At 71.8% G+C, this 48,234-nt stretch carries 46 protein-coding genes and 1 tRNA gene (1 of these 47 running past the window's edge); 27 read left to right on the top strand and 20 right to left on the bottom strand.

Features of this window, described 5'->3' with window-relative positions; all coding sequences use genetic code 11:
• Nucleotides 1–24 precede the first annotated feature (24 nt).
• Nucleotides 25–98: transfer RNA gene (locus IE99_RS0116255), tRNA-Gly, on the bottom strand.
• 85 nt (nucleotides 99–183) lie between these two features.
• Here IE99_RS0116255 and dcd point away from each other — a divergent pair.
• On the top strand, nucleotides 184–759 hold the full coding sequence (gene dcd / locus IE99_RS0116250; protein ID WP_030170767.1) for a dCTP deaminase: 576 nt from the start codon (nucleotides 184–186) through the stop codon (nucleotides 757–759).
• An 89-nt stretch (nucleotides 760–848) separates the two neighbouring features.
• On the opposite strand, the gene IE99_RS0116245 is transcribed toward dcd, so the two are convergent.
• Nucleotides 849–2,984, bottom strand: a complete 2,136-nt coding sequence (locus IE99_RS0116245; protein WP_030170765.1) for a (Fe-S)-binding protein — start codon at nucleotides 2,982–2,984, stop codon at nucleotides 849–851.
• Nucleotides 2,985–3,256: 272 nt separating this feature from the next.
• Between IE99_RS0116245 and IE99_RS0116240 the strand changes: the two genes are divergently transcribed.
• On the top strand, nucleotides 3,257–3,835 hold the full coding sequence (locus IE99_RS0116240; protein WP_030170762.1) for a TIGR03086 family metal-binding protein: 579 nt from the start codon (nucleotides 3,257–3,259) through the stop codon (nucleotides 3,833–3,835).
• 132 nt (nucleotides 3,836–3,967) lie between these two features.
• Nucleotides 3,968–5,491: a 3-hydroxyacyl-CoA dehydrogenase gene (locus IE99_RS0116235; protein ID WP_030170759.1), complete on the top strand. Its 1,524-nt coding sequence runs from the start codon at nucleotides 3,968–3,970 to the stop codon at nucleotides 5,489–5,491.
• 100 nt (nucleotides 5,492–5,591) lie between these two features.
• On the opposite strand, the gene IE99_RS30380 is transcribed toward IE99_RS0116235, so the two are convergent.
• Nucleotides 5,592–5,882, bottom strand: coding sequence for an RNA polymerase sigma factor (locus IE99_RS30380; RefSeq protein WP_030170755.1), 291 nt, complete (start codon nucleotides 5,880–5,882; stop codon nucleotides 5,592–5,594).
• A 371-nt stretch (nucleotides 5,883–6,253) separates the two neighbouring features.
• Between IE99_RS30380 and dnaK the strand changes: the two genes are divergently transcribed.
• The 5 genes from dnaK to clpB all read left to right on the top strand — a co-directional run bounded on the left by dnaK (nucleotide 6,254) and on the right by clpB (nucleotide 13,166).
• Entirely contained in the window at nucleotides 6,254–8,110 is a 1,857-nt protein-coding gene (dnaK, locus tag IE99_RS0116225) for a molecular chaperone DnaK (protein WP_030170746.1), read from the top strand.
• A gap of 2 nt (nucleotides 8,111–8,112) precedes the next feature.
• Nucleotides 8,113–8,721, top strand: a complete 609-nt coding sequence (gene grpE / locus IE99_RS0116220; protein WP_037559504.1) for a nucleotide exchange factor GrpE — start codon at nucleotides 8,113–8,115, stop codon at nucleotides 8,719–8,721.
• Nucleotides 8,722–8,814: 93 nt separating this feature from the next.
• The gene (gene dnaJ / locus IE99_RS0116215) at nucleotides 8,815–9,972 is read left to right on the top strand and encodes a molecular chaperone DnaJ (protein WP_030170741.1); all 1,158 of its coding nucleotides are present in this window, start codon (nucleotides 8,815–8,817) and stop codon (nucleotides 9,970–9,972) included.
• A gap of 122 nt (nucleotides 9,973–10,094) precedes the next feature.
• Nucleotides 10,095–10,544, top strand: a complete 450-nt coding sequence (locus IE99_RS0116210; protein ID WP_030170738.1) for a heat shock protein transcriptional repressor HspR — start codon at nucleotides 10,095–10,097, stop codon at nucleotides 10,542–10,544.
• Nucleotides 10,545–10,568: 24 nt separating this feature from the next.
• The gene (gene clpB, locus IE99_RS0116205) at nucleotides 10,569–13,166 is read left to right on the top strand and encodes an ATP-dependent chaperone ClpB (protein WP_030170735.1); all 2,598 of its coding nucleotides are present in this window, start codon (nucleotides 10,569–10,571) and stop codon (nucleotides 13,164–13,166) included.
• A gap of 98 nt (nucleotides 13,167–13,264) precedes the next feature.
• Here clpB and IE99_RS0116200 read toward each other — a convergent pair whose 3' ends face one another.
• Genes IE99_RS0116200 through IE99_RS0116185 form a run of 4 tightly spaced genes read right to left on the bottom strand, consistent with a single transcriptional unit; the run spans nucleotide 13,265 to nucleotide 15,227 of the window.
• Nucleotides 13,265–13,636, bottom strand: coding sequence for a hypothetical protein (locus IE99_RS0116200; RefSeq protein ID WP_030170733.1), 372 nt, complete (start codon nucleotides 13,634–13,636; stop codon nucleotides 13,265–13,267).
• Nucleotides 13,637–13,683: 47 nt separating this feature from the next.
• Nucleotides 13,684–14,079, bottom strand: a complete 396-nt coding sequence (locus IE99_RS0116195) for a roadblock/LC7 domain-containing protein (RefSeq protein WP_245623229.1) — start codon at nucleotides 14,077–14,079, stop codon at nucleotides 13,684–13,686.
• Nucleotides 14,080–14,128: 49 nt separating this feature from the next.
• Entirely contained in the window at nucleotides 14,129–14,836 is a 708-nt protein-coding gene (locus IE99_RS29270; RefSeq protein WP_051712572.1) for a hypothetical protein, read from the bottom strand.
• A 1-nt stretch (nucleotide 14,837) separates the two neighbouring features.
• Complete coding sequence (locus IE99_RS0116185; RefSeq protein WP_245623228.1) at nucleotides 14,838–15,227, bottom strand: hypothetical protein; 390 nt, start codon at nucleotides 15,225–15,227, stop codon at nucleotides 14,838–14,840.
• A gap of 260 nt (nucleotides 15,228–15,487) precedes the next feature.
• On the opposite strand from IE99_RS0116185, the gene IE99_RS0116180 reads away from it, so the two are divergent.
• The 4 genes from IE99_RS0116180 to IE99_RS0116165 all read left to right on the top strand — a co-directional run bounded on the left by IE99_RS0116180 (nucleotide 15,488) and on the right by IE99_RS0116165 (nucleotide 20,612).
• Nucleotides 15,488–16,492 (top strand): NAD-dependent epimerase/dehydratase family protein, encoded by a 1,005-nt coding sequence (locus IE99_RS0116180; RefSeq protein WP_030170722.1) that lies wholly within the window; start codon nucleotides 15,488–15,490, stop codon nucleotides 16,490–16,492.
• A gap of 49 nt (nucleotides 16,493–16,541) precedes the next feature.
• On the top strand, nucleotides 16,542–18,164 hold the full coding sequence (locus IE99_RS0116175) for an alkaline phosphatase D family protein (RefSeq protein WP_030170718.1): 1,623 nt from the start codon (nucleotides 16,542–16,544) through the stop codon (nucleotides 18,162–18,164).
• A 415-nt stretch (nucleotides 18,165–18,579) separates the two neighbouring features.
• Complete coding sequence (locus IE99_RS0116170; RefSeq protein ID WP_030170715.1) at nucleotides 18,580–19,890, top strand: NYN domain-containing protein; 1,311 nt, start codon at nucleotides 18,580–18,582, stop codon at nucleotides 19,888–19,890.
• A gap of 80 nt (nucleotides 19,891–19,970) precedes the next feature.
• A complete protein-coding gene (locus IE99_RS0116165) occupies nucleotides 19,971–20,612 on the top strand; it encodes a tetratricopeptide repeat protein (RefSeq protein WP_030170711.1) in 642 nt (213 codons plus the stop codon).
• Between the two features lie 23 nt (nucleotides 20,613–20,635).
• On the opposite strand, the gene IE99_RS0116160 is transcribed toward IE99_RS0116165, so the two are convergent.
• Nucleotides 20,636–21,184 carry a hypothetical protein gene (locus tag IE99_RS0116160; RefSeq protein ID WP_030170707.1) on the bottom strand — a complete coding sequence of 183 codons (549 nt, stop codon included), beginning with the start codon at nucleotides 21,182–21,184 and terminating at the stop codon, nucleotides 20,636–20,638.
• A 60-nt stretch (nucleotides 21,185–21,244) separates the two neighbouring features.
• On the opposite strand from IE99_RS0116160, the gene pyrE reads away from it, so the two are divergent.
• Nucleotides 21,245–21,781, top strand: a complete 537-nt coding sequence (gene pyrE / locus IE99_RS0116155) for an orotate phosphoribosyltransferase (protein WP_030170705.1) — start codon at nucleotides 21,245–21,247, stop codon at nucleotides 21,779–21,781.
• A gap of 6 nt (nucleotides 21,782–21,787) precedes the next feature.
• Here the strand turns inward: pyrE and IE99_RS0116150 are convergent, their stop codons facing one another.
• A complete protein-coding gene (locus IE99_RS0116150; RefSeq protein ID WP_157610343.1) occupies nucleotides 21,788–22,168 on the bottom strand; it encodes a hypothetical protein in 381 nt (126 codons plus the stop codon).
• A gap of 81 nt (nucleotides 22,169–22,249) precedes the next feature.
• Nucleotides 22,250–22,990 carry a DedA family protein gene (locus tag IE99_RS0116145; RefSeq protein WP_051712570.1) on the bottom strand — a complete coding sequence of 247 codons (741 nt, stop codon included), beginning with the start codon at nucleotides 22,988–22,990 and terminating at the stop codon, nucleotides 22,250–22,252.
• A gap of 262 nt (nucleotides 22,991–23,252) precedes the next feature.
• On the opposite strand from IE99_RS0116145, the gene fbaA reads away from it, so the two are divergent.
• The 6 genes from fbaA to IE99_RS0116115 all read left to right on the top strand — a co-directional run bounded on the left by fbaA (nucleotide 23,253) and on the right by IE99_RS0116115 (nucleotide 28,367).
• The gene (fbaA, locus tag IE99_RS0116140) at nucleotides 23,253–24,275 is read left to right on the top strand and encodes a class II fructose-bisphosphate aldolase (RefSeq protein ID WP_030170695.1); all 1,023 of its coding nucleotides are present in this window, start codon (nucleotides 23,253–23,255) and stop codon (nucleotides 24,273–24,275) included.
• 73 nt (nucleotides 24,276–24,348) lie between these two features.
• On the top strand, nucleotides 24,349–24,801 hold the full coding sequence (locus tag IE99_RS0116135) for a winged helix-turn-helix transcriptional regulator (RefSeq protein ID WP_030170692.1): 453 nt from the start codon (nucleotides 24,349–24,351) through the stop codon (nucleotides 24,799–24,801).
• Nucleotides 24,802–24,872: 71 nt separating this feature from the next.
• Nucleotides 24,873–25,424, top strand: coding sequence for a GNAT family N-acetyltransferase (locus tag IE99_RS0116130; RefSeq protein WP_084219536.1), 552 nt, complete (start codon nucleotides 24,873–24,875; stop codon nucleotides 25,422–25,424).
• Between the two features lie 47 nt (nucleotides 25,425–25,471).
• A complete protein-coding gene (locus tag IE99_RS0116125; RefSeq protein WP_030170687.1) occupies nucleotides 25,472–25,891 on the top strand; it encodes a DUF3151 domain-containing protein in 420 nt (139 codons plus the stop codon).
• Nucleotides 25,892–26,202: 311 nt separating this feature from the next.
• Nucleotides 26,203–27,486: an adenylosuccinate synthase gene (locus tag IE99_RS0116120; protein ID WP_030170683.1), complete on the top strand. Its 1,284-nt coding sequence runs from the start codon at nucleotides 26,203–26,205 to the stop codon at nucleotides 27,484–27,486.
• A 47-nt stretch (nucleotides 27,487–27,533) separates the two neighbouring features.
• The gene (locus IE99_RS0116115) at nucleotides 27,534–28,367 is read left to right on the top strand and encodes a glycerophosphodiester phosphodiesterase family protein (protein WP_030170680.1); all 834 of its coding nucleotides are present in this window, start codon (nucleotides 27,534–27,536) and stop codon (nucleotides 28,365–28,367) included.
• On the opposite strand, the gene corA is transcribed toward IE99_RS0116115, so the two are convergent.
• Complete coding sequence (gene corA / locus IE99_RS0116110; RefSeq protein ID WP_030170677.1) at nucleotides 28,368–29,465, bottom strand: magnesium/cobalt transporter CorA; 1,098 nt, start codon at nucleotides 29,463–29,465, stop codon at nucleotides 28,368–28,370.
• A 348-nt stretch (nucleotides 29,466–29,813) separates the two neighbouring features.
• Between corA and purD the strand changes: the two genes are divergently transcribed.
• The 5 genes from purD to IE99_RS32675 all read left to right on the top strand — a co-directional run bounded on the left by purD (nucleotide 29,814) and on the right by IE99_RS32675 (nucleotide 35,374).
• On the top strand, nucleotides 29,814–31,064 hold the full coding sequence (gene purD / locus IE99_RS0116105; protein ID WP_030170674.1) for a phosphoribosylamine--glycine ligase: 1,251 nt from the start codon (nucleotides 29,814–29,816) through the stop codon (nucleotides 31,062–31,064).
• Between the two features lie 52 nt (nucleotides 31,065–31,116).
• The gene (locus tag IE99_RS0116100; protein WP_037559500.1) at nucleotides 31,117–32,238 is read left to right on the top strand and encodes a low temperature requirement protein A; all 1,122 of its coding nucleotides are present in this window, start codon (nucleotides 31,117–31,119) and stop codon (nucleotides 32,236–32,238) included.
• Between the two features lie 159 nt (nucleotides 32,239–32,397).
• Nucleotides 32,398–33,708 (top strand): adenylosuccinate lyase, encoded by a 1,311-nt coding sequence (purB, locus tag IE99_RS0116095; RefSeq protein ID WP_030170668.1) that lies wholly within the window; start codon nucleotides 32,398–32,400, stop codon nucleotides 33,706–33,708.
• Between the two features lie 32 nt (nucleotides 33,709–33,740).
• Nucleotides 33,741–34,523, top strand: coding sequence for an MOSC domain-containing protein (locus IE99_RS32680; RefSeq protein WP_030170666.1), 783 nt, complete (start codon nucleotides 33,741–33,743; stop codon nucleotides 34,521–34,523).
• A complete protein-coding gene (locus IE99_RS32675) occupies nucleotides 34,520–35,374 on the top strand; it encodes a phosphoribosylaminoimidazolesuccinocarboxamide synthase (RefSeq protein WP_030170663.1) in 855 nt (284 codons plus the stop codon). Before IE99_RS32680 ends, IE99_RS32675 begins: the two co-directional genes overlap by 4 nt.
• A 27-nt stretch (nucleotides 35,375–35,401) precedes the next feature.
• On the opposite strand, the gene IE99_RS31915 is transcribed toward IE99_RS32675, so the two are convergent.
• Nucleotides 35,402–36,448, bottom strand: a complete 1,047-nt coding sequence (locus IE99_RS31915) for a suppressor of fused domain protein (protein ID WP_157610342.1) — start codon at nucleotides 36,446–36,448, stop codon at nucleotides 35,402–35,404.
• Between the two features lie 248 nt (nucleotides 36,449–36,696).
• Here IE99_RS31915 and murA point away from each other — a divergent pair, with 248 nt between their 5' ends.
• Both murA and IE99_RS0116070 read left to right on the top strand, forming a co-directional pair.
• A complete protein-coding gene (gene murA / locus IE99_RS0116075) occupies nucleotides 36,697–37,983 on the top strand; it encodes a UDP-N-acetylglucosamine 1-carboxyvinyltransferase (RefSeq protein ID WP_037559541.1) in 1,287 nt (428 codons plus the stop codon).
• 771 nt (nucleotides 37,984–38,754) lie between these two features.
• Nucleotides 38,755–40,086 (top strand): transcriptional regulator, encoded by a 1,332-nt coding sequence (locus tag IE99_RS0116070; protein ID WP_030170645.1) that lies wholly within the window; start codon nucleotides 38,755–38,757, stop codon nucleotides 40,084–40,086.
• Nucleotides 40,087–40,212: 126 nt separating this feature from the next.
• Here the strand turns inward: IE99_RS0116070 and hisC are convergent, their stop codons facing one another.
• The 6 genes from hisC to IE99_RS0116040 all read right to left on the bottom strand — a co-directional run bounded on the left by hisC (nucleotide 40,213) and on the right by IE99_RS0116040 (nucleotide 45,311).
• Nucleotides 40,213–41,292 carry a histidinol-phosphate transaminase gene (hisC, locus tag IE99_RS0116065; protein ID WP_030170642.1) on the bottom strand — a complete coding sequence of 360 codons (1,080 nt, stop codon included), beginning with the start codon at nucleotides 41,290–41,292 and terminating at the stop codon, nucleotides 40,213–40,215.
• A gap of 55 nt (nucleotides 41,293–41,347) precedes the next feature.
• Complete coding sequence (locus IE99_RS0116060; RefSeq protein ID WP_030170638.1) at nucleotides 41,348–42,031, bottom strand: NUDIX hydrolase; 684 nt, start codon at nucleotides 42,029–42,031, stop codon at nucleotides 41,348–41,350.
• 112 nt (nucleotides 42,032–42,143) lie between these two features.
• The gene (locus IE99_RS0116055) at nucleotides 42,144–43,475 is read right to left on the bottom strand and encodes an SPFH domain-containing protein (RefSeq protein WP_051712569.1); all 1,332 of its coding nucleotides are present in this window, start codon (nucleotides 43,473–43,475) and stop codon (nucleotides 42,144–42,146) included.
• Between the two features lie 94 nt (nucleotides 43,476–43,569).
• Complete coding sequence (locus IE99_RS0116050) at nucleotides 43,570–43,773, bottom strand: hypothetical protein (protein ID WP_030170633.1); 204 nt, start codon at nucleotides 43,771–43,773, stop codon at nucleotides 43,570–43,572.
• Between the two features lie 82 nt (nucleotides 43,774–43,855).
• On the bottom strand, nucleotides 43,856–44,623 hold the full coding sequence (locus IE99_RS0116045; RefSeq protein WP_084219534.1) for a hypothetical protein: 768 nt from the start codon (nucleotides 44,621–44,623) through the stop codon (nucleotides 43,856–43,858).
• 13 nt (nucleotides 44,624–44,636) lie between these two features.
• Entirely contained in the window at nucleotides 44,637–45,311 is a 675-nt protein-coding gene (locus IE99_RS0116040; protein ID WP_037559498.1) for a lysophospholipid acyltransferase family protein, read from the bottom strand.
• A gap of 456 nt (nucleotides 45,312–45,767) precedes the next feature.
• Here IE99_RS0116040 and IE99_RS0116035 point away from each other — a divergent pair, with 456 nt between their 5' ends.
• Complete coding sequence (locus tag IE99_RS0116035; protein WP_030170625.1) at nucleotides 45,768–46,115, top strand: STAS domain-containing protein; 348 nt, start codon at nucleotides 45,768–45,770, stop codon at nucleotides 46,113–46,115.
• Nucleotides 46,116–46,157: 42 nt separating this feature from the next.
• Here the strand turns inward: IE99_RS0116035 and IE99_RS0116030 are convergent, their stop codons facing one another.
• Complete coding sequence (locus IE99_RS0116030; protein ID WP_030170621.1) at nucleotides 46,158–46,964, bottom strand: glutamate ABC transporter substrate-binding protein; 807 nt, start codon at nucleotides 46,962–46,964, stop codon at nucleotides 46,158–46,160.
• Between the two features lie 17 nt (nucleotides 46,965–46,981).
• On the bottom strand, nucleotides 46,982–48,234 hold the 3' portion of the coding sequence (locus IE99_RS0116025) for a hypothetical protein (RefSeq protein WP_245623226.1). Its footprint extends 265 nt past the window's final position; only the last 1,253 of its 1,518 coding nucleotides appear in the window; its start codon lies beyond the right edge, outside the window; it ends in the stop codon at nucleotides 46,982–46,984.

Raw genomic sequence — 48,234 nt, 5'->3', positions numbered from 1 at the left:
TGTCCCTGGCCTGGGCCTTCGTGGTGGAGCGGGTGACGGGAATCGAACCCGCGCTGTCAGCTTGGGAAGCTGAAGTTCTACCATTGAACTACACCCGCGTGGGCGGTGGGTTGCCGCCGCGTGGACATCGTACCGGATCCGCCGTGTGCGCGTTGCGGGGTTTCAGCCGGTAGCGTTTCGGGCGTGCTGCTCTCCGATCGTGACATCAGGTCCCAGCTCGAGGCCGGACGGGTGAGGATCGACCCGTTCGAGCCGGACATGGTCCAGCCGTCCAGTGTGGACGTCAGGCTGGACCGGTACTTCCGGGTCTTCGAGAACCACCGGTATCCGCACATCGACCCGGCGATCGAGCAGAGCGATCTGACGCGGCCCGTCGAGGTGGAGGCGGACGAGGCGTTCGTGCTGCATCCCGGGGAGTTCGTGCTCGCCTCGACGTACGAGGTGTTCGCGCTGCCGGACGATCTCGCGGCGCGGCTGGAGGGGAAGAGCTCGCTGGGGCGGCTCGGGCTGCTGACGCACTCGACGGCCGGGTGGATCGATCCCGGGTTCACGGGGCATGTGACGCTGGAGCTGTCGAACGTGGCGACGCTGCCGATCATGCTGTGGCCGGGGATGAAGATCGGGCAGATGTGTCTGTTCCGGACGAGTTCGCCGGCGGAGTACCCGTACGGGTCGGAGAAGTACGGGTCGCGTTACCAGGGCCAGCGGGGGCCGACGCCGTCGCGGTCGTACCTGAACTTCCACAGGACCAAGGTGTAGCCGTCGATCCCAGGGCCGCCGCCATCGCGGCGGCGCATGGGAAAACGGCCCCGTTCCCACTGGGAACGGGGCCGTTTCGTGTCGGTGCCCTATTCGGCGGGGACGGGCTCCTTCTCGCCCTTGATGGAGCGGATCAGGAGCTGGGAGACGTCGACGACCTCCAGCGTCTCCTTGGCCGCGCCCTCGTTCTTCTTCTCGTTGATGGCGTCACCGAGCATGACGAGGCAGAACGGGCAGGCGGTGGAGACGGTGTCGGGGTTGGTCTCCAGGGCCTCGTCCACGCGCTCGGTGTTGATGCGCTTGCCGATGCGCTCTTCCATCCACATCCGCGCGCCGCCGGCGCCGCAGCAGAAGCCGCGGTCCTTGTGGCGGTGCATCTCCTGCGTCTTGACGCCGGGGACGGTCGCCATGATGTCGCGCGGCTGCTTGTAGACCTTGTTGTGGCGGCCCAGGAAGCAGGGGTCGTGGTAGGTGATGTTCTCCTCGATCGGCGCGACCGGGGTGAGCTTGCCCTCCTCGACCAGGTGCGCGAGCAGCTGCGTGTGGTGGACGACCTCGTAGTTCCCGCCGATCTGGGGGTACTCGTTGGCGAGGGTGTTGAAGCAGTGCGGGCAGGTCGCGACGATCTTCTTCGCGCCCATCTCGTTCAGCGTCTCGACGTTCTGCTGGCCGAGCATCTGGAAGACGAACTCCATGCCGAGGCGGCGGGCCGGGTCACCGGTGCACGCCTCCATGGGGCCGAGGACGGCGAACTTGACGCCCGCGATGTGAAGCAGTTCGGCGACGGCCTTGGTGGTCTTCTTGGCGCGGTCCTCGAGGGCGCCGGCGCAGCCGACCCAGAAGAGGTACTCGGTGTCCTCGGGGAGCTTCTCGTCCGCGACCTCGACCTCGAAGTCGAGCTCCTCGATCCACTCGAGGCGCTTCATCTCGGACATGCCCCACGGGTTGCCCTTGTTCTCGAGGTTCTTCAGCATGACGCCGGCCTCGGACGGGAACGAGGACTCGATCATGACCTGGAAGCGGCGCATGTCCAGGATGTGGTCGATGTGCTCGATGTCGACGGGGCACTGCTCGACGCAGGCGCCGCAGTTGGTGCAGGACCACAGGACGTCGGGGTGGATGACGCCGTCCTCGGCGACGAGCTCCTTGTCGACCTGCATGGCGAGCTTCTGCTCGTCCGTGAACTTCTCGCGCTCCTCTTCGGACGCGGTGAAGTAGGGGGCCTTGGCGAGCGCGTGGTCGCGCAGCTCCAGGATGACCATCTTCGGGGACAGCGGCTTGCCGGTGTTCCAGGCGGGGCACTGCGACTGGCAGCGACCGCACTCGGTGCAGGTCGCCATGTCGAGGAAGCCCTTCCAGGTGAAGTCCTCGATCTTGCCGCGGCCGAAGGTGTCCTCGTCCGGGTCGGCCTCCTCGAAGTCGAGGGGCTTGCCGCCGGACATCATCGGCATGGCGGCGCCGAGGCCGTCCGGGCGCCGCTTGAACATGACGTTCAGCGGGGCGAGGAAGATGTGGAGGTGCTTGGAGTTGACGACGAAGACCAGGAAGATCAGCGCGACGCCGATGTGGGCCAGCAGGCCGACCGACTCGAGGATCTCCAGGGTCTTGTCGCTCTCGATGCCCTCGAAGAGGTTGCCGGTGAGGTGCGAGAAGTAGGCGGCCTTGTTGTAGCCGAAGTTGCCGCGCGCGACCTCGACGCCCCGGAAGAAGAACATCGTCCAGATCACGTTGAAGATCATGAACAGCGTGATCCAGGCGCCGGACAGGTGCGAGCCCTTGAACCGCGACTTGCGGCCGATCCGCTTCGGCGAGTTCTTCACGCGGATCGCGACGAAGACGGCGAGGCCGGCGGCGCAGGCGAGGGCGATGGTGTCCTGGACGAAGCCGATCGGGCCCCACGTCTGAAGGAACGGGATGTGGGCCTCGAGGCCGAACAGCAGCTGGACGGCCGCTTCGCCGTAGACCGTGGCCAGCAGGAAGAAGGCCCACATGACGGCGGCGTGCGCGGCGCCGGCGACGGTCCACTTCAGCAGCTTGCGCTGGCCGAGGACCTCGGTCACCTGGCCTTCGATGTCGGCCTTCGGGTCACGCTTGACCTGCAGGACGCGCTCGGGGTCGGGCTGTCCGCTCTTGGCTATCCTGGCGAGGAACAGCACGCGCCGTCCCGCGAGCGCCAAGGCGACCGCCGCTCCGGCGAGCCCAATGACCAACGTGATCCAGAACACTGTTCCGTCCTCCTGGGGTACGGGCGTAGGCAGTCAGCGTAGGGCTCGCGAAAGACTGCCCTTCAGTCGGGGCCCGAATACTACTCGGGAGTAGCTCACGGGTCACATGTACGGGTCGGCGCCGTCGCGGACCAGCACCGGAGCGTACCGGGCGCCCACCCACCGCTACTACCCCGCGCCGACGCGCCGACGCGCGGCACGAGTATCGATGAATTCCGGGCCTCCCCGGAGTCCCGTCCTGAGGAACGGGACCCGTCCGAGGAGGAGACATCATGATCGATCACGGCCCCGCCGCCAGGCGGCTCGCCGCGCTGCTGCCCGCGATCCCGGACAGCGCGCTGACCGGGCCGACCCCCTGCGCCGACCTGGACGTCGCCACGCTGCTCGACCACGTCCACGGGCTGGCGATCGCGTTCCGGCAGGCCGCCGCCAAGGACCTGGACGGCCCGTCGCAGCCGCCGGAGTTCGGCGCGTCGTCGCTCGACCCGGAGTGGCGCACCCGGATCCCGGAACTGCTGGACGACCTCGTCGCGGCCTGGCAGGCCCCGGACGCGTGGACCGGCATGACCGAGGCGGGCGGCGTTCAGCTGCCCGGCGATGTCGCCGGATCCGTCGCGCTGAACGAGCTGATCGTGCACGGCTGGGACCTCGCCCGCGCCACCGGCCGGCCCTACACGGCCGGCGAGGACGAGGTCGAAGCGTGCCTGGAGTTCGTCCGTCCGGCCGTGGAGGAGACCGGCGGCAAGGGCGTCGACGGCCTGTTCGGCCCGGCCGTCCCCGTCCCCGGCGATGCCGCGCCGCTCGACCGGCTGCTCGGGCTCACCGGACGCGACCCGTCCTGGACGCCCTGAGCCGGATCCGCGACGGCGTCGCCGCGTTGGTCCGGTGCACACCTTTCCGGCCGGCGGTCGCGCGCACGGCACCATCTGGATTGAATGCCGGCCGGGGTGGAACATGGCACGACGTTGATCGAGGAGGCGGCCATGGAGTGGCGGGCGACGACGGTCCGGGTGATCGGGGCCGGGGTGATGGGGCGGGGGATCGCGCAGCTCGCCGCGGCGGGCGGGCTGACCGTGGAGCTGGCCGACGTCCGGATGGAGGCGGTGGTCGGCGCGACGGAGCACATCGGCGGCGTGTTCGACCGGCTGGTGCGCAAGGGCCGGATGAGCGCCGAGGAGGCGGAGGCCGCCAAGGGACGGCTCGTGCCGGTCGGTGAGCCGCTGACCCCGTTCCAGGACTGCGATCTCGTGGTGGAGGCCGTCCGCGAGGACATGGACACCAAGCGGGAGCTGTTCAGATCCCTGGAGAAGGTCTGCCCGGAGCACACGATCCTGGCGACCAACACCAGTTCGCTGCCGGTGACGGCCATCGCGGCGGCGCTGGAGGACCCGTCCCGGGTGGTGGGGCTCCACTTCTTCAACCCGGTGCCGTTGATGCGTCTCGTGGAGGTGATTCCGGGCGCGCGCACGGCCGGGTGGATCCCGGACGCCCTCTGCAGGCTGGTGAGGAGTCTCGGCCACGAGCCCGTGCTCGCGCCGGACGCACCCGGGTTCCTGGTCAACCACGCCGGGCGCGGTCTGGTGACGGAGGCCCTGCAGATCCTGTCCGAGGGGATCGCCGAACCCGTCGACATCGACCGCATCGCGCGGGACGTCCTCGGCCTCAAGATGGGCCCTTGCGAGTTGCTCGACCTCACGGGGATGGACGTCTCCCATCCCGTCATGGAGTCCATCTGGACGGGGTTCTACACGGAGCCGCGGTTCCGTCCGTCCAGGATCGGGAGGGCGCGCCTCGAGGCCGGCCTGTACGGGCGCAAGACGGGCGAGGGTTTCTACACGTACGTGGACGGCGCCAAGCAGGAGCCTCCGGAGGTCACGCCCCCGGTGGTGGAGCCGCGGCCCGTCTGGGTGCACCCGGACGTCCGTGAGGAGCTGGGGGCGCTGCTCTCCAGTGCCGGAGTGGAGGTCGAGTCGGGCGAGAGGCCGTCCGATGACGCCGTCGTGCTCGTCGCCCCGTTCGGACAGAGCACGGTGGACGCGGCCAAGGGCCTCCCCCTGGAGCGCACCCTGGGCGTCGACCCGTTCGGCGGGTTCTTCACCCGCCTGACGGTGATGGCGCATCCGGGCGTCGACAGAGACGCGGGCCGCGCCGGGATCGCCGCCCTGGCGGCCCCGGGACGCGCCGTGACGGTCGTCCGCGACGCCCCCGCGCCCGTGGCGCAACGGCTCCTCGCCTCGGTCGTGAACGTGGGCTGCGGCATCGCCGAGCAGCGCCTCGCGCGCCCGCGGGACGTCGACACCGCCGTCCGGCTGGGCCTCGGCTACCCGCGCGGCCCGCTGGAGTGGGGCGACCACGAGGGCGCCGGCCGTGTCCTGCGCATCCTGCGCGGTCTGCACGGCGCCACCGGCGACCCCCGCTACCGGCCGAGCACCTGGCTGACCGAGCGCGCCGCGCTCGCGCTCCCGCTGGCCGAGCCGGGCACGGGCCCGGCCGACCTCCTGGCCTGACGGCACGCCGCCCTCCGCGCCCTCGGGCGGAGGGCGGCGCCGGACGGTCAGAAGGGCAGCGTCGCGGGGGGCTTCGGCTCGGCGTCGGTCCAGCCCTAGGTCAGGTCCGCGAGCGCGACCAGCAGCAGGACGTCCCGGTCGCCACCGTCCCGCGCGCCGGGTCGAAGCGGCCGCGCTTGCGGAACGCGGCGAGGAACGTCTCGGCGGCGACGTCGTCCGCCGCGTCCGTGCCGAGGCGGCGGGCGGCGTAGCCGTGGATCGCGGTGAAGTGCCGGTGGAAGATGTCCGCGAACGCGGCGGGTTCGTGCCGCGAGCGGATGATCGCCTCCGCGTCGGAGGCGTCCGCGTCGGAGGCGTCCCCGCCGGAATCCGGCGGGTGCTGATGGGCCATGGGGTGATCCTCGCTGTCGGGGGGACGCGTCGGGAAACGCGTGGTCACCCTGTTCTCAGCCGATCCCCCGATCCGCCTTCACGCGGGACCGAGGAGAGGCCGGCCGTCCTGCGTCCGTCTCGTAGCTCCGGACGACGCCGCCTCCTCCTCGCGGCCGATCTCTCACATGGAACGGCCCCGTACGGGAACCGGAATACCCGGCTCAACCGTCTTGTTGGTAAGGACGTCAGCAAAGTTGAGTCTCCCCGACTCAAGTGATTTGACAGGGAGCGGCCCGGACGGCACTCTTGCGAAGCAGAGAGCAACGGCCGGCCGCCCCGTCCAGGTGACGGCCGGGGTGACACAGCGGCACACGACGGAGGACGAGAGACATGGCACGTGCGGTCGGCATCGACCTCGGGACGACCAACTCGGTCGTCGCGATCCTGGAGGGCGGCGAGCCCACCGTCATCGCCAACGCGGAGGGGTCGCGGACCACGCCGTCCGTCGTCGCCTTCGCCAAGAACGGCGAGGTCCTGGTGGGCGAGGTCGCCAAGCGGCAGGCGGTGACCAACGTCGACCGGACCATCCGGTCGGTCAAGCGCGAGATGGGCACCGACTGGAAGACCACCCTCGACGGCAAGGACTTCACCCCGCAGCAGATCAGCGCGTTCGTGCTGCAGAAGCTGAAGCGGGACGCCGAGTCCTACCTCGGTGAGACCGTCACCGACGCGGTCATCACCGTCCCGGCGTACTTCTCCGACCACCAGCGGCAGGCCACCAAGGAGGCCGGCCAGATCGCGGGCCTCAACGTCCTGCGCATCATCAACGAGCCGACCTCGGCGGCGCTGGCGTACCACCTGGAGAAGGAGAACGAGGCCACCATCCTGGTGTTCGACCTCGGCGGCGGCACGTTCGACGTGTCCCTCCTGGAGGTCGGCGACGGCGTGGTCGAGGTCAAGGCCACCTCCGGCGACAACCACCTCGGCGGCGACGACTGGGACCAGAAGGTCGTCGAGTGGCTGGTCGAGAAGTTCAAGAACGCCAACGGCGTCGACCTGTCCAAGGACAAGATGGCGCTCCAGCGGCTGCGCGAGGCCGCGGAGAAGGCGAAGATCGAGCTGTCCGGCTCGTCCGAGACGCAGATCAACCTGCCCTACATCACCGCGTCCAGCGAGGGCCCGCTGCACCTGGACGAGAAGCTCAGCCGCGCCGAGTTCCAGCGCCTGACCAGCGACCTGCTGGAGCGGACGAAGGCGCCGTTCCACCAGGTCCTCAAGGACGCCGGGATCACCGTCGGCCAGATCGACCAGGTCGTCATGGTCGGCGGCTCGACCCGCATGCCGGCCGTCACCGAGCTCGTGAAGGAGCTCACCGGCGGCAAGGAGCCGAACAAGGGCGTCAACCCCGACGAGGTCGTCGCGATCGGCGCCAGCCTCCAGGCCGGTGTGCTGAAGGGCGAGGTCAAGGACGTCCTGCTGCTGGACGTGACCCCGCTGAGCCTCGGCATCGAGACCAAGGGCGGCATCTTCACCAAGATCATCGAGCGGAACACGACGATCCCGACCAAGCGCTCGGAGACGTTCACCACCGCCGACGACAACCAGCCGTCCGTGGAGATCCAGGTCTACCAGGGCGAGCGCGACATCGCCGCGTACAACAAGAAGCTCGGCACCTTCCAGCTGACCGGCCTGCCGCCCGCGCCGCGCGGCGTCCCGCAGATCGAGGTCACCTTCGACATCGACGCCAACGGCATCGTGAACGTGTCCGCGAAGGACCAGGGCACCGGCCGCGAGCAGTCGATGGTCATCACCGGCGGCAGCGCGCTGCCGAAGGATGACATCGAGAAGATGATGCGCGAGGCCGAGCAGTTCGCCGAGGAGGACCGCCGGCGCAAGGAGGAGGCCGAGGTCCGCAACCAGGCCGACACCCTCGCGTACTCGTCCGAGAAGTTCCTGCGGGAGAACGACGAGAAGGTCCCCGCGGAGCTGAAGACCGAGGTGAGCGACGCGGTCGCCGAGGTGAAGAAGGCCCTCGAGGGCACCGACATCGACGCCATCAAGAACAGCACCGAGAAGCTGTCGCAGGTGAGCCAGAAGATGGGTGCCGCGCTCTACGCGCAGAACGCCGAGGGCGCCCAGGCCGACGCGCAGGACCACGGCCCGACCGCGGACGCCCAGGAGCCGCAGGACGACGAGGTCGTCGACGCCGAGATCGTCGACGAGGACAAGCCGAAGGGCGGTGCCTGACCGTGACCTCACCCACCGAGGGCGAGGAGCGCGAGGGGCCGGTGATCCGGGACCGGCGGCGCATCGATCCGGAGACGGGTCAGGTCCGGGACGCCGCGGCCGGTGAGCAGCCGGCCGCCGGGGCCCCGGCCCAGGAGGGCGCCGCGGACGCGTCCGAGGTCGCCGGGCTCAAGGAGCAGCTGGCCGAGCGCCTCGCCGACCTGCAGCGGCTGAAGGCCGAGTACGACAACTACCGCAAGCGCGTCGAGCGGGACCGGGTCGCGGTCCGGGAGCAGGCGCTCGGGCAGGTGCTGTCCGAGCTGCTCCCGGTGCTGGACGACATCGGCCGCGCCCGCGACCACGACGAGCTGACCGGCGGCTTCAAGTCCGTCGCGGAGGCCCTGGAGGCGGTCACGGGCAAGCTCGGGCTGGAGCGGTTCGGGGGCAAGGGCGAGCCGTTCGACCCGAACGTCCACGAGGCGATGATGCACGCGTACTCGGCGGACGTGACGGAGACGAGCGTCGCGGACGTCTTCCAGCCCGGCTACCGCATCGGGGAGCGGGTCCTGCGGCCCGCGCGCGTGGCGGTGGCCGAACCCGAGACCGGCACCGGAGCCGGAGCCGGCGAGTGATCCGCGGTCCCGTCCCGGCCGGTGCGGCCGGGACGGGGCCGCCGGGTCCGGCAACGACCTGTAGCAAGTGGCGAGAGCAGAGAGCGGGGCGCCGTGAGCACCAAGGACTACCTGGAGAAGGACTACTACAAGGTTCTCGGTGTCGCGAAGACGTCCTCGCAGGAGGAGATCAAGAAGGCGTACCGGAAGCTGGCCCGCAAGTACCACCCGGACGCGAACAAGGGCGACACGGACGCCGAGGAGCGCTTCAAGGAGATCTCCGAGGCGTACGACGTCCTGTCGGATGAGAAGCGCCGCAAGGAGTACGACGGCGTCCGGTCGATGCCGGGCGGGTTCCGCGGCCAGCAGGGCGGCGGCTTCCCCTTCGACCTGGGCGACATCTTCGGGCAGCAGGGCACGCAGACGAGCGGCACCGGGGAGCGGATCGGCGACCTGTTCGGCGGTCTGTTCAACCGGGGCGCCGGCACCCGGACCGGGACCCGTCGGCCCCGCCGCGGCGCCGACGTCGAGACCGACGTGACGCTGAGCTTCGGCCGCGCGATGGAGGGCGTCACCGTCCCGATCAAGCTGAGCAGCGAGGCGGGCTGCCCGAGCTGCCGGGGAACGGGCGCGAAGGCGGGCACCGTCCCCCGGGTGTGCCCGAGCTGCGAGGGCACCGGCCACGAGACCCGCAACCTCGGCAACTTCGGGTTCCAGGAGCCGTGCCGGGAGTGCCGGGGCCGGGGTCTCGTCGTGGACGACCCGTGCCCCGTGTGCCACGGCAGCGGCCGCAAGCAGTCGGACCGGACGATCCAGGCGCGCGTGCCGGCGGGCGTCGCGGACGGCCAGAAGATCCGCCTTAAGGGCAGGGGCGCGCCGGGTGAGAACGGCGGCGCGGCCGGCGACCTGTACGTCAACATCAAGGTGCGTCCGCACAGGCTGTTCGGCCGGTCGGGCGACAACCTGACGATGACGGTCCCGGTGACGTTCCCGGAGGCGGCGCTCGGCGCGGAGATCCGCGTCCCGACGTTCCGGGGCCAGCCCGTGACGCTGCGGCTCCCGGAGGGCACCCCGAACGGCCGCACGTTCCGCGTCAAGGGCCGGGGCGCGCCCCGCCGGGACGGGACCAAGGGCGACCTGCTGGTCACGGTCGAGGTCCAGGTGCCGCAGAAGCTGGACGACCAGACCCGCGAGGCCCTGCTGAAGCTCCGCGCCGCCGGCGCCGGGGACGACCTGCGCGCCGACCTCCTCCAGCAGGCCAGGCAGGAGTGACCCGTGGGCAGTGCGAGCGGCCGCGCGGCGGCTGGACTGAGGAGCGCAGGGAGCCTGCGACCGGAGCGACGAGGGAAGCCGTCGCGTGAAGCGGCCGCTCGCCGCCGAGCGGAGGCGAGGCCATGAACGGGGACGCGTTCGGTGACGACACCCCCGTCTACGTGATCTCGGTGGCGGCGCAGCTGTCCGGGCTCCATCCGCAGACGCTGCGGACGTACGACCGGATGGGGCTCGTCTCGCCCGGCCGGACGGCCGGGCGGGGCCGCCGCTACTCGATGCGCGACATCGTGCTCCTGCGCGAGATCCAGCGGCTCTCGCAGGAGGAGGGGATCAACCTTTCCGGCATCAAGCACATCCTGGAGCTGCAGCGCGACAACGCGCGGCTCCGGGACGAGCTCGCGAAGGCGCACCGGGCGCTGGAGGAGCTCGCCAACGAACTCGAGTCGACCCGTTCCGTCGCGGCGCGCCTGGCGCAGCAGCGGCGGCACGGCGACCCCGGCGCGCCGGGGTCGGATCTGGTGCCGATCAGGCAGACCAGCGTGGTGGTGTGGCGGGATCGCCGCGACCACTGAAGTCCGGGGACCAGGGGAGCGGGCATGGATTACAAACTGACGCAGAAGAGCCAGGAGGCTCTGTCGATCGCGGTCCGCCGGGCCGCGTCCGAGGGGAACCCGGAGGTCGAGCCGCAGCACCTGCTGGTGGCGCTGATCGGACTGCCGGACGGCACGGCGGTGCCGCTGCTGGAGGCCGTCGGCGCTGACTGGCAGGCCGTCCGGCGGCGCGCGGAGGAGCAGCTCGCGGCGCTGCCGAAGGCGCAGGGCTCGACGGTGGCGACGCCGCGGATCTCCGGGCAGCTGAACCGGACGATCACGACGGCGGCGAACCGGGCCCAGCAGCTGGAGGACGAGTACGTCTCGACCGAGCACCTCCTCGTGGGCCTGGCGGCGGACGGGGGGCCGGCGGCGGGCCTGCTGAAGGAGGCGGGGGCGGCGCCGGACGCGCTCCTGGACGCGTTCGAGAAGGTCAGGGGGCATGCCAGGGTGACGAGCGAGAACCCTGAGGGCACATACCAGTCGCTGGAGAAGTACGGCGTCGACCTGACGGCCGCGGCCCGCGACGGCCGGCTCGACCCCGTCATCGGACGGGACGCGGAGATCCGCCGGGTCGTCCAGGTGCTGTCGCGGCGCACGAAGAACAACCCGGTCCTGATCGGCGAGCCGGGCGTCGGCAAGACCGCCGTCGTCGAGGGCCTCGCGCAGCGGATCGTGGCGGGAGACGTCCCCGAGTCGCTGCGCGGCAAGCTGCTCATCTCGCTGGACCTCGGCGCGATGGTCGCGGGCGCGAAGTACCGGGGCGAGTTCGAGGAGCGGCTGAAGGCCGTCCTGAACGAGATCAAGCAGAGCGAGGGGCGGATCGTCACGTTCATCGACGAGCTGCACACCGTCGTGGGGGCGGGCGCGGCCGAGGGCGCGATGGACGCGGGCAACATGCTGAAGCCGATGCTGGCGCGGGGCGAGCTCCGCATGATCGGCGCGACGACGCTGGACGAGTACCGCGAGCGGATCGAGAAGGACCCGGCGCTGGAGCGGCGCTTCCAGCAGGTGTACGTCGGCGAGCCGTCCGTGGAGGACTCGATCGCGATCCTGCGCGGGCTCAAGGGCCGCTACGAGGCGCACCACAAGGTGCAGATCAACGACTCGGCCCTGGTGGCGGCGGCGCAGCTGTCCGACCGGTACATCACGTCCCGGTACCTGCCGGACAAGGCCATCGACCTCGTGGACGAGGCCGCGTCCCGGCTGCGCATGGAGATCGACTCGCGTCCGGTGGAGATCGACGAGCTGCAGCGCGCCGTCGACCGCCTCAAGATGGAGGAGCTGAACCTCGCCAAGGAGACCGACGAGCCGTCCCGGCAGCGCCTCGAGCGGCTCCGCGCCGACCTCGCCGACAAGCAGGAGCAGCTCAACGGCCTCAACGCCCGCTGGGAGCGGGAGAAGGCCGGGCTGAACCGCGTCGGTGAGATCAAGGAGCGGATCGACCAGCTGCGCGGCGAGGCCGAGCGGGCCCAGCGCGACGGCGACCTGGAGACGTCCGCGCGCCTCACCTACGGGGAGATCCCGGCGCTGGAGAAGCAGCTGGAGGAGGCGTCGGAGGAGGCCGAGAACCGCGACGCGATGGTGAAGGAGGAGGTCGGTCCGGACGACGTCGCCGATGTCGTCGCGTCCTGGACGGGAATCCCCGCGGGCCGCCTGATGGAGGGCGAGACAGCGAAGCTCCTGCGCATGGAGGACGAGCTGGGCCGCCGCCTCATCGGCCAGACGTCCGCGGTCAGGACCGTGTCGGACGCGGTGCGGCGCGCTCGCGCCGGCATCTCCGACCCGGACCGCCCGACCGGCTCGTTCCTGTTCCTCGGCCCGACCGGCGTCGGGAAGACGGAGCTGGCGAAGGCGCTGGCGGAGTTCCTGTTCGACGACGAGCGGGCCATGACCCGCATCGACATGAGCGAGTACTCCGAGAAGCACAGCGTCGCGCGGCTCGTCGGCGCGCCCCCCGGCTATGTCGGCTACGAGGAGGGCGGCCAGCTCACCGAGGCCGTCCGGCGGCGCCCCTACGGCGTCGTCCTGCTGGACGAGGTGGAGAAGGCGCACCCCGAGGTGTTCGACATCCTCCTTCAGGTCCTGGACGACGGCCGCCTCACCGACGGGCAGGGCCGCACGGTCGACTTCCGGAACACGATCCTCATCCTCACGTCCAACATCGGGTCGCAGTTCCTCGTCGACCCGACGCTGGAGAACGGGGCGAAGCGCGAGGCCGTGTGGAACGCGGTGCGCGGCTCGTTCAAGCCGGAGTTCCTGAACCGCCTGGACGATGTGATCCTGTTCGACGCGCTGTCGACCGCCGAGCTGACCAGCATCGTCGACCTGCAGGTCGACCGGCTCGCGGCCCGCCTCGCCGACCGCCGGCTGACCCTGCGGGTCACCGACGCGGCCCGCGAATGGCTCGCCCTCACCGGCTACGACCCGCTGTACGGGGCGCGGCCGCTGCGCCGCCTGGTACAGACCGCGATCGGCGACCAGCTGGCCCGCGGCCTGCTCGCGGGCGACATCCTGGAAGGCGACGAGGTCGTCGTGGACCGCGACGAGGCGGCCGACAAGCTGACCGTCCACCCTGTCCGCGGGCTGGTCGCCCAGCCCTGACCTCGGCCCGTACCCACGGGCGTGCGGCCTCCGCGCGTTGAACGCGCGGAGGCCGCACGGCTCGCCGGGCGTTTCAGGGCGCCGGCCCCCGGGGCGACTCAGACCTCGAGGTTCTCCTCGATGTCCTTCAACCGGTGCCGCGCGAGGGCCAGGTTGGCGCGGTTCCGGTCGAGCGCCATGTACATGAACAGCCCCTTGCCCTTCCGGCCGGTCACCGGCCTGATGATGTGGTACTGGCCGGAGAGGCTGATGAGGATGTCCTCGATCTCGTCCTTGAGGGCGAGCTGCTCCATCGTGCGGATCTTCGCCCGGACGACCTCGGTGTTCCCGGCGGCGGCGACCTGGAGGTCCAGGGCCTTCGAACTGCCGAGATGGCCGAGCGCCATCCCGCTGTTGTAGTCGACGACGGCGGCGCCGATCGCGCCGTCGACCGTCATCATGTCCTTGAGCGCGAGGTCCAGGTTCGACATGGTCTTGCCCCTCTCTGTTGGATTTCCTTGCCTTGCGTGATCGGTCGTCATGCGCGGCGCGTCGTCGGCATGAGGAGTGCCGCGATGGCGCGGGCGACGGGGCGGGATTCCAGGTGGAGCCGTCCCACGTTCACCTCGGCGCCGGCCAGCACGGTGAGCGAGGCTTCGGGCCCCGCCGAGTAGGTGACGACGTAGCCGTCGACGCCGCGGATCACCACTTCGTAGAAGGCGCCGCCGTGCGCGGTCCGCGCGATGCGGTGCGCCAGGGCGAGTCCCGACGCCGTCACGGCCGCCATCCCGGACGGCTCGACGGACGGCGGGAGGTCGTGCGCGACGAGCAGGCCGTCCGCGGAGGCGACCAGGCTGCCGGTGAGCTGCGGGATGCGGGTGCGCAGGGCCCGCAGCTCGGTCATCACGTCGGGGTCCAGCCCCTGTGCGGTCACGGCCGGATCCGCCACCTTGGCCAACCTTTCGATCAAATGTTTCAGCACGTCAGACGAGTTCCGTGAGTGCCGTCCGGAGTCGCGTGAGCAGGTCGAGGTCGGGCGGCGCCCATCCGTCCGAGAGGGTGGGGACGGGCGGCGCGGCGCGGGGCGCGGCGGGTTCGGCGGGCGCTGCCGTCTCGATGAGGCCGGCCGCCGCGAGCCCCCGGACGGCGAGCAGGCAGGGGAACGCCGCCCGGCCGAGGTCCCGCGCGAGCCGCACGGGGGTGCGCAGCCCGTCCGCGTTGAGGAGCAGTTCGGCCTGCGGTCCGGTGAGGATGACCCGCTGCCGCCGGACGCGCCGGACCGGCACCACCGGCAGGGTGTCGGCCGACGGCGACGCCCATACCGCGTCGAGGGCGGCCCGCCGCCGTTCCCCTTCGTGGACGAGCGTCGACGCGCTGACCCCCGGCCCGCCCCCTCTCACCGGGCCGGGGATGAACAGCGGCTCGGCGGGCGATCCGAGCAGGAAGTAGGCCGCGTCGAACAGGGCGAGCAGCGCGGCGAGGTCGCGGGCGTCGCCGGGCGCCGCCCCGGAGGTGTGCCGGCTCTCGGCCGCGACGACGGCGCCGTCCGCGATGTGCAGGACGCCCTCGCCCGCGAGCCGGAGGACCCCGTGGGCCCTTCGCTTCTCGAGCGTCCACAGTTCGTCGACGACCCCCGCGGCGGCTGCCGGGATCGGGGCGGAGGTGTGCGGTCTTTCGGTCGCGAGTGTCATGTCAGGCGCCCGTCATTTCGTGGACGACCTCGCGCAGCCGCAGCCGGGCGAGCGCGATGTTGCCGTTTTCCCTGTCGATGAGCAAATGGACGAGGAGATGGCCGTCGAGATCGGCTCCGGTGAGGGCGAGCAGGTGGTATCCACCGGTTCCGCAGACGATGATCTCTTCGACGTCATCGCCGGCGGGTGTCGCGCTGAACGCCGGCGTCGTGAGGATCGCGCGGACGACGTCGGTGACGCCGGCGGCGTCTTCGTGCTGGTCGATGAGGTCCTCGCGGCCCGCCGCGGCGACGGCGAGCCCGCTGGCGCAGTCGACCAGCGTCACGCGCTGGGCGCCGGGGATCGTCATCATCCGCATGAGGCAGTCCTCGATACCGGCCACAATGCCCATTCCCCCCACAGTTAATGAGAGTTGCAGGAATCATGACCATACCTCCCTCCCTGACGTTGGCCACCGGATTTCGTTAAATCGCGATAAGTTCCCTGAAGGGGAGGAGAAATACCTACCAGTATTTTTCCTCCGACCATTAAATTGCATCTCATTTCGCTATTTTCGGTCATCCGTTACGTGGCAGGATGGTCACTCTGGGTGATTCCGCTCAGAGCGTGCGCACGTTCCGTACCGGGCGCCGACCGGGCACAGTCGCGACCATGAGGATCCTGATGCTGGGCGGAACGGAATTCGTGGGCCGGGCCATCACCGAGGACGCGCTCGCGCGGGGCTGGGAGGTGACCGTCTTCCACCGGGGACGGCTTGAACCGCCGGCGGGCGCGCGGTCCCTCCACGGCGACCGCACCGAGCCCGGCGGGCTCGCCCTCCTCGCGGCGCGCGACGGAGAGGACGGATGGGACGCCGTGATCGACACCTGGTCCGCGGCGCCCTCGGTCGTGCGGGACGCGGCCCGGCTCCTGGCGGGCCGCGCCGGACGGTACGTCTACATCTCCAGCCGCTCGGTGTACCGGTACCCCCTCCCCGCCGGCTCCGACGAGGGGGCGCCGCTGTTCGACGCGTCCCCCGACGACGGCGACGTCGAGTACGCGAAGGCGAAGCGGGGCGGGGAGCTCGCGGCGGAGGCCGCGTTCGGCGACCGGACGCTGCACGTCCGGGCCGGGCTGATCCTGGGCCCGTACGAGAACATCGGGCGTCTGCCCTGGTGGCTGGGGCGCGTCGCGCGGGGCGGCCGGGTGGCGGCTCCCGGGCCGCGCGGCCTGGCCGTCCAGTACATCGACGTCCGCGACCTGGCGGCCTGGACGCTGGACGCCGTGGAGAAGGGTCTCGCCGGCCCCTACGACCTGGTCGGCCCGGCCGGGCGCACCACGATGGAGGCGCTCCTCACCGCCTGCGCCGAGACGACCGGCTCGGACGCGGAGTTCGTGTGGCTCGACCCGGATCGGATACTCGACGCCGGTGTCGAGCCCTGGACGGACCTTCCCATCTGGCTGCCGCCCGGCGAGGCGCACGACAGCATGCACGGGGCGGACGTCGGCAAGGCGATCGCCTCCGGGCTCCGCTGCCGTCCCGTGGAGGAGACCGTCGCCGACACATGGGCATGGCTCCAGGAGATCGGGGGACGGGCTCCCCAGCGTCCGGACCGCCCTGACGTGGGACTCTCCCGAGAAGCAGAGGAAAAGCTGCTGAGATCGGCTCAGCCGTGACCCCGGATCGGTGGACGCGGACGCCCCGGACCGGATACAGAGACGTGATATGACCGCTTTGGTAATCGGGCCGCTCCTCCGGCACGTGAGCGCGCACACCGCGACGATCTGGGTGGAGACCGATCGTCCCTGCGAGGTCCGCGTCGTCTCCGCCGAACACGGGGTCGACTCGGGGACCCGCACCTTCACCGTGCACGGCCACCACTACGCGCTCGTCGAACTGGACGGGCTGGACGTGGGCGCCCGGATCCCGTACGAGGTTCGCGTCGACGGCGAGACCGTCTGGCCGGAACCCGGCTCGGCGTTCCCCCCCAGCCAGATCAGGACGCTCGACCCGGAGGGCGGGCTCCGCATCTCGTTCGGGTCCTGCCGCCGCTCCCCCGGCACGGTCGAGCAGTTCGGGCACGACGCGCTCACCGCGTTCGCGCACCGGCTGCGGGAAGGCGGGGAATGGCCCGACATCCTCCTCATGGTGGGCGACCAGGTGTACGCGGACGAGCTGAGCGACGAGATGCGCGCGTTCATCCGCGGCCGCCGCTCGCCGGAGGAGGCGCCCGTCGACGAGGCGGCCGACTTCGAGGACTACACGCACCTCTACGAACTGGCGTGGAGCGCCGACCCGGCCGTGCGGTGGCTGCTGTCCACCGTCCCCACGTTCACGATCTTCGACGACCACGACATCCGTGACGACTGGAACACCTCGCACGCGTGGCGGGAGGAGATGTGGACGCAGCCGTGGTGGCGGGCGCGCATCACCGGCGGCATCTCGTCCTACTGGATCTACCAGCACATCGGGAACCTGTCACCGGAGGAGCGCGCGTCCGACCCGGTCTACGGGGCGGTGCTGAAGGCGTCCGGTGACGCGGGCGGCTTCCTGGACGAGTTCGCCGAGCGCGCCGACCGGGAGCCGGCGACCGCGCGGTGGAGCTACGCGCACGACTGGGGCGGCACGCGGCTCATCGTCGTGGACAGCCGCTGCTCCCGGCTGCTGACCGCCGACCGGCGCGGCATGCTCGACGACGAGGAGTTCCGCTGGCTCGACGGGCGCGTCCAGGGCGGCATGGACCATCTCCTGATCGCGAGCTCCCTGCCGTACCTCCTGCCCGGGGCGATCCACCACGCGGAGGCGTGGAACGAGGCGGTCGCCGCGGGAGCGTGGGGCCGGCGCGGGGCGCGCCTCGGCGAGAAGATCCGGCAGGGCGCCGACCTGGAGCACTGGGCGGCGTTCGAGCGGTCGTTCCGGAGACTCGCGGACGAGGTCGCGGCGGTGGGGCGCGGCGAGCGCGGCCCGGCACCGGCGAGCGTCTCCTTCCTCTCCGGCGACATCCACTACTCGTACCTGGCCCGGGTCATCGACGAGAACCTGCGGTCGGAGGTGTCGCAGATCGTCTGCTCCCCCCTGCGCAACCCCCTCGTCGGCGTGTTCCGGTGGGCGAACCGGATCGCGTGCGCGCGCGCGTCCGCGGGCCCGTTCCGGATGCTCGCCAAGCTGGCGAAGGTGCCCGCCCCGCCGCTGCGGTGGCGCCTCACCGACGGCCCCTGGTTCGACAACGCGATCGCCACCGTCACCCTCTCGGGACGGGACTGCCGGGTCATCTGGGAGACACCGGGGCGGAAGGGGACGCTCGGCACCATGGGCCGCGCAGCGGTGACCCGCTCACCCTCGGGATAGAAGTCGATTACCCGGCCGCGAGGCGCGGCGGCGTCCCGTGATCCCGTCCCAGCGGGATCACGGGGCCCTCCGCACCGGGGTTCACGTGCCGCCGCGACCGGACCGGCGACCCGCGTCCGCTCGTAAAGATCAGGCGGATCCTCGGGGCGGAGCCGAATCGGCTGGTAGCGTCCGCCGCGGTTGCCCATTCGTCGTTACCGGGGAGTCGCGAAGCGGCGCGACGGCATGAAAGAGTGCGAATCGCCGTATCGGTCCAGGGCCTTGTGAGCTTCACTACTCTGGAGGCGCCCGGGTCATGACGCCGGCCCGCGTCCCGGGGCGGCGAGGACACGCCGTCGACGTGGTCACCCTCGGCGGCCTGACCGTGGAGTGGGCGCTTGAACAGGCCCCATGTTGAGGAAGGGCGGTGTGTCGCATGGATCGCTGCGCGCTGTTCGTGGACGCCGGCTACCTGCTGGCCGACGGCGCCATGGCGGTGCACGGCACCCGCCATCGCGAGACCGTCTCGTGGGACTACAGCGGCCTGCTGCAGCTCCTCGGCAACCTCGCCCGTGAACGCACCGGACTGCCGCTCCTGCGCTGCTACTGGTACGAGGCGACGGTCGAGGGCCGCCGGTCGCCCGCGCACGACGCGCTCGCCGACCTGCCCGGACTGAAGCTCCGGCTCGGACGCATCCGCCCCGGCCGCCGCGAGGGCGTCGACACCGAGATCCACCGCGACCTGATGGCGCTCGCCCGCAACCGCGCGCTCGCCGACGCGGTCGTCGTCAGCGGCGACGAGGACCTCGCCCAGGTGGTCGCCGACGCGCAGGACCTCGGGGTCCGCGTGACGATCGTGCACGTCGCCGCCGACGGCAACTGGACCATCTCCCGGGTGCTGCGCCAGGAGTGCGACGACCTGATCGAGATCGGCGCCGGCCATCTGCGGCCCTATGTCAGCCTCCTCGCCGGCATGGACTCCTCGTCCACCGGCCCGAGCCCGCTGTCGAACGGCCACGGCTCCGCCAACGGCTCCGGCCTCGGCTCCCTCCAGCCCGCCTCGCACAACGGCCCGCCGCCCGCGTCGCCGATCGGCGACCGGCCGCCGGCCGCGATCCGCGATCTCGGCCCCGCGATGACCGGCGGGACGAGCGGCCTCGGCTCGGGCCCGCTCCCGCTGCCGGGCAGCGGGCCGGGCGGCTCCGCGCTCGGTACCGGCGGGCAGCCGCTCCAGGCGGCCCCGGCGTCCGCCCCGGCCTCCATGCAGACCTCGATGCCGAACTCCCTGCAGAACCCGGCGCACAACCCGGTGCCGAACCCGATGCAGAACCCGCTCCCTTCGAACCCGCTGCCGTCGAACCCGATGCCGCCGGGCCAGTACGGCGGCCCCGTCCCGGCGCCGTCCCCGCCGCCTCCGCCGCAGTCGATGCCGGAGAGCCGGCCGCACGGTCCCTACACGGGCCCGCAGCAGCTGTCGCCCGTCCCGTCCGCGCAGAACGCGCCGACGCTCGCGGACGCGGTGAAGGCCGCGCACCAGGAGGGCCAGGACTTCGGCGAGTCCGTCGCCCGCGACGCGCCCGCCCTGTGGCTGGAGGCCGTCCTGGCCCGCAAGCCGCGGATGCCGTCCGACCTCGAGGCCCGGCTGCTGCAGGGGTCCTCGCTGCCGATCGACTTCCTGCTGCACGACGAGGTGCGGCACGCGCTGCGCCGCGGGTTCTGGGACGCGCTGGAGCGTTCGCGCCGGTAGCGGTACGCGCATAGCGCCATAGTTCACGATCATCAGCGATTCGCCCGCTTCGCTGGGCGACCGGCGGGTAGCGTTGAGGCGTGACGCATGTGACGGAAGACGATCTCGACGACCTGGAGTTCGACACCCTTCGCACCGGCGATCACATCTCGGCGGCTCGCCGGCTGGCCGAGCTGGCCGAGACGGTGTCGAGCGGGGTGTCGCGTGCCAACGTGCTGCTGCGGGCGGGCGAGCAGTGGCAGCACGCGGGCGATCACGGCCGTGCCGCCGAGTTCTACCGCCGCGCGCTGGACGACGGCGGCGAGACCTACGGCGACCCGCGCGCCTACCTGGCCGACGCCCTGTTCGAACTGGGCGAGGCCGGGGAGGCCCGCAAGCTCCTCGACCAGATCCGCGAGGACGCGCCCCGCGACCCCGAGGTCTACCGGGCCGTGGCGGAGGTCCTCTACGCCCACGAGGACCCGGTCGGCGCGCACGACTGGGCGACGGCGGGCGCCGACGTCGTGCTGACGCTGCGCGACCAGGCGGTCGGCACCGGCCTCGGCGGCGCCCCGGGCGAGAACGACGCCCCCGAGTCCCTGACGCCGGGCCCCGACGATGTGGCGCTGGCGGAGGACAGCCTCGAGGCCCTCCTCCGTCTCCGCTACCGCGCCCGCCTGGATCTGGGCCGTCCGGAGGACGACTACGACGCCCTCTTGGACGATCTGCTCAAGAACGCCTGACCGCCCGGCCGCCGGGCGGCGGGTCAGAGGCCGGCGATCAGCCGAGCGAGGGTCTCGGCGAGCGGGGCGCCGGACGCCGGCGCCGCCTCGGCCGTGGTCCAGCCGCGCAGGCGGGCCTCTCTGAGCGCCGCCTCGGTCATATGGTCCTGTGCGGTCCGGAGGTAGACGCAGGGCGCCTCGGGCCAATCCGGAGGGATCGGGGTCTGCGTTCCGGCGTGCGCGCCCGTGGGGGCCTCTGAGTGTTCTTCCGCGTGGTCGTGGTCGTGGGCGCGGCGGGGCCGGGGCAGGTCCGCGTCCACGAACACGTATGCGCCGACGGCGCGGTGCGCGGCACGCTGGGCGAGCGCCACGGCGGGCACCAGCGGCCCGGCGGCGCCCCGCGCGACGAGGACCAGCGGTTGCGGCGGCGCCGCCGCCGCGATCAGCAGGGACGCCCGCGCGACGTAGCGGGGGCCGGAGCCCTCGGCGTCCGGGACGATCACGGTCAGGCCGGCGGCCCGCAGCTCGCCCGGGAGGTCGCCCCACGCGGCGGCGCCCGCGGTGTGCAGCAGGACGAGCGAACCCGGCGTCATGTCTGCCCTCCCGGCGGTGGCCCCCGCTGAACCGTGTCCGGGGGTGAATAGGGTTCTTCCGTGAGCGATCGTGATGAGCTGCTGAAGCAGATCAAGGATAAGGCCGTGGTGCACGGCGACTTCGTGCTGTCGTCGGGGAAGCGCGCGTCCTGGTACGTGGATCTGCGGCGGGTGACGCTGGACGGGGCGGTGGCGCCCCTCGTCGGGCGGGTGATGCTGGACGCGACCGCCGACCTCGACTACGAGGCGGTGGGCGGCCTCACGCTCGGCGCCGACCCGGTCGCGACCGCGATGCTGCACGCGGCGGCCGCGCGGGGCCGGAGGCTGGACGCGTTCGTCGTCCGCAAGGCCGGCAAGGCGCACGGGCTGCAGCGCCGCATCGAGGGCCCGGACGTCGCGGGGCGCCGCGTCCTCGCCGTGGAGGACACCTCGACGACCGGCGGGTCGGTCCTGACCGCCGTGGAGGCGCTGCGCGAGGCGGGCGCCGAGGTGGTGGCGGTCGCGACCATCCTCGAGCGCGGCGCCGCGGAGCGGATCGCCGCGGAGGGCCTGGAGTACCGCCACCCCTACGAGGTCGGCGACCTCGCACTCGGCTGACGGCCGTCAGTCGCGGGCGCGGACGAACCACTGGCCGCGCTGCCCGTCGGGCTTTTGCGCCTGTGTCTCGCCGTAGATCACCACTTCGAGGGAGCCGCCGTTGGCGGCCACCACGTTGAGGGGGGCCTTCTGGTACTGGCGGGTGTCGCCGGTCTTGAGGGTCTCGTTGGTGAGCACCTCGCCGCCGCCCCCCGCCACCTTCACGAACACCGTGGTGGGCCCGCCCGTCACGGTGATCTTCAGTGGCAGCCGCGCCGCCGGTGTGCCGGAGTCCTTTTTGGACTTGCCCGGCTCAGCGGACGGCGAGGCGGTCACCGGCCCCTTCGGGTCGGGTTCGCCTGAGATCGCGTTGACCAGAGCGATGCCGCCCACCACGAGCAGAGCCAAGGCGAGCACCACGGCTAGCGCCGCGATCAGTATGCGCGCGAGACCACGAGGGTCCGACCGATGACGTCCCACATGGGGAGGTTAGCGATAACTGTCACCGCTGAGCGACGGACGTGACTCTTCAGAGGCATTCTTGTTCGTACCGTTGTGCGCAGCGTGCTTCCCATGGCTCCGTCCGCGCATGACCTCGCGGATGATCGGGATGACCGACAGAACAAGGATTACGGCCACGCCGGGCAGGATGTAGTGCTCGATGTCGGGCACCTTGGCGCCGAGGAAGTGGCCCAGCAGGAACAGCGAGTCGGTCCACAGGACGGCGCCGACGCAGTTCCAGACGAAGAACTTCTTCGTGTCCATCCCGAGCATCCCGGCGAGCGGGTTGAGGAACGTCCGCACGATCGGGATGAAGCGGGCCAGGACGACGGCCTTCGCGGGGCCGAACCGGTTGAAGTAGTGCTCGGCCTTGTGCACCCACTCCTGCTTGAAGATGCGGGAGTCGGGGCGGTCGAAGAGCCGGCGCCCGTAGTGGGCGCCGAGCCAGTGGCCGAGCTGGGCGCCGGCGATCGCCGCGATCGGGCCGCCGAACAGCAGCCACGGCAGCGACAGCGGCTGGAAATCCTGCCCGTTGACGGTGGAGACCGCCGTGAGGATCCCCGCCGTGAACAGCAGCGAGTCGCCCGGCAGGATGCAGCCGAACAGCAGTCCGGTCTCCGCGAAGATGATGGCGATGACGCCGATCGTCGCGAACGTGCCGAAGAGCTGCAGCCATGCGGTCGGGTGCAGCCACTCGGTGATGCTGAGGGAGATGAACGTGAGATCCACACCGCGAGCGTACCCGGCATCCCGCTGCGTTTCGGGAATAAGCGGGAGCCCGCCGTACTGGCCGGGCGGGGAGAATTCGAGATACTGACGGTGTGGCTGCCCCCGGGCGTGCTCGGCGGGCATCGCGACGCCATACTGATCGTGGACGGCATGCCTCACCCGGAGCCGCGCGACCGGTGCCCTGACCTCGGCCGCGGCCGTGGGGGTGCAGCCGCCCGGCCGATGCCCGGCGGCACCGCTGCGTGAGAAAGGACGCTGACACATGCCCATCGCAACGCCCGAGATCTACGCGGAGATGCTCGACCGTGCCAAGCAGGAGGGCTTCGCCTACCCCGCCATCAACGTGACGTCCAGCCAGACGCTGAACGCCGCGCTGCGCGGATTCGCGGAGGCCGAGAGCGACGGGATCGTCCAGGTGTCCACGGGCGGCGCCGAGTATCTGTCCGGCTCCACGGTGAAGGACATGGTGGTCGGCTCCACCGCGCTCGCCGAGTACGCGCGCGTGGTCGCGGCGAAGTACCCGGTGAACATCGCCCTGCACACCGACCACTGCCCGAAGGACAAGCTGGACGGCTTCATGCGTCCGCTGATCAAGATCTCCCAGGAGCGGGTGGCGCGCGGCGAGGAGCCGCTGTTCCAGTCGCACATGTGGGACGGCTCCGCCGTCGAGCTGGGCGAGAACCTGGAGATCGCCGCCGAGCTGCTGGAGCAGTGCGCCAAGGCGAAGATCATCATGGAGATGGAGATCGGCGTCGTCGGCGGCGAGGAGGACGGCGTCGCCAACGAGATCAACGAGAAGCTCTACACGACCGCCGAGGACGCCCTGGCCACCGCCCGCGCGGTCGGTGTTGGCGAGAAGGGCCGCTACATCCTCGCGGCCACCTTCGGGAACGTGCACGGCGTCTACAAGCCGGGCTCGGTCAAGCTCCGCCCGGAGGTCCTGAAGGAGATCCAGGACGCGGTGGGCGCCGAGTACGGCAAGGAAAAGCCGTTCGACCTGGTGTTCCACGGCGGATCCGGCTCGTCCCTGGAGGAGATCCGCGAGGCGGTGTCGTACGGCGTCATCAAGATGAACGTCGACACCGACACCCAGTACGCGTTCACCCGCCCGGTCGCCGAGCACATGTTCCGCAACTACGACGGCGTGCTGAAGGTCGACGGCGAGGTCGGCAACAAGAAGCAGTACGACCCGCGCTCGTGGGGCAAGGCCGCCGAGACCTCGATGGCCGCCCGCATCGTCGAGGCCGCCGAGTCCCTCCAGTCGGCCGGCAGGAAGATCAAGTAGCACTCCCGCGGAGAGCCCGGGACGTTTCGTCCGGGCTCTCCGCCTTTTCGCGGGACTGGATACCGTGGGCGTTGTGGCCCTCCCTCGCACGTACGCATCGCAGAACTGCTCGGTCGCGCGTGCGCTGGAGGTCGTGGGCGACCGCTGGACGATCCTGGTGATCCGCAGCGCGTTCGAGGGCGTGCGCCGCTTCGACGACTTCCAGGACGTCCTGGGCGTGGCCAGGAACGTCCTCACCGACCGGCTGGCCCGGCTCTGCGACGAGGGCCTGATGCGCCGCGTCCCGTACCAGGAGCGCCCGGAACGGCACGAGTACCGCCTGACCCGCAAGGGCGTGGAGCTGTGGCCCGCGATGATGGCGCTCATGATGTGGGGCGACCGGCACTACGCGCCGGACGGCCCGCCGCTGGTCGTCGGCCATCGCGGCTGTTCCGGCGCGCTGACCGCGTCGTTCACGTGCGACGCCTGCGGAGCGAGCCTCGGCCCGTCCGATGTGGACCCGCGTCCGGGGCCCGGCACGGCCTGATCCGGCCATTCTCGAATCCCGTTCTAGAAACCCCTTGCAGGGACGGGATCCCTTGCGCTGCAATAAGTTGCATGAAGCAACTCAATGGCGAGTCGCTGACCGCGACGATCCCCGCGCCCGTATCCGTCCCGTGGACGCCCACCCTCGAGGACGTCCGGATCCGCCCCTACGGCGCGGGAGACCGGGAGCGGCTCCGCCGCCTGTCCGGACGGCTCTCCAAGGCGTCCCTCTACACGCGGTTCTTCTCCGGGACGCCCTGCCTGCCCGAGCACTTCGTCCGGTCCATGGACCACCTGGACCACTGGGACCGCGAGGCCATGGTCGCCTTACTCGGCGGTGAGATCATCGGTATCGCCGAGTACATCCGGGACGCGCGCCGTCCCGGCCGCGCCGAGATCGCCGTCCTGGTCGCCGACCTGTGGCAGCGCCTCGGGCTCGGCAGCGTCCTGATCGCCGATCTCGCGGGCCTCGCGGAGCGGCGCGGCATCCACGAGTTCGACGCCGATGTGGTGCTGGAGAACCGCGGCGCTCTCGACGCGGTCCGCCGGAGCTGGCCGGCCGCCCGCGCCGCCGTCGCGGGCGGCGCGGCCCGATTCCGGCTGCCGCTTCCGATACCGGTCTGACCTGCGGGTGAGGGGCGGAGTGGTGCCCGGCGGCTCCGCTGCCTACGATGACCCGCATGAGCCAGAACCTGCTCGGCGGGCCGCCTCCGACCGAACTGCCGGACAACGTGCCCGCCCGCGAGGCCCTGGAGAGCGGCGTCGACCCGTTCGAGGTGGCCGCGCGCCACCCCGACCACCCGGGCGCCTGGGCGGAGCTCGCCGACCGCGCCTTCGCGAAGGGCGACGTCATCGACTCCTACGCGTTCGCCCGCACCGGCTACCACCGCGGCCTCGACCAGCTGCGCCGCGCCGGCTGGAAGGGCCAGGGCCCGGTCCCCTGGGAGCACGGCCCGAACCGCGGCTTCCTCCGCGCCCTGCACGCCCTGGGCCGCGCCGCCGCCGCCATCGGCGAGGACGCCGAGGCCGAGCGCTGCCGCGCCTTCCTGAAGGACAGCAGCCCCACCGCCGCCGAAGTCCTCAGCGGCTGACCGAAGGCATCGGACGCGCAGGGCACACGATCAGCGACCGCACCATCGCCGCAACCGTCAACCGGCCGGAACCGTCGCGATCGCGAGCGAAGCCGGGTTCGAGCTTGCGAGAACCTGATCGCGCAGCGAGCCCCCAGGCGAGCCGGAGCGATGCAGCGATCGCACGCAGTGCCCGTAGAAGGAAGGCGCCCAAGCGCCTGACGCCGAGGGCACTGCAATAAGCACGGCGCTGCTAGGATTACTGCGCAAGAGGCCCCTTCGCGCGCGTGCTTGCGGCGACCGGGGCCTTCGTCGTGGGAAGGGAAAGTGGCATGCCTGCCATCGTTCTTGTCGGGGCCCAATGGGGAGATGAGGGCAAGGGCAAGGCCACGGACCTGCTCGGCGGAGACGTCGACTACGTCGTCCGTTACCAGGGCGGCAACAACGCCGGGCACACCGTGGTCATCGGCGACAAGAGCTACGCGCTGCACCTGCTGCCCTCGGGGGTGCTGTCGCCCGACGTGGTGCCGGTGATCGGCAACGGCGTCGTGATCGACCCCGCGGTCCTGCTGCAGGAGATCGACGGCCTGCGCGACCGCGGCATCACCTGCGAGCGGCTGCTGATCTCGGGCAACGCGCACCTGATCATGCCCCACCACCGGGCGCTCGACAAGGTGACCGAGCGGTACCTCGGGAAGGCGCGGATCGGCACGACGGGACGCGGCATCGGCCCGGCCTACGCCGACAAGATCAACCGGATGGGCATCCGGGTGCAGGACCTGTTCGACCCGAACATCCTGACGCAGAAGCTCGACCTGTCGCTGCGCGAGAAGAACCAGGTCCTGACGAAGGTCTACAACCGGCGGCGGATCGACACCGGTCCGATCGTCCAGGAGTACCTGGCGTACGGGGAGCGGCTGAAGCCGTTCATCGCGGACACCGAGCTGGTGCTCAACCGCGCCCTGGACGACGGCAAGGTCGTCCTGCTGGAGGGCGCCCAGGGCACGCTCCTGGACATCGACCACGGCACGTACCCGTTCGTGACGTCGTCCAGCCCGACGGCGGGCGGCGCGTGCGCGGGGTCGGGCGTCGGCCCCACCAAGATCACCCGGGTGATCGGCATCCTGAAGGCGTACACGACGCGGGTCGGCTCGGGGCCGTTCCCGACGGAGCTGCTGGACGAGCAGGGCGAGTTCCTCCGCACGACCGGCGGCGAGTACGGCGTCACGACCGGGCGCGACCGGCGCTGCGGCTGGTTCGACGCCGTCATCGCCCGGTACGCGACGCGGGTGAACGGCATCACGGACTACTTCCTGACGAAGCTGGACGTCCTGTCCGGGCTGGAGCGCGTCCCGGTGTGCGTCGCCTACGAGGTCGACGGCGAGCGGGTCGACGAGATGCCCACGACGCAGACCGAGTTCCACCACGCCAAGCCGATCCTGGAGTACCTGGACGGCTGGCGGGAGGACATCACGGCCGCGCGGACGTTCGACGACCTGCCGAAGAACGCGCAGGCGTACGTCCGGGCGGTGGAGGAGATGTCGGGTGCGCGGATCTCCGCGATCGGTGTGGGTCCGGGCCGCGACCAGACGCTGTCCCTGCGTCCGCTCGTCTGACCGTCCCCGCGCCCGCACGAGCGTTCCCGCGCGATAGCGTGCCTGCCGTGACCCCAACCCCTGGAACGGTCGAGGTGCACGGGCACCGGGGAGCGCGCGGTCTCTCCCCCGAGAACACCCTGCCCGGTTTCGCGCACGCGCTGACGCTCGGCGTCGACACGATCGAACTGGACGTCGGCTGGACGGCCGACGGCGTGCTCGTCCTGAACCACGACCAGCGGCTGTCGCCGGCGAACCTGGCGGACACCGCGCCCGTCCGGCCCGGCGACCCGGCGTTCCCCTACGTCGGCAAGCCGCTGCGGGAGCTGACGTTCGAGCAGGTCCGGACGGTCGAGGCGGGCCTCGGGCCGAACCCGCTGCCGGGCACCCGGATCCCGACGCTGGACGAGGCGTGCGCGCTGCTCGGCCCGTCCGGCGTGGGCCTGTCGGTGGAGCTGAAGACCGACCCCGGCTGGCCCGACGGCGAGATCGCCCGGTTCACCTCCGCGGTCGTGGGCGTGCTGCGCGCGGCGGGCCTGACGAAGCGGTCGCGGCTGCTGGCGTTCGACTGGCGGGTGCTGCTGGAGGCGCCCGCCGACCTCGGCCGGGTCGCGCTGATCGAGCGGAGGACGCTCGGGCCCGGCACCCGGTGGCTGGCGGGCCTGCCGCCGGACGACCCGGTCGCGGCGGCCGCGTCGATCGGCGCGACGGCCCTGTCCCCGGAGGACGCGCTGACGACGCCGGGCCTGGTGGAGGCGGCGCACGCGCGCGGCCTCCCGGTGATCGTCTGGACGGTCAACGACCCGGACGAGATGACCCGGTTCATCAAGTACGGGGTGAACGGGATCGTCACCGACCACCCCGACCGGCTGCGCCGCGTCCTGCGCGAGCGGAGCGCGTAGCTACAGCCAGCCGTTGCGGCGGAACCCGCGGTAGAGGGAGAGGCAGGCGACCGCGATGACACCGAGGATCATCGGGTAGCCGTACTCCCACTTCGTCTCCGGCATGAACTCGAAGTTCATGCCGTAGACGCCCGCGATCGCCGTCGGCACCATGAAGATCGCACCCCAGGCGGAGATCTTGCGCATGTCCTGGTTGTCGGCGACGGTCACCTGCGTCATGTGGGCCTGCAGGATCGGGTTGAGCAGCTCGTCGTAGGACTCGACCTGCTCGCGGACGCGGGTGAGGTGGTCCTCGACGTCGCGGAGGTACTCGCGGATCTCGGCGGGCACGAACCGGCGGCCGGACAGGCCGCGCAGCGGCCCGGCGAGCGGCCCCACCGCCCGCTTGAGCTGGATCACCTCGCGCTTGAGCCGGTAGATGCGGCGGGACTCGTCGGTGCGCTCGGGCGAGAAGACGGCCTCCTCGACCTCGTCGATGTCCTCCTGGACCGCGTCGGCGACGCAGACGTAGCCGTCCACGACCCGGTCGGTGACGGCGTGCACGACGGCGGCGGGGCCGAGCGCGAGCCGCGCGGGATCGCTCTCCAGCCGGGACCGGACGGGGCCGAGGGAGCCGTGCGCGCCGTGCCGGACGGTGACGACGAAGTCCGGCCCGCAGAAGATCATGATCTCGCCGGTCTCGACGACCTCAGTGCCGTCCGCGCCGGAGGAGACGTAGCCGACGGTCTTCATCACGACGAAGTTGACGCCGTCGTAGCGTTCGAGCTTGGGCCGCTGGTGGGCCTTGATGGCGTCCTCGACGGCGAGCGGGTGCAGGCCGAACACCTCGGCGAGCTCGGTCAGCTCGGCCTCGGACGGCTCGTGCAGCCCGACCCAGACGAACCCGGCGCTGTCGCCGTCGGGGACGAGGCGGCCGTCGCGGATGAGGCGGACGGCGTCGGCGACGGTCCCGGTGGAGACGCGGTGGCCGTCGATGTAGGCGGCCCAGTCGATGACGGCGGTGTCGCGGCCGCGCGCGGCGGTCCCGGCGCTCGGCCGGCTCCTCGTCTTGAACAGTGCCTTCGTCGCGCGGCCTGGACGGACTCGTGTCATGGCCATGAGGTGCTCCTAACCCGCCGGCCGCACGCACGCAGGGACGCGCTCGACCCGGGCTGAGCGGCGAGGAAGCCGGATCAGCGCGGGGAGCGCGCGCGGGCGTCGGCCGGACTCCAGATGGAGGCGGACGGATGGGCGGTCACGTTCGGACTGTGAGGGTTCTCCGGCGAACTGCAAGGATCACCAGGACTCATCCCGACCACCTCCTTCCGCGCTGGGCACCAGGCCGGTCGCAGCCTATCAGCCGACCATTACGACTCCGGGGGACAACGCGGAAGTCGCGTAAGCCCGCTCTCACCGGCGGAAGCCGGGAGCGCCGTGCGGGAGCGCCGACCGCTAGAGTCGCGTCACGTGCGAGTACTCGTCCTTGGATCGGGTGGCCGCGAGCACGCGCTCGCCCGCGCCCTGCATCGCGACCCTGCCGTCACCGCCCTCCACTGCGCCCCGGGGAACCCGGGCACCGCGGAGATCGCGGCCAACCACCAGCTCGACCCGACCGATCCGGCGGCGGTGACGGAGCTGGCCCAGCGGCTGTCCGTCTCCCTCGTGGTGGTCGGTCCCGAGGTGGTGCTGATGGCCGGGGTCGGGGACGCGCTTCGCGAGGCGGGCATCCCCTGCTTCGGCCCCGACCGGGCGGCGGCCCGCATCGAGGGTTCCAAGGCGTTCGCCAAGGAGGTCATGGCGGCCGCGGGCGTACCGACCGCCGCCGCGCACGTCTGCGAGACGTCATCGCAGGCCGACGCGGCGCTGGACGCGTTCGGCCCGCCCTACGTCGTGAAGGACGACGGGCTGGCGGCCGGCAAGGGCGTCGTCGTGACGGAGGACCGCGACGCGGCGTCCGAGCACGCCGCCGCCTGCGAGCGGGTCGTCATCGAGGAGTATTTGGACGGCCCCGAGGTGTCGCTGTTCGCGCTGTGCGACGGGGAGAACGCCGTCCCGCTGATGCCCGCCCAGGACTTCAAGCGCGCCCGCGACGGCGACGAGGGGCCCAACACCGGCGGGATGGGCGCCTACACGCCGCTGCCGTGGGCGCCGCCGGGCCTGGTCGACGAGGTCATGGCGACGGTCGTGCAGCCGGTCGTGGACGAGATGCGCCGCCGCGAGACGCCGTACGTGGGCGTCCTGTACGTGGGCCTCGCGCTGACGTCGCAGGGCGTCCGGGTGGTGGAGTTCAACGCGCGCTTCGGCGACCCGGAGACGCAGGTCGTCCTGGACCGCCTGGCGACCCCCGTGGCGACGCTGCTGCAGGCGTGCGCGATCGGCGGACTCGACCCCGAGACCCGCCTCGACTGGCATCCGGGCGCCGCCGTCACCGTCGTCGTGGCCGCCGAGGGCTACCCGGCCGCTCCGGTCAAGGGCGACCCGATCACCGGCCTGGACGAGGCGAACGCCGTCGAAGGCGCCTACGTCCTGCACGCGGGCACGAGCACGGACGAGGAGGGGCGCCTCGTCGCCAACGGCGGCCGCGTCCTGAACGTGGTGGGCACCGGCGCCGCCCTGCCCGAGGCCCGCGCCGCCGCCTACGAGGCCGTGTCCAAGATCGGCCTGCGCGGGTCCCACCACCGCACCGACATCGCGCGGGCGGCCCTCGAGACCATGTGATGATCAGCTGATCACGGCGACGACAACCCCATAGCGCGAAGGCGGTCCCCCCATGACCGAGCCCCCCGAAGAGGTCCACCGCGTCACGACCCTGGAGCTGTTCTTCGACCTCGTCTTCGTCTTCGCCGTCACGCAGCTGACCGGGGTCCTGGTCAAGGAGCTGAACCCCCTCGGCCTCCTCCAGGTCGTGCTCATGTTCGGCGTCCTGTGGTGGATGTACGGCGGCTACGCCTGGCTGACGAACATGACCGCGCCGACGACCCCGGTCCGGCGGCTGCTGATCCTCGTCGGCATGGGCGGCTTCTTCATGGTCGCGCTCGCGACCCCGACCGCGTTCAAGGGCGGCGGGGTCGTGTGGGGGCTCGGCTACCTCATCCTCGTCCTGGCCCACGTCGTCCTGTACGCGCAGGGCAACCGGCACATCCTGCGGGTGGTGCCCGCCAACCTGCTGGCCGCCGCCCTGATCATCACCGCGGGCCTCCTCGACCACGGCGCCGCCGTGTACGTCCTGTGGACGCTGGCGCTCGTCGTCCCGATCGTCCAGCCGTACATCGTGCCGCCGGGCGGCCGGTTCGTGATCAGGGCGGTCCACATCGTGGAACGGCACGGCCTGCTCGTGATGATCACCCTGGGCGAGTCCATCATCGCGATCGGCGTCGGCGTCGAGGGCCTCGACCTGGACGCGGGTCTCGTCACCGCCTGCCTGCTCGGCCTCGCGCTCGCCGCCGTCGTCTGGTGGAGCTACTTCGGCCGGGACGACGCGCGCGCGGAGGAGTCCCTCGCCGCGGCCGGCGACGCCGACCGCGCCCAGATGACGATGTTCGGCTACTTCTACGCCCACATCCCCGTCATCGTCGGCGTCATCGTCGCCGCCGCCGGCATGAAGAAGGCCGTCGGTCACGCATGGGAGCACCTGGACCCCGCCCCCGCCCTTGCCCTCTCGGGAGGCGTGGCCGTGTACCTGGCGGGCGACGTCCTGTTCCGCCGCATCGTCCGCATCGGCCCGTCCCGCATCAGACTCGCGGCGGCGGCGGCCGCCCTGGCCGTGACGCCCCTCGGCCTGTGGATCGCCGCGGTCGAGCTGGCCGCGCTGATCGCCGTCCTGGCGACGGCCCTGGCCGTCGAGCACCGCGCGGGAAACCGAAGCCGCCGGCCCCAGCCCGCGACGACCTGAACCGTCGCGATCGCGAGCGAAGCCAGGGACGAGCGAAGCGAGACCCTGATCGCGCAGCGAGCCCCCCGGGGCGAGTCGGAGCGATGCAGCGATCGCACGTTGCGGTTCGCTGCGGAGGGCCGTCAAGGCCCTGCGCGGCGAACTGCAACAATGAGCACCGTGATCGAGCGCTACACCCTGCCTGAGATGGGCCGCGTCTGGAGTGACGCGCACAAGTACGAGCTGTGGTGCCAGGTGGAGACCCTCGTGGTCGAGGCCCATGCCGAGGCGGGCACGATCCCGCCGGAGGTGGTGGAGCCGGTCCGCAAGGCGCCGCCGCCGACGCCCGAGGCGGTGCACGCGATCGAGGCCGTCACCCAGCACGACGTCATCGCGTTCCTGTCGGCGTGGGCGGACAACACCGAGCCCCGCGAGGCCGCCCGGTACGTCCACTTCGGCATGACGTCGTCCGACCTGCTGGACACGGCGCTCGCGCTGCAGCTCGTCGAGGCCACCGACATCCTGCTGGAGAAGTCCGACAAGCTGGTCGCGACGCTGCGCGACCACGCGCTCGCCCACCAGGGCACCCTGCGGGTCGGCCGCACGCACGGCATCCACGGCGAGCCGGACGTGTGGGGGCACCGCGTCGCCGACTTCGCGTTCGCCGCGGCCCGGTCCCGCGACCGGCTGCGCCGGGCCCGCGAGGCCGTCGGCGTGATGGCGATCTCCGGCGCGGTCGGGACGTACTCCAACATCGACCCGGCGATCGAGCAGCACGTCGCCCGCCGGCTCGGGCTGAAGTCCGCGGACGTGTCGACGCAGGTCGTCATCCGGGACGGCATCAGCGAGTGGGTGTCCGCGCTCGCGATCATGGCGACGGTGTGCGAGGCGATCGCGCTGGAGGTCCGGCACGGGCAGCGCACCGAGGTCCGGGAGCTGTGGGAGCCGTTCGGGAAGGGCCAGAAGGGCTCGTCCGCGATGCCGCACAAGAAGAACCCGATCATCTCGGAGCGGCTGGCCGGGATGGCGCGGATCGTCCGGGCGCAGATCGTCCCGGTGCTGGAGGGCATTCCGCTCTGGCACGAGCGCGACATCTCGCACTCCTCGACGGAGCGGATCGCGCTGCCGGACGCGTCCATCGCGCTCGACTACATGCTGAACCTGACGAACCGCCTGATGTCCGGGCTCGTCGTCGACGAGGCGCGGATGAAGGAGAACCTGGAGTCGACCGGCGGGCTCATCTACACCTCCACCGTGCTCCTCGAGCTCGTCGAGGCGGGCATGTCGCGGGACGACGAGGCGTACCCGCTCGTCCAGAAGGCCGCGATGGAGACATGGGAGACGGGCGTGCCGTTCCGGGAGACGCTCCGCGTCCGCGCAGCCGAGGCCGGCCTGACACTGGACGAGGCGCGCCTCGACGAGGTCTGCCGTCCCGAGCGGTTCGTGCAGCGCCTCGATCCGCTCTTCAACCGCCTCAGGGCGCTCGCGTAGCCTCGGAAGACCCGCCGAGCGATGGAGGGCCTGTGACGGCGACCCTGACGGAACTGAACGTGTACCCGCTCAAGGGCGGCCGCGGCACCGCGCTGCGCACGGCCGAGCTGACCCCGCGCGGGCTCCGGCACGACCGCGAGTTCATGCTCGTGACGCCGGATGGCCGGTTCCTGTCGCAGCGCGAGCTCGCCGCGATGGCGCTGCTCCGGCCGTCCTACGACGGCGACGTCCTCGCCGTCGGCGCGCTCGGCGCGGAGCCGTTCGTCCACAAGCCGGTGGACGACGGCGAGGTGCTCGACGTCATGGTCCACCGCACCGAATGCCAGGGCGTCGATCAGGGGGACGAGGCGGCCGCCTGGTTCGGGGCGTTCCTCGGCGTCGACTGCCGGCTCGTCCGGTTCACCGGGCACCGGGCCACGTCGCGGGGCGACGGCGAGATCATGTTCGCCGACGCCTACCCGCTGCTGCTGCTCTCCGCCGAGTCGCTCGCCGACCTGAACGGGCGGCTGGACGCCCCGCTGCCGATGAACCGGTTCCGGCCGAGCGTCGTCGTCGAGGGCCTCGGCCCCTACGGCGAGGACGCCGTGCGCACCCTCCGCATCGGCGAAACCGTCATCGAGGCGGTGAAGCCGTGCGCCCGCTGCCTCGTCACCACCACCGACCAGGACACCGGCGAGCGCGGCCGAGAGCCGCTGCGGACGCTGGCGTCCTACCGCACCCGCGACAGGGGCATCCAGTTCGGCATGAACTGCGTGCCCCGCACCACCGGGACCATCGCCGTCGGCGATCCGGTGGAGATTCTGGAGACCCTTTGAAGCACCTGCACAGCGGGAAGGTCCGGGACCTCTACGAGCTGCCCGGCGGCGAGCTCGTCATGGTCGCCCGGGACACGATCTCGGCGTTCGACTTCGTCCTGGACACCCCCATCCCGGACAAGGGCCGGATCCTGACCCGGTTGTCGCTGTGGTGGTTCGAGCGGCTCGCCGACCTGCTGCCCCACCACGTCCTCAGCACCGAGCCCCCGCCGGGCGCACCGGCGGAATGGGCGGGCCGGACGATCGTGGCCCGCCGCCTCGACATGGTGAAGGTCGAGTGCGTCGCCCGCGGCTACCTCACGGGCTCGGGCCTCAAGGACTACCGGGCGACCGGTGCGGTCTGCGGCGTCGCGCTGCCGCCCGGCCTCATGGACGGCTCCCGCCTGCCCGAGCCGATCTTCACGCCGACCACCAAGGCCGACGTCGGCGACCACGACGAGCCGATGACGTTCGCCGAGGTCGAGGCGGCCGTCGGCGCGGACGTCGCGGCCCGGCTGCGCGACACCACCCTCGCCGTCTACGGGCGCGGCGCCGAGATCGCCCGCGAGCGCGGCATCATCGTCGCCGATACCAAGATCGAGCTGGGCTGGGCCCCCGACGGCGAGCTCGTCCTGGCCGACGAGGTGTTGACGCCCGACTCGTCCCGATTCTGGCCGCTGGACGCGTGGAAGCCCGGACATCCGCAGCCGTCGTTCGACAAGCAGTTCGTCCGGGACTGGCTGCTGTCGCCGGAGTCGGGCTGGGACCGCGCGTCCGGCGCGGCCCCGCCGCCCCTCCCGCCCGACATCATCGAGCGGACCCGGGCGAAGTACGTCGAGGCCTACGAGCGCCTCACCGGCGAGAGGTTCTGACGCCCGACGGCCCGTCCGGCGCGGCCGTCACCCGACCACCTCGCCGGTCTTCTCGCCGTACTGGTCGCGCATCTCCGTGGGGACGATCTCGATCGTGAGGCCCGGGAGGGACGCGACCGGCGTGCTGCCCGCGGTGGGGCGGATGGCGGCCGTGAGGTCGCCGACGGCGCTCTCCGGGACGTGGACGACGAGCTGCCCCTCGTCCGGTTCCTCGACCGCGTAGGCGTCTCCGGGGGCGAAGACGAGCATGGCGTCCTCGGCCTGGAGCATCAGCGGGCGGCCGTGGGGCAGGCGGCCGCCGAGGGCCTCCGCGAGCGCCGTGGCCTGGAGCGCGCCGAGCCGGAGGGTGGTGGCGTCGCCGGAACGGTCCCAGCCCACCGTCGAGACGTAGAGGGCGCCGCTGCTCGATCCGTCCCGCTCGGTGCCCTCCCGGACCGTCCGGGCGATCTCCGGGTCGTCGAGCAGGGACCGGCGGCCCGGGTCGGTGACGAAGAGCGGGAGGTGCGGGGCCAGGGTGTCCAGCAGCGCCGTGGTGCTCCACCGGCCGCCGGCGGCGTACTCGTCCGTCGTGAGCCCGACCACCTGCAGGAACTGGACGCGGCCGTGCGGCGTCGCGATCGTGCCGAGCTCCGGGTCCTCGACGAACGCGAGCGCGCGGACGTCGGAGTCCTCCCGCTCCGCCTCGATCGGGCCGTTCACGTTCATGTGGTGGCCCGGTTCGAACCAGTTGCCGGACGTGAAGACGTACCGGGCGAGGTTCTGCAGCAGGTTCGCGGCCCAGACGGGCGGTTCCGCGTCGGCCTCGTCCCGGACGAGCCGGAACGTGAACTCGAACCCCCAGCCCGACTCCGCCGGGTCGCTCTCCTCGCCCTTCTCGTACAGCTCCGTCATGCCGTACGAGATGTAGTGCCAGTGCGGGACGGGCTCCGTCCGCGCGTAGACGCTGATCCCGTCGAGGGGGTCGGGCCCGCCCAGCGCCCACTTCAGGAGTGTGGCGAGGTGGTGGGGCTCGGTGTCGCCGTAGAGCGGACGCAACGCGTCGTCGATCGCGTCCCAGCCGGGAGAATCAGCCATGATGGTCACCCTAGTGGCGGTTCGCCCGAAGGATGGCCGACCTTCGATTTTCCGTGGTGAAGGCGAACTTTTGCGGGTCACGGGGGATCAAAACGATCAGACGACGCCACGGAGGCGCGGGCCGGACACCTCACCCCGGCTCGGTGGTTTACTGGGGTCGCGTCGGCGTGACGGCACACCGTTCGTCCTCGTGGCCCCGCCACTTGATCCGGTAGGCACTTATCCCAGAAGGAGTTGGCGGCATGAGCTTGGGCCACGATGTCCGGTACCGCGTGCGCGGCGGTCGGCGGCTGCACGGAACCGTGTTCATCCAGGGTGCGAAGAACGCGGTGCTTCCGATGATCGGCGCCTCGCTCATGGCGGCCGAGGGCCGCACGGTGCTGCGGAACGTCCCCATCATCGAGGACGTGCGGCGCGCGGTGGAGCTCGCCCGGGCCATCGGCGCGAAGGCCGAGCTGCACGAGGCCGAGCGCACCCTCGTCATCGACGCGCGGACGCTGTCCAGCCCGGTCCTGCCCGCCGACATCGCGTCCCGGTTCCGTGGTTCGTTCCTGTTCGTCCCGGCGTTGCTGCACCGGCTCGGCGAGGCCGTGATCGAGGGCGTCGGCGGCTGCAACCTGGGCAGCCGCAACCTGGACTTCCACTACAACGGGTTCAAGCGGATGGGCGCCACGGTGACGGAGCACGTCGCCGACAACGGCGACGGCATCATCCACATCAAGGCGGGCGACCTGCGCGGCGGCACGCTGTACTGCGACACCCCCTCGCACACCGGCACCGAGAACCTCATCATGGCGGCGGCGCTGGCGCACGGCACCACGCTCATCAAGAACGCGGCGCTGGAGCCGGAGGTGCTGGACAACATCGCGATCCTGCGCGCCATGGGCGCGAAGATCAGCGGTGGCGGCACCGGCTTCATCACGGTCGAGGGAGTGGACCGGCTGGCCGCCGTCGAGCACACCGTGATGCCCGACCGGATCGACGCCGGCGTGTTCGTGATGGCCACCGCGATCACCGGTGGCGAGCTGAGCCTGGTCGGCGCGAGCCTGGAGCACCTCGGCGTCGCGGGCGACAAGCTGGAGCAGATGGGCGTGGAGTTCCACCAGCAGGGCGCGGTCCTGCAGGTCCGCCGGGAGCGGACGCTCCGCCCGATCAACGTGATCACCGACGAGTACCCGGGTTTCGCCACCGACCTGCAGTCGCCGATCATGGCGCTGTCGTGCCTGGCCGAGGGGCCGTCCTACATCTACGAGCGCATCTTCGACGGCCGGTTCAAGCTGGCCGACGAGCTCCGCAAGATGGGCGCCGACATCGAGGTGGACGGCAACCGGGCGAAGGTGAACGGGCCGCGCGCGCTGCGCGGTGCCGAGGTCGAGGCGCACGACCTGCGGTGCGGCAGCGCGCTCGTCCTCGCCGGGCTGGCCGCCGAGGGCGAGACGACGATCACCTCGGCGTACTACCTGGACCGGGGGCACGCCCACACGGCGGAGCGGCTGTCGCAGCTCGGTGCGGACATCACCCGCGAGGTCGGCTGACCCGGCGGTCATTTCTCGGCGCCCGGTTCCCTCGGTTCACCGAAGGGCCGGGCGTTTCGCGTTCGCGCCCGCATCGTCCACCGGATTCGCGGGGATCGGCCGCAAGTGGCCGATCCTGACCAACTTCGACGAGGCCCCTGACGAATGCTGTAACACGCCGCTCTGGACGGGTAACCATATGCGGTCGAACGGCTACACATCGACCCCCGCTTGCGCCCGAGCAAAGTCACATAAAGTGCGTCTCAACTGCACAAACAGGGTGGCTCTGGAGCTGACGGGAACGTTCCCATAGCGCGGAAGTCTCAACGGTACGCGACACGCCGCGAGCGACCGCCGAATCACGTGTCTTAGCACTGTCGTGCCGTCGGAACGACATCGTCCCTCGGGTCCGCGACCCAAACCGGCGGAGACCGTCCCCGAGGCGAGCATCAGCGCCACGGCCCGGCCGCTCGGGTGTTTTCGGGTCTTGTGTTTCCACTTCGGACGACCCAAGATGCAGGATCATGACTGGCCGAATGGTGACAAATGACTGACCGGGGGGTCGCGTAGGTTAGTTTTTCGCCGCACCCTTGATTCGATTTCGCGTCCGGGCGTCACACATCGCCGTCCTGGACCGATCTGCCCACTGAGGAACGAATCGCCGGGGAAACTGCGGTGCTGGGTCAGAAGGCAGGGGCGACACGCCATGAATCAACCGTTGGGCGGGGCCCGCGCGCAAGCGCGGCCGGGGCCGCGCCCCCGAGAGGCTGGACCGGAAGCGAGCGATCATCGATGACGGCGGCACGAACGGGGTCGGTGGCACCCGACCTCACGATCGGCGTCGTGGGCCCCCATGACCTCGTCGAACGGGTCATGCTGATGGGCCACGGCCCCACCCCGGTACCGAGCCGGCTGGTGGCCGCCGCGTACAGGGACGAACAGGAGGCGGCCGACAAGGTCGTGCGCCTCGGCTCCGGGGTGGACGTGTGCCTGTTCGCCAGCCCCGTCCCGTACGACTTCGCCCGCAAGGCGGGAGTGCTCACCATGCCGGCGACGTACGTCCCGCTGAACGGCGCCGCCCTCCAGGGCGCCCTCCTGCGGGCGTCCCTCGACGAGCGCTTCGACCCGTCACGGGTCAGCATCGACGTGCTGGGCCGCGCCGAGGTCGAGGAGGCCTACGCCGAGATCAGCCTCGGCACCGAGCAGGTCCACCTGCGCGAGGAGGCCGCCGGTCCCGGCACGCTCGCCGCGTTCCACGAGCGCCTCTGGCGCCGCGGCGCGACCACGGTCGCGATGACGTGCGTGCACGCTACCGCCGAGCGCATGGAGATGGCGGGCGTCCCGACGATCCGGGTCCGGCCAACGGGCGCCGCGATCCGCAGCTCCCTCCAGACCGCCGCGCTGCTCGGCGCGCACCACCGGCTGGAGGAGTCGCAGCTCGTGGTCGTCCTCGTGGACGTCCCGACGCTCCGCGAGACGCCGCGCCGCGTCACCCCCCGCTACTGGCGCGACGAGCTGAAGCTGGCGCTGCACCGCGTCCTCCTCCAGGAGGCGCACCGCATGAACGCGTCCGTGTGGCCGCTGGACGACCACAGCTATCTCGTCATCGCGACCCGTGGTTCCGTCACCGCCTCCACCGAGGGTTTCCGGACGCCCCCGTTCGTCGAACGCGTCCGCGAGGAACTCGGCCTCGCCATCGAGGTCGGCATCGGCATGGGTCGCACGGCCCACGAGGCGGAGAACCACGCACGCGCCGCCCTCGCGCGCTCCCAGAGCTCCCAGCGCGCCCAGGGGTTCGCCCTGGACCGCGACGGCCGCGCCCTCGTCCCCGCGCCGCGCACACCGCCGCGCACCCAGCCGCAGGCGAAGCCGAAGGGCCTGGAGATCCTCGCCCGCCTCGCCGACAAGCTCGGCGACCAGGACCAGCCCCTCATCGTGGACGCGGAGAACGCCGGCAAGATGCTGGGCGTCACCCCCCGCACCGCCCGCCGCCTGCTCCGCACCCTCGTGGAGGAGGGCCTGGCCTGGCCCCTCCCGCCGAACCGCACCCCGCAGCCGGGCCGCCCCCGCCAGCTCTACCGCCTCATCGTCGAGAAGCTGGGCCCTAAGGCGGGCACCGCCTGACCGGACGCCGGGGGACGGCGCACCGCCCAGGAGCCTGAGCGTCGCCGGCGGGGCACCCGTCCCGGGTGGCCGTGCTCGATCCCGGCCCCGGTGTGCCGCCGGGCGGCACACCGGGGCCGCGAAGCGTCAGGTGCGGTGGGGGTAGGTCGTCGCCACTGCCAGGAAGGCGTCGTTCTCCTCCGGGCCGCCGATCGAGACGCGGGCGCCTTCGCCCGGGAAGGGGCGGACGCTCACGCCCTGGGCGTCGCAGGCGGCGGAGAAGTCCAGGGTGTGCTCACCGAGGCGGAGCCAGACGAAGTTGGCCTCGGTGTGAGGGATCGTCCAGCCGGCGGCGCGGAGGGTGCCCGCGACGCGGTCGCGCTCCTTGACCGTGCCCTCCACGCGGGCGAGGAGTTCGTCGGCGGCGGCCAGCGACGCGATGCCGGCGGCCTGGGCGACGGAGTTCACGCTGAACGGCAGGAAGACCTTGCGGAGCGCCGCCGCGATGACCGGGTGCGCCACCAGGAAGCCCAGTCGGAGGCCCGCCAGGCCGTACGCCTTGGAGAAGGTGCGCAGGATCGCCAGGTTCGGGCGGTCGCCGTAGAGCTCCAGGCCGTCCGGCACCTCGTCGTCGCGGACGTACTCGCGGTACGCCTCGTCCAGCACCACCAGGCAGTCGGCGGGGACGCGGTCGAGGAACGCCTCCAGCTCCGCGCGGCGGACGACCGTGCCGGTCGGATTGTTCGGGTTGCAGACGAAGATGAGGCGCGTCCGGTCGGTGATGGCGCCCGCGATGGCGTCGAGGTCGTGGGTCTCGTCGCGGAGCGGGACCTGCACGGCGGTGGCGCCGGAGAGGGCCACCAGGACGGGGTAGGCCTCGAACGAGCGCCAGGCGTAGATCACCTCGGCGCCGGGCTCGGCGACGGCCTCCAGGAGCATCTGGGAGACGCCGACCGAGCCGCAGCCGAGCGCGATGTGGTCGGCGGGCACACCGTGGTGCGCGGCGATGGCGTCGGTCACCGCGGCGGCCGTGTTGTCGGGGTAGCGGTTGATGGTCCGGGCGGCCTCGCCGATGGCGTCCAGCACGGACGGGAGGGGGCCGTGCGGCGACTCGTTCGACGACAGCTTGTAGCTGCGGCCCTCGGGCGACACCACGACCTTGCCGGGCTTGTAGGCCGCGAACCGGTCGAGGACGGAGCGGAAGCGGGGTGTGGCTTCTCTGGGCATGCGCCCAGCCTAAGGGGCGCGGGGCCGCCGGTAGGGCGCGGGCGGGGACCGCCGGTCAGCCGCGGGCGGCCGCGGGGCGAAGCATCGGCGGGCGGAGCTGCTCGGCGTCGCCGCGCGTGTAGAGCCGGGCGGGACGGCCGCCGTCGCGGGTGGTGGTGCGGTCCGTCGGGATGAGGAAGCGGTCGGCGCCGGTGACCTTGCGGTGGAAGTTGCGCGGGTCGAGGGGCGTCCCCCACACGATCTCGTAGACGCGGCGGAGTTCGGCGACGGTGAACTCGGGCGGGCAGAACGCGGCGGCGAGCGAGGTGTACTCCAGCTTGGCGCGCGCCCGCTCGACGCCGTCGCAGAGGATCCGGCGGTGGTCGAACGCGGCGCGGTCGCGCCCGATGAGGTCGTCGACGGCCGTCCACAGGACCTGGGCCCGGCTGGAGGCGGGCAGGTCCGGCGCGAGGCCGAGGTAGGTGACGCTGACGACGCGCTGGCGGGGGTCGCGGTCGGGATAGCCGTAGGTGGCGAGCTGCTCCAGATGGATCCGGACGTCCGCGAGCCCGGCGCGCTCGGCCATCAGCCGGGACGCGGCGTCGTCGAGGTCCTCGTCGAGCTGGATGAACCCGCCGGGCAGCGACCAGGCCCCGTCGTAGGGGGCGCGGTCGCGCCGCCACATCAGCGCGCAGAGCCGCTGCGCCCGCACGGTGAGGACGACGAGGTCGACGGTGACGGCGAGCCGCGGGACGGACATGGTCCCGAACTTATCGGCCCCCGGTGACTGTTAGGGCCCGAATACCCGGCGGAACGCCGACGGCCCGGCCGGGGTGCCCGGCCGGGCCGTCCGGTGCCCGCGCGTCCGCGGGTCAGCTGTCCTTCGCGCTCTCCACGGGGGCGGTCGGGAGGGGCGCGGGAGCCGATCCGTTGCCGTTGGTCATCCCGGCGAGCAGCTGGCGTGCGACGCCCAGGCCGGTACCGCCCAGCGTGAGGGCCTTGGCGAGCATGTCCTCGACGCCCTCGGCGCCGTTGAGGACGACCATGTTGTCGACGTTGCCGAACACCTTCGCGCCGGCCTCGACGATCTGCGGCCACTGCTCGGCGAGCTGCTGCGCGATGACCGCGTCGGTGTTCTCCGCGAGGGCGACGGCGCGGGCCTTGATCGCCTCGGCCTCGGCGAGGCCCTTCTGCCGGATCGCGTCGGCGTCCGCCTGACCGAGCAGCCGGGTGGCCTCGGCTTGGCGCTCGGCCCGCAACTGGATCTCGGTCGCCGCGGCCTGCGCCTGCGCGATCTGCTCGTCCCGCTGCGCCTCGGCCAGCTTCACCCGCTCGTACGCGCGGGCGTCGGCGGGCTTGCGGATCTCGCTCTCCAGGCGCTTCTCGGTGCGCTCGGCCTCCAGCTCGGCGTTGCGGGTCTCCTTGAGGATGACCTCCTGGCGGGCCTGCTGCGCCGCCTGCTGGACCTGGCCCTCGTATTCGGCCTTCTTCATCTCCGTGTCCCGGATGACGGCCGCGTTCTGCCGCTCGGTCTCCTGCTCGCGCTCGGTGGCCTCCTGGTTCCGCTCGGCCTCCGCGATGCGGGCGGCGGCGGCGACCTTCGCGGCGTGCGGGCGGCCGAGGTTGGTGATGTAGCCGGTCTCGTCGTCGATCTCCTGGATCTGGAGGGAGTCGACGACCAGGCCGAGCTTGTTCATCTCCTCGGCGGCGGAGCTGCGGGTCTCACCGGTGAGGCGCTCGCGGTTGAGGATGAGGTCCTCGACGGTGAGGTTGCCGATGATGGAGCGCAGGTGGCCGGTGAACAGCTCGTGGATCGCGCCGTCCATGGAGCCCTGCTGCTCGAGGAAGCGGCGGGCGGCGTTGGCGATGGAGACGAAGTCGTCCCCGACCTTGTAGATGACGACGCCGCGCACCTTGACCGGGATCCCCTGCTGGGTGACGCAGCTGACCTCGAGGTTGGCGGCGCGGCTGTCGAGCCGCAGGCGGCGGGCGACCTGGAACCCCGGCAGGACGGACGTGCCCTTGCCGGTCACGATCTTGAAGCCGAGGCTGTCCACCCCGTCGATCGGCTTGGACCTGGCACCCAGACCGGAGATGATCAGTGCTTCGTTCGGCTCGGCGACCCGCCACACCATCTTGAACAGCACGATCAACAGGATGACGGCGGCGACGGCGGCTACGGCCACCATGACGGCCATGGGCATCCGGCCCCTCCTTTCCGTTCGGGCGCCAGATCCCCCGGGGGGTTCCGTACGCGTTTCCCAGTAGACGCAGGCCGGACGCGAACGGTTGCGTCGCTCAGGGGCCGAAAGCGGACGCCACGTACACCGTGCGCGGCGGGTGGTACTCGACCACGACGACGATGGTCCCGACGCCGATCTCGTCGCGGGGGTCGGCGGGATGCGCGTAGAACGCCTCCACCCCGCCCCGGATCGGGATCATGACCTCCCCGACCAGTCCGGGCCCGATCCGTCCCGTGACCCGCCCTTCCTTACCGATCAAGCTGTGCTCCCTCGCGATCGCGACGGTCGGCGCCTTGACGGCCAAGACTAGTGGTTGGGGTACCGGTTGGGCCTTTCCCGGCTTACGGGAGGATCCGGGCGGCCTGGGCGAGCGCCTGGGCGGCGAGGCGCTCGGCCTCCGCCTTCGTCGCCTTCGGGCCGTACAGGCTGAGGGTGACCAGGTACCGGCCGCCCTTCACGACGACGTACCAGGTGTGGGTGCGGGCGCCGCCGGTCACGGTCGTGACGCCGACCGTCCGGGAGCCCTCCCCGAGGTCGCCGCGCGGCGACTCGACGACGCGGTGCGCGGACCAGGTGCCGCCGATGCGGGTGCGGAACGTCCGGCAGGACGCGGGGACGCGGACGCTCAGCTGGCGCTCCGCGGCGGCGCCGGCGAGGCCCATGAGCGTCTCGGTGGCGATCGTCCCTCCCTCCCCGGTGAAGGTGGCGAGGGCGGTGGGGACGTCGCCGCCGACCTCGGTGGCGGGGGTGGCCGCCCCGGCGCAGCGGGGCTTGTCGAGGCGGGTCTGGCGGCGGAGGAGGTCGGCGTTCTGGACGGACTTCAGCGCGCGGTACTCGCCGGCGTCGGGCTCGCCCGCCCGCCGGTGGCCGGGCGCCTCGGTGAGCAGCGCCTGCTCCAGCTGGGCGGCGGTGTAGGGGGAGCCGGCGAGCGCGGCGCGGCCGGTGGTCGCCGGGCCGTTCGCGCCGCCGGAGCCGGACGCGCCGCCGCCGCAGCCCGCGGCCGCCAGCGCCGTGCCCAGCACGGCGCCCAGCACGGCACGCCTCGGAGGCACCGCGAGGAGGGAGAGCCGCCGGTACGCCATGTCCGCGACCTTACGGGCGAACGGCATGCGTACGGGACACTCAGGACGGTGTGTCGGCGCGTCCGTTGTAGACGGCGGCGTACTCCTGGCCCGACATCTTCTGGATCGTGTCGACGATCTCGTCGGTGACGGCGCGCCGCGCCTTCGCGGGCGGCAGGTCGCGGTACTGGGAGAAGTCCATCGGGGCGCCGATGCGGACGGTGGGGCGCGGGCCGAAGACGCGGGGCCGGGACGCGCCGATCGGCTGGATCCGCTCGGTGCCCTCCAGCGCGACCGGCAGGACGCGGGCGCCGGACTCGAGGACGAGCCAGCCGACGCCCGTCCGGCCGCGGTAGAGCCGCCCGTCCGGGGAGCGGGTGCCCTCCGGGTAGATCGCGAACGCGCCGCCGGCGGCGAGGATCTCGACGGCCTGCTCCAGCGCGCCCATCGCGGCGCGCTGGGCGCCGCGCTGCACGGGCACGTGGCCGAGGTTGCCGAGGAACCAGCGGACGAGGTTCCTGCGCGGCCCGCCGCCCGCGAAGTACTCGGCCTTGGCGATGTAGGTGACGGGCCGGGGAACGGCGAGGGGAATGATGAAACTGTCGATGAAGGACAGGTGGTTGCTCGCGACGATGAGCGGCCCGTCCGCGGGCACATTCTCCCCGCCGACCACGCGCGGCCGGAAAACCAGCCACAGGATCGGACGCACCACGTACGTCAGGAACGTGTAGAACACCCGGCCTCCCGAATTCACCAACGTCACTGTACTGTCCGGGCGGCCGCGTCCTCCCGGTCGGCGTGCGCTTTCGGCCGAACGTTCGGCCGATGGTCCATGCGCAGGTCACGGCGATGGCGCGTCCCGACATACCACTTGTATCGAGCTACTCGTAACTTTCCCCCCTTTTCCCAACAATCCTGCGGCGCCACCATTCTTACCGTTTAGTAAGTTTCTCTCCGGCAGGTCACCGGAACGATTCCGCCGGACGATTCCTCCGGTACGTCCGGCGGATCTTCGAAATCCCCTGCCCGCACGGGGATTCCGGCGCACCGGGGCGGCCCGGCGCGGCGCCCTCCGAGCCGTTGCGGACCGATGGCGCCGCCGGGGCGCCCGGTCCGATTCCTCCGGAACCACTTGGAATACGGGCACGGGTGAGCAATCCTGAGGAGTCACCCCGACACGTGAGGTGACCTCATGGACTTCGACATCAGCCTGCTGCACGACGGACGCTGCGCGCTCGTCCGCGCCCAGGGCGACATCGACCTGGTCTCCCGCGCGGGCTTCGAGAGGGCTCTGTTCCACGCCGTCGAGACCGGCGACCCCGTGGTCGTCGACATGCGCGGGGTGACGTTCTGCGACTCGGCGGGCCTCAACGCCGTCGTCGCCGCGCACCGGCGGGCGCTCGAGCGGGGCACGCACGTCTCCCTCATCGCGCTGCCGCCGCGCGTCCAGCGGGTGTTCCGCATCACCGGCATCGACAGGTTCGTCCCGATTCATGACACGCTCCGCGACGCGCTCGGCGCGCTCCCGACCGCGCTCTGACCGGCACGCCCGGCCGGACTCTCTTGGAACGCTCCCAACCGGTTAGGAGCAGCCCTCGAACTGCGGGACGCTCGTCGTCAGCTTCAGCCCCGACCGGCCGAACCACTTGTTCAGCAGCCGCTCGGCCGTCCCGTCCTGGTACATCCGCGTGATGGCCCGGTTGACCTCCGCGCAGCCCTCCAGATCGCCCTTCCGCAGGCCGACGCCGTACTTCTCGTCCGTGAACGGGGCGTTCACGATCCGGACGTCGCGTCCGGCGGCGAACCCGGCGAGGATCAGGTCGTCGGTCGACACCGCGTCCAGGCGTCCGCCCGCCAGGTCACCCATGCAGGCCGCGTAGGTCGGCGCGGCGACCCGCCGCGCCGCGACGTTCCGCTCCTCGATGACGCGCCGCCACGAGTTCGACCCGGTCACCTCGCAGATCCGCCGGCCCCTGAGGTCGCGGACGTTCCGCACCCCGAGGTCGTCGCCGCGGACGAGGGTGTCCTGGTGGGCGATGTAGTACGGGCCCGCGAACGTCACCTGCGTCTTGCGCTTCGGGGTGATCGAGTACGTCGCGACGACCATGTCGACCTCCCCGGACGCGAGGGCCTTCTCCCGCACCGACGAGTTCGTCGTCGTGAACCTGATCCGGCTCCTCGGCACGCCGAGCCGCCCCGCGATGTAGGTCGCGACGTCCACGTCGAAGCCCTCGTACCCGTTCCGGCCCTTCAACCCGAGGCCCGGCTGGTCGGCCTTCACCCCGATGACCAGGGAGCGCTCGCCCGCGACGCCGCGCCGCTCGGCGCCCTCCAGCCCGCAGGCGCAGAGCGCCGAGAGCACCGCGATCGCGGCCGCGACGATCCGCATCGTGTCCCCTCCCGGATTCAACGGAACTCCGCCAGTCGCGGGCGGACCCCCACGGCGATCAGCAGGGCGATGGCCGCGGCCGCGGCGCCCGGCACCGCCGCCCAGCCGCGCAGGCCGCCGTTCGCCGCCGCGATGGCCTCGTCGAACGCCTCCCGGTGGACGCCGGCCAGCGCGACGAGCGCCGCGTCGTAGGCGTCGAAGTCGCGGATCGCGCCGGACGTGCGGCCCATCCGCAGGTCGAGGGCGGCGGCGCGGTCGCCGCGCGCGGCGAGCTCCCGCATCCGCCGGTCGTTGGCGAGGACCGTCCGGTACGCCTGGAGCGTGCGGCCGAACGCCGCGGCCTCCCGCCCGTCGCGGCTGACCCGCGCCTCGTCGCCGAACAGGCCGAGGAACGGCGGCGCGCCCGGCCCCGGCCGGTACCGGGCGAGGGTGCCGTCCACCGCCGGGTGGTAGTTCGCGAGGTTCAACGGCTTCGTCCCCATGTCGAGGTAGAGGACGGAGAGGGACTTGTCGAGATAGGTCTGTTCATAGGTGTCCGCGCGGCCCGGGTCGAGCAGGTAGCGGCTCTCGTCCGCGAACGCGCTGTGGCCGATCGCGCGGGCGCGCGACAGCGACAGGATCGGGTCGAAGCCGTCCCGCTTCGCCCGCGCGATGTGCCCCGCCTGCGCCGACAGCAGGGCCGTCGCCACCGCGACGAGCACGAGCGTGCCCGCCGTCGCCAGCACGAGCGCCGGGTTCAGGACGCGCCGGAAGGTCCGCGCCAGGTACATCTGCGTCGCGACCAGCAGCGCCAGGAGCAGCGCGCCCGTCACGACCACCCACGCGCGGCCGGTCAGGATCGCCGACCGCTCCGTCTCGTGCGTCCGCCGCACCTTCTCGCCCGTGTCGAGCGTGATGTTGTACGCCTTCGGCAGCAGCTCCACCTTCATGAGGTCGGTCGCCTGCCGGTAGGCGTCGACGACCTCCGCCGGGGGCTCGCCCGGCGGATGCCCCGCCTGCCGGTCCAGCAGCATCGCCTCGCCCGCGAGCCGCTCGTACCGGCCGAGGCCGTCCAGCACCTCCTCGACGGTGCGCCGCAGGTCGGGGTCGTGCGTCGCGAGCTGCGCGGCCTGCACCGCCGCCCGGCCCGCCTCGGTGCGGCGCCGCTCGTACCGCTCGAGCGACCGGTCGCGGCCGATCCCGAGCCCGTGGTCGCGGCCGATCAGCAGGATGGACGCGACCTGCGCGTCCATGTCGCTGAGCGCGAAGTACAACGCGCCCGTCGCGACCA

Origin of the sequence: Spirillospora albida, from assembly GCF_000718255.1 — a bacterium.
Classification (GTDB): domain Bacteria; phylum Actinomycetota; class Actinomycetes; order Streptosporangiales; family Streptosporangiaceae; genus Spirillospora; species Spirillospora albida.
The sequence above is the reverse complement of the archived record's forward strand: the minus strand, read 5'-3'. Positions and strand labels throughout refer to the sequence as shown.

Coding starts and splice junctions, on each gene's coding strand:
- IE99_RS0116240 (WP_030170762.1), top strand. CDS start 3,257: ATGATCGATCACGGCCCCGCCGCCAGGCGGCTCGCCGCGCTGCTGCCC.
- IE99_RS0116235 (WP_030170759.1), top strand. CDS start 3,968: ATGGAGTGGCGGGCGACGACGGTCCGGGTGATCGGGGCCGGGGTGATG.
- IE99_RS30380 (WP_030170755.1), bottom strand. CDS start 5,882: ATGGCCCATCAGCACCCGCCGGATTCCGGCGGGGACGCCTCCGACGCG.
- dnaK (WP_030170746.1), top strand. CDS start 6,254: ATGGCACGTGCGGTCGGCATCGACCTCGGGACGACCAACTCGGTCGTC.
- IE99_RS0116210 (WP_030170738.1), top strand. CDS start 10,095: ATGAACGGGGACGCGTTCGGTGACGACACCCCCGTCTACGTGATCTCG.
- clpB (WP_030170735.1), top strand. CDS start 10,569: ATGGATTACAAACTGACGCAGAAGAGCCAGGAGGCTCTGTCGATCGCG.
- IE99_RS0116200 (WP_030170733.1), bottom strand. CDS start 13,636: ATGTCGAACCTGGACCTCGCGCTCAAGGACATGATGACGGTCGACGGC.
- IE99_RS29270 (WP_051712572.1), bottom strand. CDS start 14,836: ATGACACTCGCGACCGAAAGACCGCACACCTCCGCCCCGATCCCGGCA.
- IE99_RS0116185 (WP_245623228.1), bottom strand. CDS start 15,227: ATGGGCATTGTGGCCGGTATCGAGGACTGCCTCATGCGGATGATGACG.
- IE99_RS0116180 (WP_030170722.1), top strand. CDS start 15,488: ATGAGGATCCTGATGCTGGGCGGAACGGAATTCGTGGGCCGGGCCATC.
- IE99_RS0116175 (WP_030170718.1), top strand. CDS start 16,542: ATGACCGCTTTGGTAATCGGGCCGCTCCTCCGGCACGTGAGCGCGCAC.
- IE99_RS0116170 (WP_030170715.1), top strand. CDS start 18,580: ATGGATCGCTGCGCGCTGTTCGTGGACGCCGGCTACCTGCTGGCCGAC.
- IE99_RS0116160 (WP_030170707.1), bottom strand. CDS start 21,184: ATGACGCCGGGTTCGCTCGTCCTGCTGCACACCGCGGGCGCCGCCGCG.
- fbaA (WP_030170695.1), top strand. CDS start 23,253: ATGCCCATCGCAACGCCCGAGATCTACGCGGAGATGCTCGACCGTGCC.
- IE99_RS0116130 (WP_084219536.1), top strand. CDS start 24,873: ATGAAGCAACTCAATGGCGAGTCGCTGACCGCGACGATCCCCGCGCCC.
- IE99_RS0116125 (WP_030170687.1), top strand. CDS start 25,472: ATGACCCGCATGAGCCAGAACCTGCTCGGCGGGCCGCCTCCGACCGAA.
- IE99_RS0116120 (WP_030170683.1), top strand. CDS start 26,203: ATGCCTGCCATCGTTCTTGTCGGGGCCCAATGGGGAGATGAGGGCAAG.
- corA (WP_030170677.1), bottom strand. CDS start 29,465: ATGGCCATGACACGAGTCCGTCCAGGCCGCGCGACGAAGGCACTGTTC.
- IE99_RS0116100 (WP_037559500.1), top strand. CDS start 31,117: ATGACCGAGCCCCCCGAAGAGGTCCACCGCGTCACGACCCTGGAGCTG.
- IE99_RS31915 (WP_157610342.1), bottom strand. CDS start 36,448: ATGGCTGATTCTCCCGGCTGGGACGCGATCGACGACGCGTTGCGTCCG.
- IE99_RS0116070 (WP_030170645.1), top strand. CDS start 38,755: ATGACGGCGGCACGAACGGGGTCGGTGGCACCCGACCTCACGATCGGC.
- hisC (WP_030170642.1), bottom strand. CDS start 41,292: ATGCCCAGAGAAGCCACACCCCGCTTCCGCTCCGTCCTCGACCGGTTC.
- IE99_RS0116060 (WP_030170638.1), bottom strand. CDS start 42,031: ATGTCCGTCCCGCGGCTCGCCGTCACCGTCGACCTCGTCGTCCTCACC.
- IE99_RS0116055 (WP_051712569.1), bottom strand. CDS start 43,475: ATGCCCATGGCCGTCATGGTGGCCGTAGCCGCCGTCGCCGCCGTCATC.
- IE99_RS0116045 (WP_084219534.1), bottom strand. CDS start 44,623: ATGCCGTTCGCCCGTAAGGTCGCGGACATGGCGTACCGGCGGCTCTCC.
- IE99_RS0116035 (WP_030170625.1), top strand. CDS start 45,768: ATGGACTTCGACATCAGCCTGCTGCACGACGGACGCTGCGCGCTCGTC.
- IE99_RS0116030 (WP_030170621.1), bottom strand. CDS start 46,964: ATGCGGATCGTCGCGGCCGCGATCGCGGTGCTCTCGGCGCTCTGCGCC.